Annotated in this window: 54 protein-coding genes and 6 pseudogenes (2 of these 60 only partly in view); 29 read left to right on the top strand and 31 right to left on the bottom strand. The window is 61.4% G+C overall.

Annotated elements, in window-relative coordinates; translation table 11 throughout:
• The 3 genes from RHE_RS13350 to RHE_RS13340 form a co-directional block, all read left to right on the top strand.
• Positions 1–211, top strand: partial view of an ABC transporter permease gene (locus RHE_RS13350; RefSeq protein ID WP_020921635.1) — the end only. Its footprint begins 1,019 nt before the window's first position; the window shows 211 of its 1,230 coding nt (coding positions 1,020–1,230); its start codon lies beyond the left edge, outside the window; the stop codon is at positions 209–211.
• A 382-nt stretch (positions 212–593) separates the two neighbouring features.
• Positions 594–2,081, top strand: coding sequence for a right-handed parallel beta-helix repeat-containing protein (locus RHE_RS13345; RefSeq protein WP_011425856.1), 1,488 nt, complete (start codon positions 594–596; stop codon positions 2,079–2,081).
• A 352-nt stretch (positions 2,082–2,433) separates the two neighbouring features.
• Positions 2,434–3,903 (top strand): right-handed parallel beta-helix repeat-containing protein, encoded by a 1,470-nt coding sequence (locus RHE_RS13340; RefSeq protein WP_042119265.1) that lies wholly within the window; start codon positions 2,434–2,436, stop codon positions 3,901–3,903.
• Positions 3,904–3,954: 51 nt separating this feature from the next.
• Here the strand turns inward: RHE_RS13340 and RHE_RS13335 are convergent.
• The 3 genes and pseudogenes from RHE_RS13335 to RHE_RS13325 form a co-directional block, all read right to left on the bottom strand.
• Positions 3,955–4,204, bottom strand: a pseudogene (locus RHE_RS13335) (nodulation protein).
• A 135-nt stretch (positions 4,205–4,339) separates the two neighbouring features.
• Positions 4,340–5,115 (bottom strand): annotated as a pseudogene (locus RHE_RS13330) (dioxygenase family protein).
• Between the two features lie 122 nt (positions 5,116–5,237).
• A complete protein-coding gene (locus RHE_RS13325) occupies positions 5,238–7,139 on the bottom strand; it encodes a potassium transporter Kup (RefSeq protein ID WP_011425853.1) in 1,902 nt (633 codons plus the stop codon).
• A 213-nt stretch (positions 7,140–7,352) separates the two neighbouring features.
• Between RHE_RS13325 and RHE_RS13320 the strand changes: the two genes are divergently transcribed.
• Together RHE_RS13320 and RHE_RS13315 are read left to right on the top strand one after the other, a co-directional pair.
• Positions 7,353–8,936 (top strand): Na+/H+ antiporter, encoded by a 1,584-nt coding sequence (locus RHE_RS13320; RefSeq protein ID WP_011425852.1) that lies wholly within the window; start codon positions 7,353–7,355, stop codon positions 8,934–8,936.
• A gap of 417 nt (positions 8,937–9,353) precedes the next feature.
• The gene (locus tag RHE_RS13315) at positions 9,354–9,776 is read left to right on the top strand and encodes a TIGR02594 family protein (protein WP_011425851.1); all 423 of its coding nucleotides are present in this window, start codon (positions 9,354–9,356) and stop codon (positions 9,774–9,776) included.
• A 235-nt stretch (positions 9,777–10,011) separates the two neighbouring features.
• Here the strand turns inward: RHE_RS13315 and RHE_RS13310 are convergent, their stop codons facing one another.
• From RHE_RS13310 to RHE_RS13300, 3 genes are all read right to left on the bottom strand, one after another.
• Complete coding sequence (locus RHE_RS13310; protein WP_042118668.1) at positions 10,012–10,500, bottom strand: hypothetical protein; 489 nt, start codon at positions 10,498–10,500, stop codon at positions 10,012–10,014.
• 252 nt (positions 10,501–10,752) lie between these two features.
• The gene (locus tag RHE_RS13305) at positions 10,753–12,168 is read right to left on the bottom strand and encodes a pyridoxal phosphate-dependent decarboxylase family protein (RefSeq protein WP_011425849.1); all 1,416 of its coding nucleotides are present in this window, start codon (positions 12,166–12,168) and stop codon (positions 10,753–10,755) included.
• Between the two features lie 444 nt (positions 12,169–12,612).
• Positions 12,613–13,536: a phytanoyl-CoA dioxygenase family protein gene (locus RHE_RS13300; RefSeq protein ID WP_042119263.1), complete on the bottom strand. Its 924-nt coding sequence runs from the start codon at positions 13,534–13,536 to the stop codon at positions 12,613–12,615.
• A 94-nt stretch (positions 13,537–13,630) separates the two neighbouring features.
• Here RHE_RS13300 and RHE_RS13295 point away from each other — a divergent pair, with 94 nt between their 5' ends.
• The 3 genes and pseudogenes from RHE_RS13295 (at position 13,631) to RHE_RS13280 (ending at position 16,939) form a co-directional block, all read left to right on the top strand.
• The gene (locus RHE_RS13295) at positions 13,631–14,452 is read left to right on the top strand and encodes a helix-turn-helix transcriptional regulator (RefSeq protein ID WP_011425847.1); all 822 of its coding nucleotides are present in this window, start codon (positions 13,631–13,633) and stop codon (positions 14,450–14,452) included.
• Between the two features lie 976 nt (positions 14,453–15,428).
• On the top strand, positions 15,429–15,935 hold the full coding sequence (locus tag RHE_RS13285; protein WP_011425845.1) for a GNAT family N-acetyltransferase: 507 nt from the start codon (positions 15,429–15,431) through the stop codon (positions 15,933–15,935).
• An 84-nt stretch (positions 15,936–16,019) separates the two neighbouring features.
• A pseudogene (locus RHE_RS13280) lies at positions 16,020–16,939 on the top strand (ornithine cyclodeaminase family protein).
• A 33-nt stretch (positions 16,940–16,972) separates the two neighbouring features.
• Here RHE_RS13280 and dapB read toward each other — a convergent pair.
• Entirely contained in the window at positions 16,973–17,764 is a 792-nt protein-coding gene (gene dapB, locus RHE_RS13275) for a 4-hydroxy-tetrahydrodipicolinate reductase (protein WP_042118666.1), read from the bottom strand.
• A 144-nt stretch (positions 17,765–17,908) separates the two neighbouring features.
• Positions 17,909–18,124: a hypothetical protein gene (locus RHE_RS13270; protein ID WP_011425842.1), complete on the bottom strand. Its 216-nt coding sequence runs from the start codon at positions 18,122–18,124 to the stop codon at positions 17,909–17,911.
• Between the two features lie 317 nt (positions 18,125–18,441).
• Here RHE_RS13270 and RHE_RS13265 point away from each other — a divergent pair, with 317 nt between their 5' ends.
• Entirely contained in the window at positions 18,442–18,915 is a 474-nt protein-coding gene (locus RHE_RS13265) for a VOC family protein (protein WP_011425841.1), read from the top strand.
• Positions 18,916–18,953: 38 nt separating this feature from the next.
• Here the strand turns inward: RHE_RS13265 and RHE_RS13260 are convergent, their stop codons facing one another.
• The 4 genes and pseudogenes from RHE_RS13260 to RHE_RS13250 form a co-directional block, all read right to left on the bottom strand.
• Positions 18,954–19,355: a GFA family protein gene (locus tag RHE_RS13260; RefSeq protein ID WP_011425840.1), complete on the bottom strand. Its 402-nt coding sequence runs from the start codon at positions 19,353–19,355 to the stop codon at positions 18,954–18,956.
• Positions 19,356–19,598: 243 nt separating this feature from the next.
• Positions 19,599–20,375, bottom strand: a complete 777-nt coding sequence (locus tag RHE_RS13255) for a phosphodiester glycosidase family protein (RefSeq protein ID WP_042119260.1) — start codon at positions 20,373–20,375, stop codon at positions 19,599–19,601.
• Positions 20,376–20,654: 279 nt separating this feature from the next.
• The gene (locus RHE_RS33615; RefSeq protein WP_166486910.1) at positions 20,655–20,828 is read right to left on the bottom strand and encodes a hypothetical protein; all 174 of its coding nucleotides are present in this window, start codon (positions 20,826–20,828) and stop codon (positions 20,655–20,657) included.
• Positions 20,829–21,120: 292 nt separating this feature from the next.
• Positions 21,121–22,133 (bottom strand): annotated as a pseudogene (locus RHE_RS13250) (argininosuccinate synthase); the annotation flags it as partial.
• Here RHE_RS13250 and RHE_RS13245 point away from each other — a divergent pair.
• On the top strand, positions 22,130–22,576 hold the full coding sequence (locus tag RHE_RS13245; RefSeq protein ID WP_042118664.1) for an Lrp/AsnC family transcriptional regulator: 447 nt from the start codon (positions 22,130–22,132) through the stop codon (positions 22,574–22,576). The pseudogene RHE_RS13250 and the gene RHE_RS13245 overlap by 4 nt on opposite strands.
• A gap of 235 nt (positions 22,577–22,811) precedes the next feature.
• Here the strand turns inward: RHE_RS13245 and RHE_RS13240 are convergent, their stop codons facing one another.
• Entirely contained in the window at positions 22,812–23,651 is an 840-nt protein-coding gene (locus tag RHE_RS13240) for an SDR family oxidoreductase (protein WP_011425838.1), read from the bottom strand.
• Between the two features lie 132 nt (positions 23,652–23,783).
• Here RHE_RS13240 and RHE_RS13235 point away from each other — a divergent pair, with 132 nt between their 5' ends.
• Positions 23,784–24,161 (top strand): winged helix-turn-helix transcriptional regulator, encoded by a 378-nt coding sequence (locus RHE_RS13235; RefSeq protein WP_011425837.1) that lies wholly within the window; start codon positions 23,784–23,786, stop codon positions 24,159–24,161.
• Positions 24,162–24,204: 43 nt separating this feature from the next.
• Here the strand turns inward: RHE_RS13235 and RHE_RS13230 are convergent, their stop codons facing one another.
• The 3 genes from RHE_RS13230 to RHE_RS13220 all read right to left on the bottom strand — a co-directional run bounded on the left by RHE_RS13230 (position 24,205) and on the right by RHE_RS13220 (position 27,111).
• A complete protein-coding gene (locus tag RHE_RS13230; RefSeq protein WP_042119259.1) occupies positions 24,205–25,203 on the bottom strand; it encodes a DUF808 domain-containing protein in 999 nt (332 codons plus the stop codon).
• Between the two features lie 118 nt (positions 25,204–25,321).
• Positions 25,322–26,134 carry a hypothetical protein gene (locus RHE_RS13225; protein WP_011425835.1) on the bottom strand — a complete coding sequence of 271 codons (813 nt, stop codon included), beginning with the start codon at positions 26,132–26,134 and terminating at the stop codon, positions 25,322–25,324.
• A 323-nt stretch (positions 26,135–26,457) separates the two neighbouring features.
• Positions 26,458–27,111 (bottom strand): O-methyltransferase, encoded by a 654-nt coding sequence (locus tag RHE_RS13220; RefSeq protein WP_011425834.1) that lies wholly within the window; start codon positions 27,109–27,111, stop codon positions 26,458–26,460.
• 91 nt (positions 27,112–27,202) lie between these two features.
• On the opposite strand from RHE_RS13220, the gene RHE_RS13215 reads away from it, so the two are divergent.
• Positions 27,203–27,853 (top strand): TetR family transcriptional regulator, encoded by a 651-nt coding sequence (locus tag RHE_RS13215; RefSeq protein ID WP_011425833.1) that lies wholly within the window; start codon positions 27,203–27,205, stop codon positions 27,851–27,853.
• A gap of 107 nt (positions 27,854–27,960) precedes the next feature.
• Here RHE_RS13215 and RHE_RS13210 read toward each other — a convergent pair whose 3' ends face one another.
• On the bottom strand, positions 27,961–28,164 hold the full coding sequence (locus RHE_RS13210; protein ID WP_042118661.1) for a hypothetical protein: 204 nt from the start codon (positions 28,162–28,164) through the stop codon (positions 27,961–27,963).
• Between the two features lie 379 nt (positions 28,165–28,543).
• On the opposite strand from RHE_RS13210, the pseudogene RHE_RS13205 reads away from it, so the two are divergent.
• Both RHE_RS13205 and RHE_RS13200 read left to right on the top strand, forming a co-directional pair.
• Positions 28,544–29,796, top strand: a pseudogene (locus RHE_RS13205) (DUF5939 domain-containing protein).
• Between the two features lie 18 nt (positions 29,797–29,814).
• Positions 29,815–30,168, top strand: a complete 354-nt coding sequence (locus tag RHE_RS13200; protein ID WP_244425740.1) for a hypothetical protein — start codon at positions 29,815–29,817, stop codon at positions 30,166–30,168.
• A 116-nt stretch (positions 30,169–30,284) separates the two neighbouring features.
• Here the strand turns inward: RHE_RS13200 and RHE_RS13195 are convergent, their stop codons facing one another.
• Positions 30,285–30,926: a dihydrofolate reductase family protein gene (locus RHE_RS13195; protein WP_011425831.1), complete on the bottom strand. Its 642-nt coding sequence runs from the start codon at positions 30,924–30,926 to the stop codon at positions 30,285–30,287.
• Between the two features lie 88 nt (positions 30,927–31,014).
• Between RHE_RS13195 and RHE_RS13190 the strand changes: the two genes are divergently transcribed.
• From RHE_RS13190 to RHE_RS13170, 4 genes are all read left to right on the top strand, one after another.
• Entirely contained in the window at positions 31,015–31,536 is a 522-nt protein-coding gene (locus RHE_RS13190; protein WP_011425830.1) for a winged helix-turn-helix transcriptional regulator, read from the top strand.
• Positions 31,537–32,036: 500 nt separating this feature from the next.
• On the top strand, positions 32,037–32,708 hold the full coding sequence (locus tag RHE_RS13180) for a response regulator transcription factor (protein ID WP_011425829.1): 672 nt from the start codon (positions 32,037–32,039) through the stop codon (positions 32,706–32,708).
• Positions 32,708–34,054, top strand: coding sequence for a sensor histidine kinase (locus RHE_RS13175; protein WP_011425828.1), 1,347 nt, complete (start codon positions 32,708–32,710; stop codon positions 34,052–34,054). Before RHE_RS13180 ends, RHE_RS13175 begins: the two co-directional genes overlap by 1 nt.
• A gap of 104 nt (positions 34,055–34,158) precedes the next feature.
• Positions 34,159–35,031, top strand: coding sequence for a DUF3313 domain-containing protein (locus RHE_RS13170; protein ID WP_011425827.1), 873 nt, complete (start codon positions 34,159–34,161; stop codon positions 35,029–35,031).
• A gap of 72 nt (positions 35,032–35,103) precedes the next feature.
• Here RHE_RS13170 and RHE_RS13165 read toward each other — a convergent pair.
• Together RHE_RS13165 and RHE_RS13160 are read right to left on the bottom strand one after the other, a co-directional pair.
• Positions 35,104–35,710 (bottom strand): annotated as a pseudogene (locus RHE_RS13165) (GNAT family N-acetyltransferase).
• A 141-nt stretch (positions 35,711–35,851) separates the two neighbouring features.
• Positions 35,852–36,364 carry a BA14K family protein gene (locus tag RHE_RS13160; RefSeq protein ID WP_011425825.1) on the bottom strand — a complete coding sequence of 171 codons (513 nt, stop codon included), beginning with the start codon at positions 36,362–36,364 and terminating at the stop codon, positions 35,852–35,854.
• Between the two features lie 302 nt (positions 36,365–36,666).
• On the opposite strand from RHE_RS13160, the gene RHE_RS33610 reads away from it, so the two are divergent.
• The gene (locus RHE_RS33610; protein ID WP_011425824.1) at positions 36,667–37,620 is read left to right on the top strand and encodes a hypothetical protein; all 954 of its coding nucleotides are present in this window, start codon (positions 36,667–36,669) and stop codon (positions 37,618–37,620) included.
• 148 nt (positions 37,621–37,768) lie between these two features.
• Here the strand turns inward: RHE_RS33610 and RHE_RS31665 are convergent, their stop codons facing one another.
• From RHE_RS31665 to RHE_RS13150, 3 genes are all read right to left on the bottom strand, one after another.
• Positions 37,769–37,984 carry a hypothetical protein gene (locus RHE_RS31665; RefSeq protein ID WP_020921603.1) on the bottom strand — a complete coding sequence of 72 codons (216 nt, stop codon included), beginning with the start codon at positions 37,982–37,984 and terminating at the stop codon, positions 37,769–37,771.
• Between the two features lie 190 nt (positions 37,985–38,174).
• Positions 38,175–38,405, bottom strand: coding sequence for a hypothetical protein (locus tag RHE_RS31660; protein ID WP_020921602.1), 231 nt, complete (start codon positions 38,403–38,405; stop codon positions 38,175–38,177).
• Positions 38,406–38,455: 50 nt separating this feature from the next.
• Positions 38,456–39,292, bottom strand: a complete 837-nt coding sequence (locus RHE_RS13150; protein ID WP_011425823.1) for an alpha/beta fold hydrolase — start codon at positions 39,290–39,292, stop codon at positions 38,456–38,458.
• A 535-nt stretch (positions 39,293–39,827) separates the two neighbouring features.
• Here RHE_RS13150 and RHE_RS13145 point away from each other — a divergent pair.
• A complete protein-coding gene (locus tag RHE_RS13145) occupies positions 39,828–40,784 on the top strand; it encodes a S1C family serine protease (protein ID WP_011425822.1) in 957 nt (318 codons plus the stop codon).
• A gap of 126 nt (positions 40,785–40,910) precedes the next feature.
• On the opposite strand, the gene dusA is transcribed toward RHE_RS13145, so the two are convergent.
• From dusA to RHE_RS13130, 3 genes are all read right to left on the bottom strand, one after another.
• Entirely contained in the window at positions 40,911–41,912 is a 1,002-nt protein-coding gene (gene dusA, locus RHE_RS13140) for a tRNA dihydrouridine(20/20a) synthase DusA (protein WP_042119258.1), read from the bottom strand.
• 178 nt (positions 41,913–42,090) lie between these two features.
• Positions 42,091–42,303 carry a cold-shock protein gene (locus RHE_RS13135; RefSeq protein ID WP_011425820.1) on the bottom strand — a complete coding sequence of 71 codons (213 nt, stop codon included), beginning with the start codon at positions 42,301–42,303 and terminating at the stop codon, positions 42,091–42,093.
• A gap of 502 nt (positions 42,304–42,805) precedes the next feature.
• On the bottom strand, positions 42,806–43,273 hold the full coding sequence (locus RHE_RS13130) for a DUF3828 domain-containing protein (RefSeq protein ID WP_042118658.1): 468 nt from the start codon (positions 43,271–43,273) through the stop codon (positions 42,806–42,808).
• A gap of 284 nt (positions 43,274–43,557) precedes the next feature.
• Here RHE_RS13130 and RHE_RS13125 point away from each other — a divergent pair, with 284 nt between their 5' ends.
• Positions 43,558–44,280: an SOS response-associated peptidase gene (locus RHE_RS13125; protein WP_011425818.1), complete on the top strand. Its 723-nt coding sequence runs from the start codon at positions 43,558–43,560 to the stop codon at positions 44,278–44,280.
• Positions 44,281–45,105: 825 nt separating this feature from the next.
• On the opposite strand, the gene RHE_RS13115 is transcribed toward RHE_RS13125, so the two are convergent.
• From RHE_RS13115 to uvrB, 3 genes are all read right to left on the bottom strand, one after another.
• Entirely contained in the window at positions 45,106–45,492 is a 387-nt protein-coding gene (locus RHE_RS13115; RefSeq protein ID WP_011425817.1) for a GNAT family N-acetyltransferase, read from the bottom strand.
• Positions 45,493–45,567: 75 nt separating this feature from the next.
• Positions 45,568–45,936: a hypothetical protein gene (locus RHE_RS13110; protein WP_011425816.1), complete on the bottom strand. Its 369-nt coding sequence runs from the start codon at positions 45,934–45,936 to the stop codon at positions 45,568–45,570.
• 241 nt (positions 45,937–46,177) lie between these two features.
• Positions 46,178–49,165: an excinuclease ABC subunit UvrB gene (uvrB, locus tag RHE_RS13105; protein WP_042118655.1), complete on the bottom strand. Its 2,988-nt coding sequence runs from the start codon at positions 49,163–49,165 to the stop codon at positions 46,178–46,180.
• 544 nt (positions 49,166–49,709) lie between these two features.
• Between uvrB and RHE_RS31655 the strand changes: the two genes are divergently transcribed.
• Together RHE_RS31655 and RHE_RS13095 are read left to right on the top strand one after the other, a co-directional pair.
• On the top strand, positions 49,710–49,994 hold the full coding sequence (locus tag RHE_RS31655) for a DUF982 domain-containing protein (RefSeq protein WP_338049856.1): 285 nt from the start codon (positions 49,710–49,712) through the stop codon (positions 49,992–49,994).
• A gap of 150 nt (positions 49,995–50,144) precedes the next feature.
• Positions 50,145–50,765 (top strand): hypothetical protein, encoded by a 621-nt coding sequence (locus RHE_RS13095; RefSeq protein ID WP_244425789.1) that lies wholly within the window; start codon positions 50,145–50,147, stop codon positions 50,763–50,765.
• Between the two features lie 94 nt (positions 50,766–50,859).
• Here RHE_RS13095 and RHE_RS13090 read toward each other — a convergent pair whose 3' ends face one another.
• Positions 50,860–51,630 (bottom strand): adenylate/guanylate cyclase domain-containing protein, encoded by a 771-nt coding sequence (locus tag RHE_RS13090; protein WP_020921593.1) that lies wholly within the window; start codon positions 51,628–51,630, stop codon positions 50,860–50,862.
• Positions 51,631–51,912: 282 nt separating this feature from the next.
• Between RHE_RS13090 and RHE_RS13085 the strand changes: the two genes are divergently transcribed.
• From RHE_RS13085 to RHE_RS13065, 5 genes are all read left to right on the top strand, one after another.
• A complete protein-coding gene (locus RHE_RS13085; RefSeq protein ID WP_011425811.1) occupies positions 51,913–52,701 on the top strand; it encodes a DUF899 domain-containing protein in 789 nt (262 codons plus the stop codon).
• Positions 52,702–52,829: 128 nt separating this feature from the next.
• Positions 52,830–53,189, top strand: coding sequence for a DUF4087 domain-containing protein (locus tag RHE_RS13080; RefSeq protein WP_011425810.1), 360 nt, complete (start codon positions 52,830–52,832; stop codon positions 53,187–53,189).
• A gap of 146 nt (positions 53,190–53,335) precedes the next feature.
• Complete coding sequence (locus tag RHE_RS13075; protein WP_011425809.1) at positions 53,336–53,896, top strand: NuoB/complex I 20 kDa subunit family protein; 561 nt, start codon at positions 53,336–53,338, stop codon at positions 53,894–53,896.
• A 138-nt stretch (positions 53,897–54,034) separates the two neighbouring features.
• Entirely contained in the window at positions 54,035–54,412 is a 378-nt protein-coding gene (locus RHE_RS13070) for a response regulator (RefSeq protein ID WP_011425808.1), read from the top strand.
• 58 nt (positions 54,413–54,470) lie between these two features.
• Positions 54,471–54,725, top strand: coding sequence for a hypothetical protein (locus tag RHE_RS13065; RefSeq protein WP_011425807.1), 255 nt, complete (start codon positions 54,471–54,473; stop codon positions 54,723–54,725).
• Positions 54,726–54,741: 16 nt separating this feature from the next.
• Here the strand turns inward: RHE_RS13065 and RHE_RS13060 are convergent, their stop codons facing one another.
• On the bottom strand, positions 54,742–55,665 hold the full coding sequence (locus RHE_RS13060) for a LysR family transcriptional regulator (RefSeq protein ID WP_011425806.1): 924 nt from the start codon (positions 55,663–55,665) through the stop codon (positions 54,742–54,744).
• A 100-nt stretch (positions 55,666–55,765) separates the two neighbouring features.
• On the opposite strand from RHE_RS13060, the gene RHE_RS13055 reads away from it, so the two are divergent.
• Positions 55,766–56,218: the 5' portion of an NmrA/HSCARG family protein gene (locus RHE_RS13055; RefSeq protein WP_011425805.1), read on the top strand. Its footprint extends 429 nt past the window's final position; the window shows 453 of its 882 coding nt (coding positions 1–453); it begins with the start codon at positions 55,766–55,768; its stop codon lies beyond the right edge, outside the window.

Raw genomic sequence — 56,218 nt, 5'->3', positions numbered from 1 at the left:
GCTCGCTTTCGACGGTTGGCAGGCAAGCACGATGGGCGCCGACAATACCAGGATGGCCTTTCAGCTCGACGTCACCCCCGACGTGGTGTTCACTGCCGGCCTTCTTGGCCTTGCCATCGGCATCCTGGGCGGCGCCCTGCCGGCGATTGCCGCCGCTCGCCTGCCGTTGACTTCGGCGCTGCAGGCGAGGGGAGAAATAGCGCTGAGATGATCACCCGCCCCGTCATTCGAGAGGCCCTCTGGCCCGCTCACGAATGGGGCTGATTGGCATAGCTGGCGCTGTGGCTTCATGCGAATCGCGAGCAGAATCACTGCGGTACAGCCTGGAAGGAAGATATCTCGCTGCCCGACGTTCCTCGATTTATTCGCCTCTGAGTCGCCGTTTTCCCTGTTTTGGTTGCGGCTTTTCAGCGCCTTGCCAGACCGGGCGCCGTTGCCTGTGGAACAAAACCCGTAAACTGGTCGCTGCCGCATTGACAACATCTTCTCGCCTTCTTGCCGTGGACGGTTGCCCCGGCCGCAGGAGCATCGGCCGATCCCGGTCGGTCTCAGTGGCGACATAGCGATCCGACGAACAGGGCAACATTGGTGATATGACAATCTACTATGTGAACTCAGCGACTGGCTCCGACCGCAACGGTGGGACGAACCAGAACTCGGCTTTTGCGACTTTGTCCAAAGTGGAATCCTTGGCACTGAAACCAGGCGACAGCGTGCTGCTCGCCAAGGGGAGCGTGTTCAACGAACAATTCGATATCAAATATTCCGGCAGCGCGAGCGCGCCGATCAAGATCGGCAGTTACGGGACGGGGGCCGCACCCGTCATCCATAGTGGCGGCGACGGCATCCACAGTCTCTATGCCTCCAACATCGTGATCGAGAATCTCAAAATATCGAACACGGGCGGTGCGGGCATTTATGGTGGCAACGTCACGAATTGGACGGTGCGGGACGTCGAGATCGCCAAAACCGGATTATCGGAAAACGCAGGTGCCATCACCTTCCGGAGCAGCAAGAATGTCACGGTCGAAGACAGCAAGATATCGGACGTCAAGGGCGACGGCTTCTGGATCGAGAAAGTCGAAGGCGTCAAACTTCTCAACAACGCCGTCACCAGCGCGAATGGCTCGAAGGCAGATGCCCTGCAGATCAACGACAGCAGCAATATTCTGGTCAAGGGCAATCATCTCGACCAGACTCATGCCATCAGTCCCAAGGGTGTTATCGCGCTGATTCAGGATACGAATGCCGTGGTCGAGGACAATGTGCTCACCGGTGGCGGCTTCGGTATCAGCGCGCAGGCGGGGAAGACCATCGCGATCCGCGACAACGACATATCGGGATATCATGGTTACGACTGGTCCTTCGCCGTCGGCCTCGGCGATCAGGGCAATGCGCGGGACTATGATATTTCAGGCAACCACATCCATGACGGCGCATGGGGCGTTGCCGTCAGCGGCCCGATCGGCGCCAGCTATACCCGCACCAACATCGAGATCCACGACAACACCTTCGACGACCTCTCTGAGGCGGCGCTGAAGGTCGACAGGCCGGCCTCCGGTTCCTTCTACAACAACACCATCGAGAGCGGCACCACTGCCACCAGCATCTCGCCTTCCATTGCGGACGCGCACACCTTTACCGTCAGCGGCAACCATACGGTCGCCAATCTCGGGACAACGCTTGCCGCCGCCGAGACCAAGGCTTCCGCAACGACGGAGGCGGCTGCCGATCCGGCCGTCGTCGCCGTCCATGACAGTCTTAAAATCTTCACCGATAAGGGCGAGGCCCATCGCGGCAATCTTCTCGAAAACGACAGCTCCGACAATGACACCCTGGTGCTGCGCCGCTTCGGCGACGAAAGCGTCGGCAAGCACGGCCTGACGCTGACAGGGGACTATGGTTCCATCCACGTGGACCGGGAAGGCAACTATGCCTACACGCTCGATGAAACGAAGCTCCCCAACCATGATGGCCATGTGAGCGAGTCATTCAGCTACGGCATCAACGACGGAAACTCGCACCATAGCGACGGGGATATACTGACCGTCTACATCCATATGGATGGCTTGATGAGCTGAGGACGCGGGTTCGAGGGGCGGGGCTGATCACCCGCCCTCATCCCTTCAAGGCTCCGGCCTTTGGCCCGCGCACCCGGCCGCTAACCTCGTCCTGACCCTCCGCGGCAGCACGATGCTTACGGTTCATTCACCTTTCAGGCGGTATTTTCTAGATTATCTTCTCGTAAGTTGTATTCTTCAGGATGCAGCCTCCGTTAGGCTTTTGTTGGGAATAAGGCAGGCCGATGGCCTGCCGGCTGTCGTAACAGCAATCGAACGCCATCTTGAGCATGGCCTTCAACTCCCGATCGCATCCGATCCACTCGTCGCAGCCGAGCCAGACGGCGGCGCGACAATGCGAGAACACGGCGATATGACAATCTATTATGTGAATTCAGCGACTGGCTCCAACACCAATGCCGGAACCAGTGCGGACGCGCCCTTCGCGTCGTTCTGGGCGGTAGAAAACCTGAAGCTGCAGCCGGGCGACAGCGTACTGCTCGCGGCCGGCACTGTATACAACGACCAGCTCGACTTGAAATATTCCGGCACAGTCAATGCCCCGATCACCATCGGCAGCTACGGCGTTGGCGACGCGCCGATCATCACTAGCCCCAATGACGGCATTCACAGCCTTTATGCCTCGAACATCGTCATCGAGAATATCAAGATATCAGACACTGGTGGCGCAGCCATCTATGGAGGTTATGTCTCAAACTGGACCATTCGGAATGTCGAGGTCGATCACACCGGATTGTCCAAATCCGGCTCCATCACCTTCCGGACCGGCTCAAACCTTACGATCGAAAACAGCACGATCAACGACGTCAACGGCGACGGCATCTGGGTCGAGAAGTTCAACGGTGTCACGCTCCTTAACAGCACCGTCACCAATGCCCACGGTACCACAGCGGATGCCGTCCAGATCAACGACAGCAGCAACATCGTCATCAGCGGCAATTACCTCGATCAGACGGGTGCCACCACTCCTAAGGGCGTGGTGGCGCTCATCCGGCCTTTGGATGCTGTGGTCGAGGGCAACACGCTCATCGGCGGCGGGTTCGGAATCAGTGCGCAAGCCGGCACAAACATAGCCATCCATGACAACGATATTTCGGGCTATGGCGGCTACAGCTGGTCCTATGCGATCGGCCTCGGCGATCAGGGTGATACGCGGAATTACGATATCGCCGGAAATTACATCCATGACGGCGCCTGGGGCGTGGCTGTCAGCGCCGCGGGCACGACTACTTATGTCCGCGAGGGGATCGAGATCTACGGCAACCTCTTCGATGACCTGACCCAAGCGGCATTGAAGGTCGACCGGCCGGCATCCGGATCCTTCCATGACAATTTCATCGCAAGCGATGTCACGCCATACAGCATCTCCCCCTCGATCATCGCTGCAGGCACCTTTCCCGTCAGCGATAACACGATCTTCGAAGAAGGTCTTACTACGCTTGCAAGCGCCGACAGCTTCGCCGCCGCGGACGCGAGCGTCAGCTTTGTATCGGACACCGGGCTCACATCCCACAACGACCTGAAACTTGCTGCCGACAAGATTGCAGCGGATAAGGTCGGCGCCCATCACGACAATCCCATCTGGGGAAACGGTATATCGGATGAAACCCTGCTGCTTCGTCACTTCGGCAAGGCGGCTGTCGAAAAGCACGGGTCGACACTTGGCAACGGCGATCACGGCGTCACCATCGAAGCCGCCGATCTTGCTGGCCCGGAAAACGGCAGCGAAATTTCACACCATGAGATCGCGCCTCAGCCGTTGCATCATTCAGAAGCGGACCCGCTGACCGTCTCTATCCTTCAACACGGCGTGCTGCACTGAAGATAGCCGGGCGCATCGCCGCTACCGGGGAAGCCGTGGCGGCAGGGGCCATTAGAGATCACCGAGCAGCGTTCGCAAGACGTTGGCTTCTATTTCCGTGCAGATGATCTCGTATTCAGCGACGATCGTAGGATCGGCCGACATATCCCTGCGCATAAGGTCGAGGACGGAGCAGGCCATTGGCGCCGCACAGCTCATAAAGGTGGGATTGGGCCGCTGCGGCGGCTCTGATCGTCGCCCGCGCGGCAGGCAACCTCAGCATCAATCTCGCCAGCCCCTGCTCAGTGGTATGCCTGACTATATGCTGCTTTCTTCTCTGACTATGCCACCATCCCTCGCGGTCTGTGTCCTGCTGTCGAAGGGAAACGCAGAAATGCTGCCTCTGGTTTCATGACGCGTGGGCAAAGGGCTCTGCTGTCGCTCCGCCGCTATCGGCTCAGGAAGAGAGGCCGATCGTAATCGTAGCGGAAAGCACGCCGCCATCAAGCTTCTCAAAATCGAAGATATGATCGGTGGCGTCCTGCGGAATGAGGCCGTCATCGTCGTTACGCGTATCGCGTCGGGGGCGTCCACGATAGTCGGAATGCTCACCATAGACGATGTCGCTCAGGGCATCGTCGAATAGACCTGACTGACGAGAAGCTCCTTGCCGTCTACCAGGATGCGGCAATGAACATGCGGGGTGCGGCCACTATACCATCCCGGATAGGCGGTCAAAAAACTTGCCTGCCCGGCCTTGTCAGTCAGCTGGCGGCCGCGAAATGCGAGCCCGCTTATCGCCTCGGCATCACCAAGCGTACACATCCTCGCAGCCTCTCGGCCGGAGTAGATGCCACGGTGATCGGTATGCCAGATTTCGATATCGGCGTTTTCGACCGGCCGGCAATCGGCTGCATGGACGATACGGAGGGCCAGCCGCAACGGTAGCCCGGCTTCTCCTTCCGAGATATCCTGGCGGGCCGGCACGTCGTTGACATGGCAGGGACCAAGGGTCTGGGCGATGGTCACGACGCAATTCGGGCGAGTGCGGAAGAGCGGCGCGGGCAGCTTTTCCAAGGCGACAGACTTGGTGCCGCCACTCAGAAAATCAGTGCCCTTCCAGTCGAATGTCCTGGCTGCCACCACGACATGTCGCCGCGGCCAGATTGCCGCCGCAACGACCGACGATGCGGCAATCGCGGCGCCGCCAAGTACAAGAGTCCGCCTCTTCATATGTCCTCCTTTGTCTCAAGACCCGGCGTGTAAGGGGGATAGGCCGCGACTTCCAGTTAATTCCCGGCAATGATCGACGGTGACGAGGCTGTCGGCGCGAAGCAGGGCGAGGCCATCAGACTTTAGATGGCAACCTGTTCGCCAAGCTCGACGACGCGGTTTGACGGCAGGTTGAAATAGTCGGAGGGGTCGATGGCAAAGCCTTCCAGCGCCATGAATATGCGTTCCTGCCAGCCGGGCAGGCCGGTGTTCGGCGTCCTGACGAGGTTGCGGCGACCGAGATAGAACGACGTTTTCATGATCTCGAACTTGAAGCCTCCCTCCCGGCAGAGAGCCAGCGCCCTGGTGACGTCGGGATCGTCCATGAAGCCGAAATTGATATCGAGACGCACGAAACGCGGTGAGAGCTGGCTTATCTTGATGCGCCTGTTGTCGGGAACATAGGGTTCGTCCTCGGTCCAGACAGTCAGGATGACGTTCTGTTCGTGGAGCACATGATTGTGCTTCAGATTGTGGAGCAGAACGTTCGGCGTCCGGTCTGGCACGCTGGTTAGAAAAACCGCCGTTCCCGGAACGGTAACCGGTGAATGGTCCGACTTCCGCTCGATCGATCGAATGAAGGAATCAAGCGGAATTTCGTTGTTGGCCCGCAGTTTCTTGAGGTAGGTCTGCCCGCGGGTCCATGTCCACATCAAAGTCATGATCGCCAGCGCCAAGGCGACCGGAACCCAGCCGCCGTCTTGGATTTTCAGCAGGTTGGCTGCGAGGAAGACGACTTCGATGACGAAGAGCGGCAAAAGCGCTGCAGATGCGAGCATGAAGGAGTATCCCCAGACGGCGCGGAGAAACTGGAAGGCCAGCATGGTTGTGATCACCATGGCTCCAGTCACCGAAATGCCGTAGGCCGTCGCCAGCGACTCGGAGTCGCCGAAGGAAAAGATCAGCATGAGCACGCCGGTCAGCAGGAGGAGATTGACACTCGGCACGTAAATCTGGCCGGTATTGGTCTCCGAGGTGAACTTGATCCGTAGCCGTGGCAGGAAGCCGAGGTGAACCGCCTGCCGGGCCAAAGAAAATGCGCCAGTGATCACGGCTTGGCTGGCGATGATAGTCGCGAGCGTCGCCAGAAGAACCACTGGCAGCAAGGCCCAGTCGGGATACATCAGAAAGAACGGATCGGCGCTCGCTGCGGGTTGGCTGAGAACCAGCGCGCCTTGCCCGAGGTAATTCAGCAGCAATGCCGGAAAGACGAGCACGAACCACGCCATCTGGATCGGGCGCCGCCCGAAATGGCCGAGATCGGCATAGAGCGCTTCGGCGCCCGTGACTGTCAGAAATACCGCCCCGAGGACGATGAGCCCAACTGTGCCGGCATGAGCGAGGAACGAGAGCGCGTTGATGGGGTTGATTGCGGCCAGAATCCTCCAATCGTCGCCGATATGGATCACGCCGCCTGCCGCCATGGCAAAGAACCACAAGACCGTTATTGGCCCGAAAAACATCGAAACAGCGGCGGTCCCCCGCGACTGGGCGGCAAATAGAACGATCATGATCGCCGCCGACAGAGGCGGAACGTATTCGGCAAAAGCTGGGGTAATCAGCTTCAAGCCTTCAAGCGCGGACATGACCGACAAGGCAGGCGTGATCATCGCGTCGCCGATGAAAAGTGCCGATCCGATCAGGCCGGCGAAGAACAGCACGGGCACGTTTCGTCCCATCTTTTTCATCAGGAGAGCGAGAAGCGAGAGCGTACCGCCTTCGCCGTCATTGTCCGCCCTGAGAAGAAACAGAACATACTTGAAGGTCACGATGATCGTCAGCGTCCAGATCATCAGCGAAATAAGACCAATTACCTCGAACTCGTGGACGCCATCGGCCGTGAACGGTCTGAGCGCCTCGCGAAAGGCGTAAAGCGGGCTGGTGCCGATATCACCATAGACGACGCCGATGGCGCCGACGACCAATCCGACAAAGCCGGTCCGGCTGGCGACATCACCGGTCTTGTCCGCATGTGTTGAAGTCATGTTTCCCCGCTCATGCCGCTTGCTTACAGACAGAAAGATATGCCGCATTGAAGAAGGGCAAGTAAATTCGTACCGTTGCAAACTTTTCGTGACGAAGCGAGCATGGAGGCTGGCCCGGCACGGCTGCCGAAAGACGTTCAGAATGAATAGATTTCGGTTCTGAAAATTATGTAGTAGCCATCCGAAATCAGTATCAGGCCGGGGCCAAGCGAGATGGAACCCACTCAATTGTTCGAGCTGGTCATTGCGATGTTGCTTGCAATCATCGCGCTGCACTACGCTGCCCACAGGCTGGGATTGCCGCCGTCCGTGGCGCTGCTGGCCGGCGGTGCTCTGCTGGCCTTCGTGCCGGGGCTGCCGGCGATTACCGTCGATCCCGGGCTGGTGCTCGTTATCTTCTTGCCGCCCCTCTTGATGGACGGAGCCTGGTCCATTGCTCTCGTGCGGCTGCGTCGCCATATGATCGGCATCGCTTCGCTCGCCGTCGGAGCGGTATTCTTCACCTGTGCCGTCGTGGCCGTCGTGACCCATCTTCTCTTTCCGTCACTTCCCTGGGCCGCCTGTGCAGCACTTGGCGCGATCGTTGCACCGCCTGATGCGGTGTCGGCCCGTGCCGTGCTGGAGCGCGTAAGGCTGCCGCGGCGGCTGCAGATTCTGCTGGAAGGCGAGAGTTTGCTGAACGATGCGAGCGGTCTGGTTCTCTTCCGCTTTGCCGTCGCCGCCGCCGCAACAGGAAGTTTCAGTGCGGTGGAGGCGGCTGCCAGCTTCCTTGTGCTGGCGCTCGGCGGCGCCATTGTCGGCGTCATCGTGGGAACGGCATGGGTGAAATTCGTCCGGCGCCTGGGCGACGAATATCTGATCATCGCCGCCACTGTGCTGCTCGCCTGGATTTCCTATCTGCTCGGCGAATTGCTGCATGTTTCCGGCGTTATCGCCACCGTTACGACGGGCCTGATCGCTTCCTGGCACCAGCACACGGTATTCTCGGCCGCAATGCGCATGCGAGGCACGTCCTTCTGGACTGTGATGATCTTCCTGATGGAAGCTTCTGTTTTCACATTGATTGGGCTGTCGTTGCGCGATGTCGTCGAGCGCGGCGGCGGTTTCGCCACAGTGATCGCCACCATGGGACTGCCGATGCTGGCGATCCTCGTGATGCTCGTGATCGCCCGCTTTGCGTGGGTCTTCGCCTCAGATCTGGTCATCCGGCTCTGCGCGTCGCTGGGGTTCAAACGCGCCCAGCCGCTGGGCGCCGGTGGCGCCACCGTCCTCAGCTGGACCGGCGTGCGCGGTGTGGTGACGCTCGCCCTGGCGCTCAGCCTGCCAGAAGAATTCCCCGGCCGCGACTTCATCCTCGCAACATCATTTTCCCTCATTCTCGGAACCGTGCTCGTCCAGGGAACAAGTTTGGGGCGGATTATTGCCTGGGCACAGCTGGTGGAGCCGGAGACGGAGAGAGCGCGTCTGACGATGAGTCAGGCCGAAGCCGCCATGGCGCAGGCGCAGCTTGGAACCATTCAAAACCTGGCATATGATCCCGAGGGAAATCTTATCCACCCTCAATTGCTCGAACGGTACCAGCGCCGTGCCACGGCGATCGTCGATTACGCAGCCAGAACGGAACATTATATTCCTGTACTCCATGCTCATTTCGATGTCGTTCTCGAGGCGGTTGCAACAGGACGCCGGGAACTCATTCGTCTCCATCGCGCCGGTGATATCGACGACGAGACGCTGGAGGAGCTGGAACGGGATCTCGATCTGGAGGAGTTGAGCGCGATTTCAGCCAAAGCCTGAATTTGCGATCCGGCCAGGTCGAAGATGGCGGGTAAAAAAAACCCACTACATTTCGAAGTATTCGCTGCGATCCTGGAAATATAAATCCCGTCGTAACTAATGCGCGTTCTTCCGGGTGGTTGCGAGTTGCCGGCGGATTGTTCCGCTTCTGCTCCCATATGGCGTCGGGCTCTCGTCACCCCCGACATCGAATTCTCCATTTTTCGACTTCGACAGCCGAGCGCTTGGAGGTTGCCACATTGTCCGTTTTCGCGGGGTACTGTTGCTGGCGCCTAAGTTTTATTTCTTTAAATCTTGAAAAAATACGCGGTTAAATTGCTTCTAATTGCCGCCATGATTCAAATATACGTTCCGTCCGCGATTTTTTCTTCGCCACATTTCGGATGTTCCAAATTATCCAAACAATGGTGAGAAACAATGAAAATTATTCTCGTCATAGCCCTCACGGTTTTTGCCGTGCCGTGTGAGGCCGACATGCTCGTCACGGCTTCGAAATATAATCGCATGCACGAACGTTCTATTTCCTTTCTCGGCATCAATCCCCGCAGAACGTCGTGGTGCGGAGCCTTCCTCGCCTTCGTCGCCAAACGATCGTCCCGGCAGCCGCCGCCCAATCCCAATATGGCAGTTTCCTGGAAAGGCTTTGGCAAGCCTGTCTTCTTCCGCTCGGCAAGGCGGGGGGACGTCGTTGTCATTCGAAGCGGCAGGCGCTTCCACGTCAGCCTGTTCGACCACTTCGACCAACGACGGCAATATGTTTATCTCTTCGGCGGCAACCAATCCAACCGCGTCCAGCTGTCACGTTACCGCACCAGCTCGGTCGTTGCCGTTCGACGATGAAGCCGGAAATTTCACCTTTCCGCTGGTTCCATTAAATCCAATAGCTCATGGTAGCCGGCCTCGTCCTTCGAGGCCGCTGCGGGGCGCCTCGGGAAGAGGGCGGAGAGAAGGCGGCGCTTGGTTTGTCGTCAGCCTCGGCGGCACTTGGCACAACGGTTAGCCTTCGTACCGAGATGCGGAGGCTGAAGCCTTGAAGGACGGAGGTGGCTTATCATCGGAATCGCCGCACAGACCGTCAATCACCCCCGTCCAACGCGCATATCACGCCGTCGGCGGGAATGGCTGCCAGCCTTTCGCGCTTGATGTCGAACCGCCAGGCTTTGACCACATCCTCGGATCGATAGGAGCCATCCGGTTGCTCCACCATCCTGCCGAGCGCGAAGACGGCGACGTCGGGAAACCGGCTGGATGAGCAATAGGCCGGCTGCAGAAGCTCGTGGCGGGGCGACGGCTTTGAGATCGTCACCTGGTCGACGACGATCCAGACGGGAAGGGCTCCGTTCCTGCCGGTCTGGCGCCGGAGCACCAGCGACAGCTTTGCGCCGCATTTGAGCTCGGCTGCCGCATAGGCCGGGTCTTCGGCTATTGCTGACAGAGCAGTTCCGCTGACCTCCACGCAGTCCTTCTCCAGAGGAGGCGTGGATTTGCCACGTGCCTCGCTGGCATGGGAGGCGGCCGGGATCAGAGCGAGAAGAGCGGCGATCACAGGGAGAGATAGAGACATGGGAAACCGTGGAACGTGAAGCGGGACAAAGGAGAGCGCTGGGCCGAAGCCCTCAACCCAGAGGAGAACGGTAGCTTTGCTCGAAGATGAGTCAATAGCCGATCAGCTATGTGCGAGGAACTGCGGTGGTGCCGGGCTGCGGCCGACCTCGTCCTGAGGCGCGCAGGCCAGAGGCCGGAGCCTTGAGGACGGGGGCGGGTGGCTGGGCACCTGGCAGCATCGCTGTGAATTGGCGGCGCTTCACAAAGCCAATCAGTGCGGGCGAGAGTCGTTGCTGACACTCCGGAAGGCAGCGATGATGCTTTCCGCCGCCCGCCGGGCTTCGTCTGCGGTCGTCTGGAAATTGGTGACGGACAGGCGCAGGACGTCGCGGCCGCGCCATTTGGCGCCGCCGGCGAAGAGGGTGGCGTCGTCGCGGATCTTTGCGATGGTCTCGCGGGTGATCGCGTCGCTTTCATCGTCCGGGCGGTCGGCAGCGAAGCGGAGGATGAGCTGGTTCAGCGTGATCTCGTTCAAGATAGTGATCCCCGGTTCGCGTTGGAGATGCTCGGCCAGCAGGCGAGCCGACGCGCAACATTGGTCGATGAGGGCGGCGATGCCGTCGCGGCCGAGATGTTTCAGCATCGCCCAGGTGGCGAAGCCGCGGGCGCGCCGGGAAAGCTCCGGCACGTAATGGGAGGGATCGCGCTCGCCCGCGGCTGCGAGCGGCAGGTAGCTTGCGGCGATCGTCATAGCGCGGCGATGGGCAAGCTCGTTGCGCACGATTGCATAGCCGCAGTCATAGGGCGTCTGCAGCCATTTATGACCGTCCGTCGCCCAGCTGTCGGCCGCCTCGATACCGCGGCTGAGATGGCTGAATTTTTCCGATGCCTGCGCCCAGAGGCCGAAGGCGCCGTCGACATGCACCCAGGCGCCTTTTTCTCTTAGGCCCGGGATCAAGCGGATGAAATCGTCGAAGCCGCCGGTATTGATCTGCCCGGCCTGGAGGATGGCGATGCAGGGGCCGCTGACCGGGGCAAGCGCGTCGCCGAGTGCGGCCGGATCGATCCGGCCCATTGGATCGGTCGGAAGGCGCAGCACGCGGTCATGACCGAGGCCGAGGAATTGCAGTGCGGAGAAGACCGTCGTGTGGGCGTCGTCGCCGATCAGCACGGTGATCTCGGGCGCGCCGAACAGGCCTTTGGCATCCGCATCCCAGCCTGCCTTGCGCAGCACCTCGCCGCGGGCGGCGGCAAGGCAGGTGAAATTGGCGACTGTGGCTCCCGTGACGAAGCCCACAGAGCTTTCGGCTGGCAGCTGCAGGATGTCAAGAAGCCATCTGGCCGCGATGGTTTCGACGGCAGCCGCGGCCGGGGCGGCGACGTGGTTTCCGGCATTCTGGCCCCAGGCGCTGGTCAGGAAATCGGCCGCGACGCCGACGGGATGAGAGCCGCCGATGACCCAGCCGAAGAAGCGCGGTCCGGTGGTGAAATGCAGGCCGGGCTCGGCGTCCGTGGCGAGCTGCCTGATGACCTCGGCCATATCGGCGCCGGCCGCCGGCAGCGGCTCATCGAAGGCGGCGAGCGAGGCGGCATAGTCGTGCCGGGGCACATGGCGGGCCGGCGCGCGCTCACGAAATCCGGCTGCAAGCCGGGCGGCTTCCTGAAACAAAGATGCGATTGCCGACATGCGGGGTCCCCCCTCAGCCGAGCGCCGCCGGCCCCGGGGACCGCCTCCAAGCAAGCTTCCGGCGCGGGCAGCTTAGAGCCTTTCATCGGAGGATTGAAGGGCTCACATGGTGGCGGTGGATCGGCCGGGCGGCGACATAAGCGGCTGCATCCGTCTCGATTTATCCGGATCATTGGACCGGGAATGCATCAGCGGCCAATGTCTCCACCAGTTCGTCGGTCCTTATCTCGCTGGAAAACATTGCCATCGACTTGCACGACGACGTACTCATCCGCGCCTTCCACGCCTTGGCTTGATATGGTTTCGCGACAGTTGGACGCTTTGAGATTTGAATTCGCCTCCATGAGGAGGCTGCAGCTCGCATCGAGTGGCTGGGCGGCCGGGATTGTGGAACTGCTTGCCCAAGACGTATCAAGGGTCGGGAGCCAGTCTCCGACATCAGCCCTACAGCATATCCCCCAGGCTCCAGTGGTTGCTCCAGCGGGCATCGATTTCGTCGTCGACGTTCTGGTAGCGGATGTCGGTGGAGAGGCGCAGGCGCCCGGCGCGGTCCTCGTTGTTGGTGGCGGCGTGGATCATGTAGGGGGAGTGCAGCACGACGTCGCCGGCCTCGTAATCGGCGGCGAGCCAGCGGGCGTCGAAGCGCTCGGCCATATCGGGCAGGTCTTTGGAGATCCAGCCGCCTTCGGCCATGTGATTGTTATAGGCGCTGATCCGTTCTTCCGGCGAGAGAGTGCCGCTGTTCGCCTGGAATTCCGCCTCCATCCTGCGGCCGAGCGCATGCGAGCTTTCGAGATAGACGACGCCGCCCATTTCGGCCGGGATGTCGCCGATCGGGATCCAGGCGGTGACGAGGCGACTGGTGCCGCCGCGAAGATAGACGAGATCGTAATGGGCGGGTGTGGCCACCGCCGTGCCGGGTTGGACATAACGCATCAGCTTGCGTTTATGGAGATAGGAGATGCCCTGGACAAAGGCGTCCATGAAGCGGACGAGTCGCGGTTGGGCGCAGAAGCCTTCATAGGCGGCGGAGCGGACGATCGACATTAGGCGGCGGTTGGCGAGATTCCAGTCGAAGCCTTCGGCGGCCGCGATGCCGAGTGCGAAATCATGGCCGAGCGCCAGCAGGCCGGTTTCGGCGAGGTGGGTGAAGACCCAACGGCGGAAGTCGATCACTTCGGCGCGCGGCAGGAGGCCACTCAGCCAGACATAACCATCCTCCTCATAGCGGCGGCGGATAGCCTCAATGCCGATACCGGGATCGGTCGGCGCGAGCGGGCCGAGCCTTTCAGCGGGGATTGTTTTGCCATGGGCGGCGAGGGGCGTTTGCGTCACTCCCATCCCGGCGGCATTCACAGCAATTGACATTTCATTCATTCCTGCTTTGACTTTTCCTGCCTCCAGCTTGCTTGTTACGTGAGCCAATCGCCATGGAGGAAAGTTGCAGCTGGATTTTTCGCTCATGAGAGAAGCTGACGCCATCTATCGATCTCCCCTCGCTGCGGCAGGCGGGCTTGCCGTGATCGGCAGCGGCAGGCAGCATGCGCGCCATGCGGTGAAGGACAGGAAGCTGCCGAGTTTTGCGGCCGTGCTGGTGGAGCGCGGGCAGGGCTTTCTCGAAACAACCGTCGGCGGGCGCCAGCGCGTGGAAGGGCCGGCGCTCTTCTGGCTGTTTCCGAACCGTCTCCATTCCTATGGGCCCGACGACGCCGGATGGGACGAGCGCTGGGCGCTGTTCGAAGGCCCGTTCACACGGGATTTCCTGCGGATGCGGCTGATTGGCGAGCGCCATCCACTCGTGAGGTTACGCCAGATCGAGGAGGTGGTGCGGCTCTTCGCGCGGCTGCATGCCGATCTCGTCGACGACAGCCATCTCGGGCAGGCCTCGGCGGCATTGGCGCTCCATGGCATTGTCATCGCCACCGCGCGGCAGGCGAGCGCTGCTGCAGGTCGCGAAGGCGAGGACGCGACCGGCGATCTCGTCGAGTCGCTGCGGGGCAGGGCGCTGCAGCCTCTCGACCTTGCCTCGTTTGCCGCGGAGCACGGCATATCGCCGGCGACGCTGCGGCGGAAATTCATCGCTGAAACGGGCATGGCGCCCAAGGACTTCCAGCTTCGGGCGCGTATAGACCATGCCAAGCAGCTGCTCGCCACGTCAGACGAGAAGATAGAAACCGTCGCAGCCATGGTCGGCATCGAAGACCCGTTCTATTTTTCTCGCGTCTTTCGTGAGCGCGAGGGCTGCAGCCCCCGTGAATTCCGGATGCGATATAAGCGAGGTTGAGCTGTTGGTTTATCGCTCGCCGTCTTTGTCGCGATATTGAATAAATCAAGCACTGCGGGAGGAATTAAGCGATTTTCTCCAGTAGATGTTGATTTTATGCAGCCTGGTCTCGAAATTGTTCAAAGATCGTCTAAAATCTATTGCCTTCTTTTGAAGTATCTATCAATAATGCCGGCAATATCATTCGCGCTGCTATCAAGGCAGCTCTGTCGATCAGCGAGGGATATGCACTGAAATATTTCATTCTCTATGCGCTCGTGTGCTCGGTAGTCGGGATAATTCTTCTCGTCGTCTTCTATCAGATTGCACCGGTTCAGATGGAGAGGCCTGGCGATCAGACGGCCTTCGAACCGGATGATCTGATTGTGCGGTCGACCCGCGAACCGAGGACAGATCAGCCCGCTATGCGTCCTCCCAGCCAATGGGATCTGCGGCTTGGCAATCAGCCGGAGGCGCAGCCCGATCAATCAGGCGTGCGCAAAGGCGGCCGGGTGGGCACGCCGGCGCAGTAAGGTGGAGTTGGCGCTGCCCTTGTGTTCGTTGGTGTAGGGCGCGCCTCTTTCTTTTGACCGTTGCGGGCACTACTTTTCCCCTCTCATCACTTCTCGTGTCCTCAGGAGTGAGGGAGTTTGGAGCAGTGTTCGCGCCCAGGCCTCCCACTTGTCGGGCGCGATATCCTCTAACGCCTGCCACTCCAAGGGAGCGGCATCCTCCAACCTCCCTCATGCTGAGGCGCACAGCACTCGGAGGGCGGAGCCTCGAAGCACGCGGCCCAACGCCGCTTCTTGCATTCATCACCCGCCGACAGACCCGCCTCGTCCTTCGAGGCGATCCTGCGGATCGCACCTCATAATGAGGCGCTCTTGAGTCTTGGCGGGGCCGCGGTAGGGCCAGGCGGCAATCGAACTCGCGCTTCCGGGTTGCATCCACTGCAGCCGGCTGCGATGACATATCTCCGATAGTCCGGGAGGTGGAGATGGATGCAGACGGCGTGACGATCAAGCTCATAGGCGCAGACGAGGTGGAGGCTTTCCGGCATATCCGTCTGGAAGCGCTTCGTGCCGAGCCGTCCTCCTTTGCAAGCCGCTACGAAGACTGGGAAATTCTGTCTCTGCAGGAGTGGCGCGATCGGCTGAACGAGCCGGTTTTCATCGCCTTTCAGAAGGGCGAACCCGTCGGCGTCATGGGCCTGTTTCGGCAGCGATCGAGCAAGATGGCCCACCGGGCCACGGTCGTCATGGTCTATATCAGAGCCAAGCTGCGCGGGACCGGCCTTGCCGTCAAACTGCTGGAGGCGATTTCCGATCACGCGCGCGATATCGGCATCCGTCAACTGGAACTCTTCGTCAGCGCCGAAAATTCGGCGGCGATACGGTTCTACCAGCGGCAAGGTTTTGCCGAGATCGGCCGTATCCCCGGCGGCGTGCTGGAGGATGGCCGGGAGATCGACGATGTCATGATGGCGCGGCGGCTGGTGGGTTAGGCCGTCGCGGCGCGGCGGGCCATCCGGCCTCTTGACCTCAAGCGGGATTGGGGTTGCAGGATGCCGCCTGAATCGGAGGTTGCCGTGATGAAAATCCTGATGGACAAGCATATTGACGATAGCGGGTTGATGGCGGTCGCGATCGATGCGGTGGAGACCGCCTTCCATGCCAGGGCCGCCAACCGGTTGATCTCGCCGTGTCGTTTGCTGACCGAGGCGATCTCGTTTTTACCGTTGGCGGTATCCTGGGCGAGAAACCGTTTGCGGGCTTTCGCGTCTACGACCCATTCGATGGGCCCGAGCATGCGCAGATCGTCGCCGTATGGTCGGCCGACGACGCCAAGCTCAAAGGCATCGTTCTCGGATCGCGCCTCGGGAGCCTCAGGACCGGTGCGATCGGAGGTCTCGCGATCCGGCATCTCGGTGCGCCAGACGCCAAGATCGTCGGCATCGTCGGCAGCGGCGCGCAGGCGCGAACCCAGCTCGCCGCGGCTGCCGCCGTTCGCAACCTCGATCGCGCCCGCGTTTACAGCCGTGACGAGAAAAATCGTGTTGCCTTTGCAAGCGAGATGCAACTCGCACTTGGGCTTGAGGTGGAGCCCGTCGACAGCGTCTCGAAAGCCGTTGAAGACGCCGACATCGTCATCTGCGCAACGACAAGCCAAACGCCCGTCCTCCACGCCGGCGATTTAAAGGCCGGCGCGCAGGTCAACACTGTCGGCCCGAAAACGCTTCACGGGTACGAACTCGGTCTGGATGTCGCCGACGCCGCGGCCGTGATCGCGACGGATTCTCTCGAACAGGCGCGCGCATACCCATCGCCCTTTTTCTTGGCGGGCTCCGGCAGCGACGGCCGTCTGGTTGACCTCGCCGAGATCATTGCCGGGAAAGCGGCGGGGCGAGGATCGCCCGAAGAGATAACACTGTTCTGTTCCGTGGGCCTCGCCGGTACCGAAGTTGCCGTCGCGGCGGCGATCCTTGATAGTCTGGATGCGTCGGTGTAGACCTTGATTCAAGGAGGTGGTTCAAGCCTCCGTTCATTCTCTATTCGCGCTCTCAGCCGTCAGGCCCAGCACATCCCGCATGCTGTATTCGCCGGGTGCGCGCCCTGCGATCCAGCGGGCGGCGGCAAGCGCGCCGCGGGCGAACATGCCGCGATCGAGAGCCGAATGCGACAGCGTCACGACTTCGTCGGCGGCGGCGAACAGGACGCTGTGTTCTCCGACGAGCCCGCCGGCGCGCAGGACGGCGAAGCCGATCTCGCCGGCCGGCCGCTCGCCGGTGACGCCGTCACGCCTGCGCCGCTCGACAGATGCCAGGGAAACGCCGCGCCCCTCGGCGGCCGCTTCGCCGAGCATCAGCGCCGTACCGGACGGGGCATCGATCTTCCTGTTGTGGTGGGCTTCGAGGATTTCGATATCCCAGCCATGCGCGGGAAGAGCGCGCGCCGCCTGGGCGACGAGGCCGACCAGGATGTTGACGCCAATGGAGAAGTTGCCGGAGCGCAGGATCGGAATCGTTCGGGCGGCGGCGGCGATCCTTTGGATCTCTTCCGGCTCGAAACCGGTCGCTCCGATCACCAGGGCCGGCCCGCCTGCAGAGGCGCAGAGGCCGGCGAGTTCGGCAGCGGCATTTCCCGTCGTGAAATCCAGGATCACATCGGCGGCTGCGATTGCGGCTGCACGGTCGATCAGCCCGTCACCGGCGGAGCCGGGACGGCCGATGCCGCCGATGACCGCAAAAGCCGGATCGGCCGCGAGCAGCGGCAGTATGGTGCGACCCATGCGGCCGTTCGCGCCGGCGACGGCTATTTTGACAGGTGAGGTCACGTGTTTTCCTTGGCTGGCATATTTCCGGTAGAGCGGCCGCTTGCATCCGGGGTTCGCGCCGGAACGGCATTCTGCACCTACCGCACTTGCGCTCCCGGCGTAAAGCAGGGGATTTGTTGCGACCGTCCCTGTGAACGCCTGGCCTTACCAGTTGCCGGGATCGGCGGTGTGATCGATGCTGGCGAATTCATCAGCCTTGTTCCGGTCGAGATTTATCTCCGTGGTCACCTTCGTCTCGTCGGTGACCGAGTAGCGGTCAGGGACGGGTCCCTTCGAAAGTTCCTGGTACAGGAGCAAGGCTGCCTCCTCGGCTGTATCGGCCTCGATCTCGCGGGTGAGGGTAACGGTGAACTTGTGCATGGCTTCGGCCCTTTCAATCGGCGCGCAGACGATGCGCAGCTTGCACAGTCTGACACGCTTTGCGGCCGGACACAGCAAGCTGGTTCCAGATCTTTATGGATGTCGTGATGCCGGAGCCGCCGTCAAGCCTGTCGTCGACGCGTATTCACGATCTGCGCGTTTCGCCTGCCCGGGGACCGCACTGACCGCATCGTCGAGCGTCCCTCGCAGGCGCGTGGCAGACCGAACAAGGCGTTCGCCGAAATAACCTACATGGGCTGGAGAAAGGCGATTTCCCTCTTATTTGAGTGGGAATTGCAAACCAAGAGGACCGCGCAATGGCAAAGAACACGATCTGCCTATGGTACAACAAAGACGCTGAGGATGCCGCCCGCTTTTATGCCGCGACCTTTCCCGACAGCGCTGTGGGTGCTGTCACGCGTGCGCCGGGAGATTATCCTGAAGGTAAACAGGGAGACGTTCTGGTTGTTGAATTCACCGTCGCGGGTATCCCTTGCATCGGTCTGAACGGCGGCCCTGCAATCAAACACAGTGAAGCCTTCTCGTTTCAGATCGCCACGGAGGATCAGGAAGAAACCGATCGCTACTGGAACGCCATCGTCGGTAATGGCGGCCAGGAAAGCGAGTGTGGCTGGTGCAAGGACAAATGGGGTTTGTCCTGGCAGATCACTCCGCGCGTCCTCTCAGAAGCACTCTCGGCGGGTGGTGATCAGGCAAAGCGTGCTTTTGACGCGATGATGACGATGAAAAAGATCGATGTCGCGGCGATCGAGGCGGCTCGGCGCGCTTGAGGCGCCATTACCGCCCGAGGCCGACAGGTGCCAGCCTGTCAGAACCAGAGATCGCGTACGCATCGCCCGTCGGAGGGAAGGTCTTTGAATGTGTCCAGCCCGTCGAAGTGATCGATGGGGAGATCGGCGACGAGTTCCGGAGGTGCAAGCCGCATGTTGACCGCCATGCGGCGGCGGCCATCCTTTTGCAGGCGCAGACCGCGCCAGCTCAAGACGCAAGCGCAGGATGGGCAGAACAAAATTTCGAGGGATGACGTCTCCCTGCCGGAGCGGGTGTAGGAGGCGGTCTGGCCGGTGAGCGCAATACGCTCTCCTTCGTAATCATAGGCCCAGAGCGTGCCGTAGCGTCGGCAGAGGGTACAGTTGCACGCGGTGATCGATCCAGGATCGCCTTGGAGCGTCCAGCTCGCGTTGCCGCAATGACATGAGCCTGTCAGCATGAGCGTGAGTTCACTTGCTGCTCTCCTTCAAGCACCGCATCGTGCCTTAATCGCGCGGTGACCGCAATTGCCGCTTGCCTATTGATCCGGTCGGCCCGTGACGATGTCAGGTGCAATCCTTTCGATATCCGGATCATGCTGCCTCCAGGCCGCCGCCGTCCAAGGGGCCCGTGCCATGCTTCTTCATTTCAAAGGCCGTGTGACGGGATCGCGGAGCGCGATGAACGCGGAATGCCTCGTGTCCTATTCCACAAGCCCGAAGATCGGGCCATAGCCGCCGTGCCAGGAGCGGTCGTTGCGGCCCATTGCCGGATAGAAGAGTCCGACACCGCGTCCACCATCGAGAAACAACGCGTCGGGACATTTCAGCTGATCGCGGAAAAGTCGTGCGAAATCGTGGAAATTGACGCTGTCTTCGCTGATCGCGAAGCGAACTGCGCCGCTTGTGCAGATGCCGACACCGCTCCGGCGGGTTCGGTCTGTCGAGCCGAAGATGAAGATCGGGTTCAGCTTTCCAGCGATGACGAGCATCGGGCCGGACTGCGTGGCGAACCGCACCTTAAGAGCGCGCTTCAGAAATTCGTCGGTCGGAAGTATGCCGGCGCCTGCTTCATCAAGAAAGAACACGCCGTTCGGCTTCTTATAAAAATTCGGGACCTGACCGGCAAAGCCTCCGGCCCCTGCCGTATTGAGAGGTTTCAATTCCCCGCCGTTCTCGACATACAGTCCCATCGGCGAAAAGTCGGCCCGGTACATTCCGGCGTTGACGGCAAAGGCCAGCGTTTTCCCCTCGAAGCGAAGGGCTTCGGCGAGGTTTGAAAAAGCGCGGTATGGTTCGCCATCGGCATCTTTCCAGAACAGGCGCAGATCGGCTTTTCCTGCTTCCAGCGTGCAAACGACGTATGTCGCCTGTTCGAAAGTTTCCTGTTCGCATGGCTCTGCATGCGCCTGAGGCAGGAATGTCATCATTGCCGCCAGCATCATGGCCGCAGCGAGCACGCCTTGTTTGAGATAGGTCAGTGGTGTCAGAATAGTCATGACGAGATCTAATTTCCTATCGTGCGGCCGCAGCGCCGGTTTTTCATCGCCATCGGCGGCGCCAAGAATAGGAATTTTTACCGGCACAGCAATGCTGTCAGCCGCGATTGGTATTCCAAGATTTTTCGTGAGACGTCGACGCCTCCGCTTCCTCCGCTGGCAGAAGAGGTGGATCAGGCAGATGAGGGGGAAGGAGCCTCAGCGGCAAACGCCGCCGCCATCAGAACCCAGACACCCTGGCAAAGCTGGGAACATTCAACCCTACCAGGCGGTACGGGCGGTGCCGAGTGCCGTTGTATGAGAGGATGAGACGTGGGCGACATGTGCCTTGAGCGATACGACGCAGTTTCCCGGACAGCTAAGTTTGTGCACCGTCAAGTGCTTCAGCAACGCCTCGGCGTCGCGCTTCTCGGTCAGCGGAAATGTCACAGTCATGCGGGTTCCTCCAACAAACATACTGAGCACCTGCGGAAATTAATGGCTAAATTCTCTCGCGCCGCAACAAGAAAATTTGAATGATAAAATTAAAATCAATTAGCTTTTTCGTAGCTTTTTTAAAATCGTTTGAAATAGCTTCCTCGGTTTCCCGTGGATTGGGCAGTGGTTCGGTCGCGAGCGAGATCCGCATAGTGCGCTCCAACAAGCACTTGAAGCGTTGGGAGCAATGCCCTCGATGAAGGCATTGGCAGATGCTGAGGGATGGCGCTGCTGAGTTAAGATCAGCCGCTCACCGCATATTGCGGACCGCCCAACTTTTGAGCCGCAATCCATTGGGCCTGATGAAGCCTTCGGCATCATGATGATCATAGGCGATGGAGCTTTCCTCGAAGCTGACGAGGTCTGAGGAATAGAGTGAGGAGGGCGACGTGCAAGAGATGACCGAGGCGCTTCCCTTATAGAGCCTCATCGCCACTTCGCCGCTGACGAAGACCTGGCTTTGGTCGATCAGGGCCTGCAGCATCTCCCGCTCGGGGGCGAACCAGAAGCCGTTGTAGATCATCTCGGCGTAGCGTGGCATGATCTCGTCCTCAGGTGCGCGGCGGCGCGATCGAGCGTGATCGATTCAATTCCGCGATGCGCGCAAGCAGGATCGCTCCTCCCGGTGTCTCGTATACGCCCCTCGACTTCATGCCGATAAACCGGTTTTCAACCAGATCGAGCCGCCCGATGCCATGCCGGCCGCCCAATTCATTGAGTTCGGTGAGCAAGGCTGCCGGTGTCATTGCCTTGCCATTGACGGCAACAGGGTCCCCGCTCTCGAAGCCGACGGTGACGATCTCAGGGGCATCGGGAGCGTCGACAGGATCGATCGTGCGCCGATTGATATGATCGGGTGCGACCTCCGCTGGATTTTCAAGAATTTTGCCTTCCGTCGAAGTGTGCAGCAGGTTGGCGTCGATCGAGAACGGCGCCTCGCCACGCTTGTCGCTCGGGACAGGGATCCGATGCTTCTCGGCATATTCCAGCAGCTGCGTGCGGGAGCGAATGTTCCATTGACGCCACGGAGTAATGATCTTGATTGACGGATCAAGCGCATTGACGGCCAGTTCGAAGCGGACTTGGTCATTGCCCTTGCCTGTCGCGCCGTGGGCAACGGCGTCCGCGCCGATCTCCTTGGCTATGGCGACCAGATGCTTGGCAATCAGCGGTCGGGCGACGGAACTGCCGAGGAGATACTGACCCTCGTAGAGTGTGTTAGCCCGCAGCATCGGAGATAAAGTCGCGGACGAAACGCGATCGACCGCCATATTCTCCGTGTCCTTCAGCGCGACGGGCGCATTTCGAATGTCGAGCTGGCACGGGAGGTGGGGCTTTCGCCCTCGCCCTGCCTGCGCCGTGTTCGGTTGCTGGAAGAGGCAGGGATCATCGATCGCTACGTCGCTGTGCTGGATCCGGCAAAGGTCGGGGCGGGGCTGACGGTTTTTGCCCGTGTGTGGTTCAAGACCCAGGATGCCGAGGTCACGCTGCGGTTTGCCGAAGCCGTGAGGCGGTTTCCGGAGGTGATGGAATGCTACCTTACGGCGGGGGAGTGCGATGCCGTGCTTCGGATCGTCACTGCCGATCTGCACAGCTACTGGCGTTTTCAAGCCGACCACCTGACGCGCATTCCGAGCGTCCTCAACGTCAAGACCGATGTGCCGATGGAAACGCTGAAACGGAGCTTCGAGCTGCCGTTGCGATAAGTGTCGCTGTCGCTGGCGGCTGATGTCGAGCACCTGAGTTGCTGAGGTGGTAATGCGCTGGTCCGGCGATGACATGATCGGAGCTGCGTCTGCCGCTTTCCATCCCGATAGAAGAAGGGCCGCAGCCCCACTCTCGATGCTATCCTCGGCCTGCGTGGAGGATCTGCTGCACCGGTTGCAGATGCTCGGCACAAGGCCAGGCACAAGGCCGAGCATGACGACTACAGGGTGGCGATTACGCCTTCAGCGCCGCGGCGTAATCAGCGGCGTAGGTCTTCAGAGAGCGCGGGGCCTTGCCGGTCAGCGTCTCGACGTCGCCGGTCATGACGGCTGTCCAGTTCTGGCGGACGGGATAGAAGATTGAAGCGAGAAAGCTCGCATAGCCGGCCGGCACGCCCGCCCCCGTCAGCATTTCGATGAAGGCCTCGTCGGAGACGGCGTTATAGGTGACGGGCTTGCCGATCGCTTCGGAGAGGATGGCGGCGGCTTCGGCATAGGAGAGCGCTTCCGGGCCGGTCAGGTTGAAGGCCTTGCCGTCGAAAGACGAGGAGGTGAGCACCGCCACGCCGCTTGCCGCGATGTCTCGGGCGTCGATGAAGCTCGACTTGCCTTCGGCGGCGGGAAGCGCAATCTGGCCGTGGTCGATGCCTGGTTTCCAGAAGGTGTGGAAGTTGTCGGAAAACCAGTTCGGGCGAAGGATGACATAGGGAGTGTCGGATTTTTCCAGCGCAATCTCGACCTGGCGATAGGGAATGGAGTCGTCGGCATCGACGCCGATCACACTTTGGAGCACGACCTTCACCTTCCGGGTTGCGGCCGCTTCGATCACCGGCAGCAGCAGGCCCTTGGAGTCGACATAGCCGGAGGCGAGCAACACATAGGCACGGTCGACTCCCTCGAGGGCCGGGCCGAAAGTTTCAGGCCTGGCATAGTCGAAGGCGACGCCCTCGGCGGCGGCTACCGGCTTGCCGGCGCGAGAGGCGGCCTTGACGGCTTCGCCCTTCGCCAAAAGCCCATCGACCACATGTCGGCCGACGGTGCCCGTCGCGCCGAGAACCAGAATTGTGCTGCTCATGTCACTCTCCGTGGTTTCTGTTGGAAACTATCTTTCCATGGGATACATACAGAGAAAACGGGATCGAAAAAAAGAGAGCACTTTTTTCTCACCTGGTTTCCTGCGGGAAACCCGCGGGAAGGGGAGGATGGAATGACGACGACAGAGCAGAGCTACAATGTTTATGAGGATCGCTGCCCGACGCGGCTGGTGCTGGACTGCCTGGCGGACAAATGGGCGCTGCTGATCCTCGACCGGCTGCAAGGCGGGCCGGTGCGTTTCAATCACATCCGGCGCGATATCAAGGGCATATCGCAGAAGGTGCTGTCGCAGACACTGAGAAGGCTCGAGCGCAACGGCCTAATCTCACGCACGATCTTTCCGACCGTGCCGGTAACCGTCGAATATGCGCTGACACCGCTCGGGCGCACGCTGACGGATACGGTTTCGGCACTCACTCATTGGGCAGAGCAGAACATGGACGCAATTTTTGCGGCGCAGCGTGCGTATGATGAAAGGGACGCCGGTTGATGATGCCGGCGCTTCGACGTAAGCAACATCTGCTGTCCCGCGCTTACGCAGTCCTCATCCTGCGCAGGCGTGCTGCGCACCACCGCCATGCGGGCGAAACGGCGTAGCCGACGGCCGGGATGGCCGCAAGCCCGAGGAGGATGCCGACAAGACCTGAGCCGGCAGCTTGGACCAGCCAGGAAACCACGCCGCCGACGGCCGGCATTGCATGCGCGGCGCCTTCTCCGGCATCGTGGAGCAGATGGCTCAGCCAGGCAAAGCCAAAGCTTTCGGCGCCGTGCACAATGATGCCGCCGCCGACCCAGATCATCGCCGCCGTCCCGATCAGACCCAGCACGTGGAGAAGATAGGGCATGCCCTGCACAAGGCCGCGTCCGAGCATGCGCGGGAACGCCCCTGTCCGCGAGCGGGAAGAGCGCTGGGCAAGCCAGAGGCCGAAGTCGTCCGCCTTCACGATCAAGGCGACGACGCCGTAAACGGCGGCGGTGATCATCGTGCCGACCAGGGCGAGAACCAGCGCCTGCACCGCCAGCCCCGACTCGGACAGGGAGCCCAGCGTGATCGCCATGATCTCGGCCGACAGAATGAAGTCGGTCCTGACGGCGCTCGCGACCTTTTCGTCCTCAAAGGTTTTGGGATCGATGCTGATCGTCTCGAGCTCCGCCTCGTGGGCATGGGCGGCATGCGGCACGACCAGCTCGTAGACCTTTTCGGCGCCTTCGTAGCAAAGGTAGAGCCCACCGAGCATCAGCAGCGGCGTCACTGCCTGCGGCAGGAGAAGGCTGAGGGCGAGTGCTGCCGGCAGGAGGAACAGAAGTTTGTTCTTGAGGGAGCCGACGGCGATCTTCCCGATGATCGGCAGTTCGCGCGCCGCCGACAGGCCGGTCACATAACGCGGCGTGACGGCAGCGTCGTCGATCACGACGCCGGCGGCTTTGGCGCCGGCTCTGCCCGCCTGAGCGACGACATCGTCCAGGGAAGCAGCGGCCGCCTTTGCAAGCGCTGCGACATCATCAAGGAGGGCAATCAGGCCGACACTCACAAGCAAACCTCCTCATTCAGGGATATGGACAGCGAAAATAGTCAATCGGCCGGCAGCTGGAAAGGGGCGCTGCCACGGATGGTTGCGGCGCCCGATCCGAGCTGGCGTTCGATTGCGCTCACTCGATCTGGATATGAAGATGGTCGTCGTGGCGGGCGGCCCGACAGCCTTGGAAGCGGACATGGGCGTCGGTGATGCCGAGCGCGTTCTTCAGATGCGGTTCGATGAAGATCTTCTGCAGACCGAAGCGCGCGACCCCTTCCGTCGTCAGCCAGGCGACCGCCGCCGCGGTGCGCTGCTCCTCGATCCGGTAGGCCGGGAACAACGGCTGCAGCGCATCGAAATTCCAGCGGGTGGTGAGCCAGTCGTGGCGACCCGCGCAAGGCAGTTCGTCACCCGGGCCAGGTTCCTCGAAAGCGAAATAACCAATCGGTGAGCGGGTGGCGCCGTTCAGGAAGGCGCCGCCGACATCCTTGTAATAATAAGCGAGATCAAGCTCCTTGCCGTCGGCATGCGAGAGATGCGGCAGCAGCGGGAAACCGTTGACGAAGGAGAAGTTCGCATCCAGCGCGACGGTGACGGTACCGGGGAATTGCGCGTCCATATGGGCGGCGAGCGCCTCTGCGAGATCGCGAAGCTTGGGCGTGACGTAGTTGCGGTTCAGCGCGCAGTAGATCGGCGAGCGGACCACGAGCCTGTCTTCGGCGCTTGTCAGGCAGGAGAGCGGAACGCGGCCGAATGCCGGTGCGGCAAATTGTGTGGCGACGGTCGCGGCGGCGTAGCAGAAAAGGAAGAGCGCGAACTTGGCGGGAAATCGCCTGAGGCCGAAGGCGTGCGCAGCGGCGAGGGCGATGAGATAGACGATGCCACCGATCTGGGTGAGCAGCGTCAGGATGAGAACGGCGAGGGCGTGGAGGATGAAGCGGAGCACCGGGCAGCCTTGCGGAAAGGAGGTTGCATTGCCTTAGGTGAGCGAGTGGGGATGTGCAAGATGGGTTGTGCGTGAGGGCGGTGGGTTGTTCGATATCTGCCCTTCGCTTTGTGTGGCAAGGCCAAGGCAGTGAAGGATGTGCCGTGTGGCCCCCTCATTTGCCTGCCGGCATCTTCTCCCCGCTGGGGAGAAGAGAGGCAAGCCGCACGGCGTCGTTCCCACAGTTGAGGTAGCAATGGGAGGGTGAGCGACGGTAGGATCGAGTGCCTGAGCGCAAGAGAAGTGCAGACTTCGCTGCGGAGCGCCCGCTCAGGCTCCCGATATCAAACCCGCGTCGACAGCTCGATGTCCTCTTCGAACGGGACAGAGAGATAGCCGGCGGCGGGTGTGCGGACGCGGGCGAGATAGTCCGGGCTGACATCGGCATTGTCGGCGACGATGAGGGCGCCCGGTCTCAAGCGGTCTTCCACCAGTTCCAGGATATCGCGATAGAGCGCCTTGGCGCCGTCGAGGAACAGGAGGTCAATCGTATCAGGAAGATCGGTGCCAAGGGTGTGGAGGGCATCTCCCTCACGAATTTCGACAAGGTCGATGAGACCGCCGGCCGTCAAGTTTTCGCGCGCCCGCCTGACTTTCGACGGTTCGAACTCGCTGGTGATCAGCCGGCCGCCGCCATTGTCGCGCAGTGCTGCAGCAAGGTGGAGGGTCGAGATGCCGAAGGATGTGCCGAACTCGATGATCGTTTGAGCACGGCAGCTGCGCGCCAGCATGTAGAGCATCGTGCCGGCCTCGCGCGAGACAGGAAGCCAGAGATCCTTCAGTCGCCCGTAAAGGTCGAGATATTCCGTCTTGCTGCTGATCAGGCGCATTCTCTCGTCGCTGGAAAGCTCGGATATGGCGGGGCTCGTCGCCGCGGCGGCTTCTTCGAACAGGCGGAGGAGGAGAGGCGCGAGCGGCGCGGTGGTCAGTGTCGTCATTGGAGGGCTCCTTGGAATGATGAGGTTCTTGCGCTGCCTCAAAAATACGAATAATCCCTCGCATTTTCTAATCGCATTGCGGAGCACTGCTATGAGCGACCGGCCAAGTACACGGATTTCTTCACGAAAGCAGCCGAAGCAGGCCCGCTCGACGGAGCTCGTGGGGGCGATCCTCGATGCTGCTGCTCAGGTTTTGGCACGGGAGGGAGCCCATCGCTTCACCACGGCGAGGGTAGCGGAGAGGGCGGGCGTCAGTATCGGTTCGCTCTACCAATATTTCCCCAACAAGGCGGCAATCCTCTTCCGGCTGCAGAGCGACGAATGGCGGCAGACGAATGACATGCTCGCCGACATTCTTGCCGATGCACAAAGACCGCCGTTCGAACGGCTGCGCAGCCTTGTTCACGCCTTTCTTCGCTCCGAGTGTGAGGAAGCGGCGATGCGAGTGGCGCTTCACGACGCCGCGCCGTTCTATCGGGATGCGCCGGAGGCGCAGGCGGCGAGGGCGTCGGGAGACCGCATCATCGGGCTGTTCATGCAGGAGGTGCTGCCATCGGTCCCGGAGGCAAGCCGGGCGCTTGCCGGTGACCTGATCGTCACGACGCTCGCCACGGTGGGGAAGCAGTTCTCGGAGGCTCCCCGAAGCTTGGGCGAGATCGAAACCTACGCCGAAGCCATGGCCGAGATGTACGCAGCCTACCTTGAAAAGCTCGAATCCGGCCGGGACACGGTGAATTCCTAACAAAGGACCTCAACACGGCAAATGAGAGGCTTTTTGCGAACCGGCCACGGATTATCGCAACCCTGTGACGGCGCCGGGGGCAGCCCTGATGGACCGATTTCTGTTTCCTACTGGTGGTCCAACTGCTTCGACAATTCGGCAAAAAGCCGGTTCTGGGCGATGTTCAGCTGAACGAGATCGACGGCAACGGTGACGGCGCGGCGTCCTTCGATGCTGTCGATGTCGAGCTTTTTCTCGCAGCACCATTGCCGAACGGCATCGGTGACGATGGTTATCTGGCTGTCGTCGAGTGAAATAAGCGACAAGAGCATCTTCGTACCCTCTATGAAGCGGCAAGAGCACGATGGTCTCTCAAGCGGTCGTGCCGGTATTCTATGGGCCGATGATGCGCACTCTACGCTCATTCTGCAGTAATGCCACAGCTACTTGGACACGCTTAATCGACGACAGGTCGAGAACAAGACTGCTGAGCGTCATGGTCCGCTGACACAGTCCGGATGTCGCAGATAGCGAATGCCGACATAAGCGATGTCGAGCGGGAAAAGCTTCTGAAAACCCCAGCGTCGCCTTTCCGGGCTAATCCGTAAGACTTCTGCTCGGCCAGGCTCCGATTGATCCGCCCGGACGAGCGTCTGCTATAATCGCGGCGATCCCCGGTCGCATGGCCCGCCGAACTTTGTGAGGCGTCAGATGACTGACGTTCAGGAACGGCTCCTTGAGAGCAAGATGACCGAGATCCGGCAGGCCCGGTCCTGGAGCCCGCGGGGCATCGCCAAATTCGAAAACCTGATCCGCAGCGGTGACGATCTGTCCCTCTACCGCATCAACCCGCTGGCTTTCGCGCACGACGGCGCCATTTCGGAGACGGAAAGCATCGATCTCTTTCTCCATGCGACGCGCAGCGGTTTGTTCGAGATGCGCTGGGACGTCATATGTCCCCAATCCGGAATGGTGCTCGACAGTTTCGGCGCCTTGAGGACGCTGAAGACGCACTATGTCTGCGGCCTGTGCGACGTCTCCGGCGAAACCGATCTCGACGATTTCATCGAGGTCACCTTCACAGTGTCGCCGCAGCTGCGCCGGCTGTCTTTTCATGATCCCGGCTCGCTCTCGATCGAGAATTTCCACTGGAAGGCACGGTTTCTCAGCGATGCGCGACTGCCAGGTCAGCAGACGGTCGGCATTTTTGCCCTTCGTCCTCAGCGGTTCGGCCCGGCCCGGTCATCGTCGAAGTCGAGAACTCGGCTGCCGCGCGCGGCTCACTGCTCCTCATCAACTGGCCGCCCGAGATCCTGGCGCAGACCACCAAGCCTGTTCTCGATTTCGATCCTTACATGTCGGGCGGAATGCTGCTTGCGCGCCAGACCTTTCGGCGGCTGTTTCGCTCCGAATGCGTCGATGAAAGGGAGGGCCTCGGCATCCGTCAGGTGACGCTTCTCTTTACTGATCTCAAGGGTTCGACCGCGATGTATGAGCGGCTCGGCGATCTCAACGCCTATGCGCTGGTGCGTGAACATTTCGCGTTGCTCGGCGCCACGGTGCAGGAGCATTCGGGCGCAATCGTCAAGACGATCGGCGACGCGGTGATGGCGGCCTTCTCCCGCCCGAGCGACGCCATCTCGGCTGCTCTGCATATGCTTGAAGAAATCGAGCGCTTCAACGGCAAGCATGGTGATCCCAGCATCATCCTGAAGATCGGCGCCCATTGCGGTCCATCGATCGCCGTAACGTTGAACGACAACCTCGATTATTTCGGGCAGACCGTCAATGTCGCGGCACGGGTGCAATCATTGGCCGAGGCCGGCGAGATCTGTCTATCCGAAGCCCTGTTTTCGGCGCCTGACGTCAGCCGGCTGCTCTCTGGCCACAGGTTGGCCGTCTTCGAGGCTCCGCTTCGAGGCGTCGAGGGGATGGCATGCGTCTACCGGGTGATGGCGGGGTAATCTCAGGTCCTTTTATGCATGTCCCCATCCCGCGCCGCGGCACGTTCTTGGGCACGCATTTCACCATTTGCAATGGGCAATGTTGCCCAAAAGGAGGAGAATACAATGTTGAAACGCGCAGCTGCAGCCATCGTTGTCGCCGCCGCATCCGCACTGCCTGTCCTTGCACAGGATGCGATGATGAAATGCGACGAGGCGTCGATGATGAAAATGCAGTCCGACATGGACGCCATGACCGATCCGACCATGAAGGACAAGAAGGAAATGGCGTCCAAGGAGATGATGATGGCTAAGGATTCCATGACGGCCAACAAGATGGACGACTGCAAGATGCACATAGAAAATGCCATGAAAAGTATCGGAAAAATGTGATGCTGTTGACGCCGGGGGAGACGGCCTTGGACAGTTGCCTCTTCCTGGTGTCGGGATGAATGTGCTTCGGATGCCGCTCACGCGGGAGAGATCGCCGGATTGAACCGGCGGCTCGGTTATTTCGCCAGCACGATGTGCGTGGCTTTTTCGCTGGCGGCATGCTCGGTGACGCGGAAGTCCAGCGCGGGAAGATCGATGCCTGCAAACATCGCTTCGCCCTTGCCGAGCACGACGGGCGAAACGGCGAAATGCAGCTCGTCGATCAGACCCGCCTGCAGATATTGGCGGACGGTCGCCACTCCGCCGCCGATCTTCACATCCTTATCGCCGGCCGCCGCCTTCGCCTGATCGAGCGCCTGATGAATGCCGCCGGTGACGAAGTGGAAGGTGGTGCCGCCCTCCATGACGAGCGGTTCGCGTGGATAATGGGTGAGGACATAGGTCGGCGCGTGGTAAGGCGGGTTCGGACCCCACCAGCCTTTCCAGGCATCGTCGGGCCATTCGCCGCGGATCGGGCCGAACATGTTGCGCCCGAGAATGAAGGCGCCGAAATTGGCCATGGCGCGGGACGCATAATCCTCGTCGATGCCTGTGGAACCGTCGTCCTTACCCATCATCGCGCGGAAGGTGCGCGTGTGGAAGAACCACTGAAACATTTCCGGCCCGCGCTTTCCGAGCGGATCATTCAAGCTTTGCTCCGGCCCGGCGCCGAAACCATCGACGGAAACGGAAAACCCTGCGACGCGCACCTTGGACATGCTTCCTCCATCTGATTGCCAATTGAAACTAGTTGTTATCTCGCACAAGTGATCCTATAATGCAACTGGTTTCTACAGGAGATGCTTCGTGGATATAGAATTGCGGTCCGGCTGTCCGATCAACCTGACGATGGAGGTGCTGGGCGACCGATGGAGTCTGATTATCATCCGCGACATCATGTTCGGCAACCGCCGGCATTTCCGCGATCTGCTCACTCATTCGGAGGAGGGGATCGCCTCCAATATCCTGGCGGCCCGGCTGAAGCGGCTGCTCTCGCTTGGCTTCATCAGCAAGCGTGACGATCCGAGCCATAGCCAGAAAGCAATCTACAGTCTGACGGAACCGGCAATCCAGCTCGTTCCCCTCTTCGCCATGATCGGCGCCTGGGGCAGGCTTCACCTGCCGGTGAGCGAGGATCTCAGCATTCGCGCCGAGTTGCTGGAAGAGGGCGGACAGCCGCTCTGGGACGAATTCATGGAGGATCTCCGGCAGATCCACATCGTCGATCCGATCGGCGGGGCGAACGGGACGGTGACCTCGCCGGTGCTGGCGCGGCTGACGGCGGCGTTTCTGGAGGTGCGGGGAAGAATGGCGGCGGCCGGGGCGTGATGTAAGAAAAGGATAATTGAAAGATCTACCGTGTGGCCCCCCATCCGACCCTCGGGCCGCCTTCTCCCCGCGGGGAGAAGGGGAATCGTGGCAGCGCCTCGCCCCTCCGACATTTCGGTTGAAAGGGGAGTCGTGCGGCTTGGTCCCCTTCTCCCCAGCGGGGAGAAGATGCCGGCAGGCAGATGAGGGGGCCACACGGTGGGACGCTTTTTTCACTTTCTACGAAAAATATCCGGTCGTGCTCATTGGTCACCAGCGGATCTACCTCACGAACAATATAACCAGCGGCCCCGCCAGCAGGCTGGCGAGAATGAAGGCGGAGAGGAAGTAAGCCTCGAGGACACGGAGGATGGATTTGAAGCGGGTCATGCTGACGTCCTGAATTGTGATGCCCGATCCTCGGCGGCAACAATTGCGGCAGCATGACCGGCTGCCTTTCAAGTTCCGCAATGTTGCTGCAACCCTTGCGGCCGAAACCTGGGCGCAAGGAATGGTGGGCGATGCGGATTCTGTTGATCGAGGACGAGAGGGAGCTGGCCGGGGCGCTGTCGGCGGCGCTCGGCAAGCATGGGATCGTGACGGATCACACAATGCATCTCGGCGATGCCGTCGAGCTGACGCGGCAGAACCACTATGATGCGATCCTGCTCGACCGGCGCCTGCCTGATGGCGAGGGGCTGCGGTTCATTCCGGAGCTCAGGCGAACGGGGAGGGATACGCCGATCATCGTGCTGACGGCGCTGAACGAGCCGAAGCAGCGGGTGGAAGGGCTCGATCTCGGTGCCGACGACTATCTCGGAAAGCCGTTTCTGGTCGAAGAGCTGATGGCGCGGCTCAGGGCCGTGCTGCGCCGGCAGCCGAACCTTTCCGAACTCAAGATCACGGCCGGGCGGATGGTGATCGATCCCTTACATCTCAGCGTTACCGTCGGCGATACGCCGCTCGATCTGCCCCGGCGCGAGCTTCTGGTGCTCGCCGCCCTCGCCAAGCGCAAGGAGAAGACCGTGCTGCGCTCGACGCTGGAGGCGGCGGTCTACAATTATGAGGAAAAAATCCAGTCGAATGCGCTCGATGCGCATATATCGCGGCTGCGAAAGCGGCTAACCGATGCCGGGGCCGAGGTTTCGATCCACAATATCCGCGGCGTCGGCTATCTCATGAGGGAAGAGTGATGGGAAGGGGGAGCAAGGCCAACCCTTCGCTCTGGTGGCGGCTCGGCTGGCAGCTCAGCCTCGTCTTCGCGGGCGTGGTGACGGCCGTCACCATCGGGCTCTGCTTCTATGGTGCGACGATCCTCTCGCCGAATGTCGCGCTGGAGGACCATATCACATCAGTGCTGGCGCCGGCCGTTTCACTCGATGCCGAAGGGCGACTCGAAGTCAAAGATACGCCGGAGCTCGACGCGCTGAAACGAGAATATGACGGGCTCTGGTATGTCGCGGCCACGACGAACGGCTCCTTCGTATCCTATGGAACAATTCCCGCAGCCTATAGCGAACTTGCGCGTCTGACCTATCTGTTCGAAGGGGCCGACATCAGAGGGGCGGCCGGCACGGACGAGATCGCCTCGGTCGAGAGCGCGGAGACCCCGGTGGGCGAACTCCGGGTGCTGTTCGGCGGCGTCGCCGACAAAGGCTGGCCGGTTCTTACCCTGATGGGCGCGGTTTATCCGATCTACGTGCCGCTGTTTGCCGTCGCCTTGCCCGCGGTTTTTCTGGCGGTTCCCAGGATCATCAGGCGCGGGCTTGCCAGCGTCAGCGAAGTTGCCCGCAAGGCATCGGAAATCGAACCGCGCCGCTACGATGCGCGCCTGCCGCTGGAAGGCATTCCGAGGGAGGTCGCGCCGCTGGTGATCGCCTTCAACGAGGCGCTCGACCGGTTGGAAAACGAGCACCGCAAGCGGCAGCACTTCCTGATCGATGCGGCGCATGAACTGAGGACGCCGATTGCCATCATGCAGACGCGGATCGATGGAACGGCCGAGGGGCAGGAGCGCCGGCGATTGCTCGACGACGTCGCGCGTCTGGCCGAGACGGCCGAACAGCTGCTCGATTTCGAGCGCAACGACCAGGCGACCGATCTCCATGAGACCGTCGATCTGGTCGAAATCGCCCGGACCGTGGTGGCCGATCTTGCGCCGCTCGCGATCGGCGCCGGTTACCAGATCACGTTTCAGAGCGAGGTCGAAAGCGTGAAACGCAAGGGCAGTCCTTCGGCCCTGCCGCGGGCGGTGAGCAACCTCCTGCGCAACGCCATCGATCATGGCGGCGGCGGCGGCATGATCACTGTCTCTGTGTCGGCAGCCGGCGGCGGGCGGATCAGCGTCGCAGACGAAGGGCCGGGCATTGCGGCCGAGCACCGGGAGCTGGTGTTCGAGCCCTTCTACCGCGTCACCCCGAAAAGTAAGGGGGCAGGGCTCGGCCTCAGCCTCGTTAAGCAGATCGTCCTGAACCACGGCGGCGAGGTCCGCATCGAGCGCAGGGCTGCAGGGGCCGAGGTGGCGATCCAACTGGGATAGGCCGAATTGTTCCGGCAGTCTGCGTTGCCGCGAGTAATGTAATGCTGCGGCAATTCTTCGCCACCACTTTCGCCTGATATCAACGGCGACGGAGGCCAAGCGGAGTGCGCAGCAATCGATTTACTTCATTTCTTTCAAAACGGGTGTCGAGGGCCTTTTCGCTAGTCCTGCCGCTCGCGCTTGCCGTGGCTGCTGCCGGCTGCAGCTCGGTCCCGCTCAAGGAGGGCGGGACGCTGACGTCCTACTCTCATCTCGGGCCGGCCAAGGGCAAACTCTCGAAATCGCGCGTCTATGTCGATGGTCTCAGCCTCGCTCCGATAAAGACGGTCGCGATCGAACCGACGAGCTTCGCCTTCAGCGCCGCGACTCGCATCAAGTCGCCTGAAGACCGGGCGATGGTCTCCAATGCGCTCGACCGGGCACTCTGCATTTCCCTCAGCGACCGGTATCAGATGGTGGAGTCAGGCGAGCCCGCGGATCTGACGATCCGCTCCGTCGTCACCGACATCGTGCCAACCAACAAGACAATGGCAGGTGTTTCCACCGTCGTAACCGTCGGCACCGGCTTGGCGCTGCCGGTCGGCGTGCCGCGCCTGCCGGTCGGGCTCGGCGGGCTGGCTGTGGAGGCCGAGGCGGTCGACAAGTCGGGCGCGCAGCGCGCGGCGATGGTCTGGGCGCGGGGCGCGAATTCGCTTCAGAACAACCCGCGCGTTTCCGAGGTGGGCGATGCCTACGCCCTTGCCGGGAAATTCAGCAGCGAATTTTCCCGTATGCTGATTGCAGGCAGGGAGCCGAAGGGATTGGCCCTCCGGCTTCCCTCCCGCCAGCGGATGAAATCCTGGCTCGGGGGAAAACCGAAATACGTCGCCTGCGACGCCTTCGGCCGCGAACCTGGGCTGGTAGGGATGGTGGCCGCCAAATATGGCGCGCCGCCGCAATGGACCGAGAAGAAGCCGAAGCCGGCGACTGCCTTTTGATCGAGTGCTCAGCCCACCCCGAGCTGGGCCGATCGGACGGACGGAGAGGCGACAGCCTTGCTCCGTCCGTCTTTAGCGCTCGGATGTTTTTTCAGGCGGCGGCCCGGGATGTAGCCAGAAATAGAGTTTCCTCCGCTCCGGCCTGTCGGAGGGGTGCGGACCGCGCATGAAGAATTGCCCGCCGTTGCGCTCGATCACGCGCCTAGAAGCGTCATTGTCCTCGTCGCAGAGAACGACGAGGCGGGTGAGACCCTGCTTTGCCGCCATATCGAGCAGGAGGCCGAGCGCTGCGGTGGCGCGGCCGCTGCGCCTGCTTCCACGGCACGACCGAATATCCGACATGGCCCGAGACTTCGGGCGGCAGCTGCTCTGTGCCCTGAAGAAAGCGGAGGTTGATGCTGCCGCAGAATTCACCATCCCAGATCCAGAAGAGAAGAACCGTCCGCGGCGACGGGGACACGGTGCGCTGGCTGTCGCCCGGACTAAGATCGTCGAGAAATTTCAATTTGTCCTGGCGCAGCCGCTGGAGTTCTCCGCCGATATAGGCCTGGTCGCCGGCACGGCGCGGGTCGGGAGACCAACCGGCCGCAAGCGCTGCTTCGAAGCCCGACAGGTTTTCCAAATCCGGCGCAAGCAGGGCCACGCAGCCGGAGGGCGTTGCGGTGTCTCCTGATGTCATAGGTCCCCTTGCAAATGCAGCCGCTCGGATGGTTCGATCCTCGCTAGACAAGCACGACTGAGAGCCGCTGGGAAGCGCTTACGCGACAGCAAAAAGCCCCGCATCTTCATGCGAGGCTGGCCGTGCGTTCGGCGATTCGGATTACCGGCACTGACGGCGCGGGCCGTAGTTCGGCTGATAGGTATTGTCCCAGGCGCGGTACGACCGATAGCGGGCGTAGCAATACTCGGCGTGCGAGCTGTATCCGCGCGAGCTGTAGGCGGCGCGAGGCTGCGAGGCGATGATGCCGCCGATGATGGCGCCGGCCGCCAAGCCGCCGATAATGGCGCCGGTATTGTCGTGGTGACGCCGCCATCTGCGATCGTAGCGGCGGTCCCAGCCATAGCGGTCGTCCCGATAGTAGTCGCGATCGCGGTAGTAGTGGCGATCGCGGTAGTAGTGGCGCCTCGGGTACCACCTCCGACCATTATCGAACTGGCCGGGGCAGTTCGTGAAGTTGTTGCAGCCGACCGCGATGATCCGAGCATCGCTGCCGTCAGGCGGCGGCTGCACCGCCTGTTGTACCGGACTGGGCACGAAGGCCGGGCCTGCCGTAGCCGGCGCCCCGGAGAATGCCGTCGCCATCGATAGGGCAATGATGGCGAATCTGTTCATGTCACTCACCTTGAGTCACGGAAGTATGGAGGGATAACGCGGACCGAGAAAATAAGTTTCTCTTGCGGTCAGGACCCGACTATGTGCGCATTCGCTAACGCAATGGACTGCGCGGCCGAATCATTGCGATCGGATCGGCGGTTCTCCTGCGCTACACCTCTCTGAAAGCGCGCAAGGGACGCTATCGACGACCGGAATCTGGAGGAAGTTCAAATTGCAAGTAGATCTTAAACTGGTTCTTATGGAGCTGCTGCTTCAATGCCTGACATGTAACGCGTCACCTTAATGTCAGAAAGACGACCATGCAGCTCTCCAGAATCATCGGCCTTCTCTGTCTATCCACCAGTCTTGCGCTTGCGCCCCTCAACATCGTCTTTACCGATACATCGCCCGCCTTCGCAAAAGGTGGTGGCGGTGGCGGCAACGGCGGTGGCGGTGGTGGTCACGGGGGTGGCGGTGGTGATCACGGCGGTGGCGGGGGCGGCAACGGCGGTGGCAGTGGCGGCGGCAACGGCGGCGGCAGCCATAGCAGCGGCGGCGGAAAGGGAAGCTCCAGCTCAGGCGGGAAGACGGAGATCGGCCATGGCTCGAACAAGTCCAGCGGCAAGACAGGCCAGGCGAATACGACCAAGCAGAGCGTGACCACGAAAGGCGGCGCCAAGAAGACGACCTCCGTCAAGGCGCCCGCGGAAAAGTCGGCCAAGAAACCCGCAGCACAGCTTGCCGGTCTCAATTCCTTGAAACGCAATTTCCATGCCCTCATGAACACGGCGGATCCGCGTATGGCTGCAATTGCGGCGTACGCTACCGCTTACGCTCAATATGAGCTGGCCAACGGGGTTGCCCCGCCGGCGGACGATCCTGTTCTCGGCGACGCCGCTCTGACGGCAGCACTGGCTTCGGCGACCAAGAAGGGCACGCTCACCCCCGAAGGTTTGGCCTGGGCCAAGGACACGCTCGGTATCGGCACGGCTGTCGGCACGATCGACCAGATGAGAGACGCGTTGGCGGCTGCGGCGCCGGTCGCGGAAGAACCGGTGGGGGAGACCCCGACGACGGAGACTCCGGCAACCGAGACTCCGGCTGGCGAAACCGCCGAGGGCAGCGAGACGACAGATCCTAGCGCGACCGCGGAAACGCCGGAAGCCGAGACGGGCAGCACGGAAGAAGTATCGGGAACGACCGAGTCGGCGCCGGCTGTCGATTCAACAGAAACCTCGGCCACAGCAACGAGTACCGAGGCGACCGGCCTCTAAATCACCCGAAAATGGCTAGCGTATCGGCTCGAAATCGGAATAGATTTTCGAGCCGATACATAGTTAGATTCAGAGCGTTAGCGCACCCTTTGTGCGTCTGAAACGAGGATCACGGGCAGAGGTGTCGCGGGGAAACTGACACGCGCCGTCAGACCCGCTTCCCGCCGGCAAGCAGTCGAAGCTGGTCTTCATCATGCACACCCTGCCGATAAAGCTCGATGATCAGGGCTCCGAGACGATCGGCTTCCCCGCCTGCTCTATCAATATTAAGCCCGCTACACAGTGCTTCATGTACACGCCTGCAAATATCGAGATCTGCGGAGGCGAGTGGTTCGTCACGCGTGCTGAAAAGCTTGTCTGACATCGCAATCAGCCCTTTTGGGATGCCGTGAATCGCTATTGTGCAAAAAAAGATAATTTCGCAGCCTTTGCTTCGCAAGATGGGCGAACGTCCGAAAGCAGAACAATATGGGAGCCGCGGCAAGACGCGGCGCCGGGGTGGAGCTGAAATCAATCGGCGCCTCGGCCGGACTGAATAGGCGGGCAGAAGATCTCTATTTGGCCGCGGGATCCTTACCGCCCTGCTGCGACAGGCGCAGCTCTTTCAGGCGTTTGGTCTTTTCCCGGCGAGCCCGCTGCTCCGCCTCGATGGTTTCCTTTGCGGCTCGCTCGGTATTTTCGAAACGATCCTGCCGGTAAGCCTTTGATGAGGGTTCACGTTCTCTTGTCATGGCCGCTAAACGCAAATCGACGAAAACGGTTTCATGATAAAACCGTTTTGCCAAAAAGCGGCGTGGCCGCCGGGCGCCTCGTTAGCGCCTGGCGGCACGTCGGATCAGCCTTTGATGAAGGCGAGGATGTCGGGATTTATGATATCGGCATGGGTCGTGCACATGCCGTGCGGGAATTTCTCGTAGACCTTCAGCGTCGCATTCTGCAGAAGCTTCGACGAAAGCAGCGCGGAGTCGGCGATCGGCACGATCTGGTCGTCGTCGCCATGCATGACGAGGGTCGGCACGGTGATGATCTTCAGGTCTTCGGTGAAGTCGGTTTCCGAGAAGGCCTTGATACCGTCGTAATGCGCCTTGGCGCCGCCGATCATGCCCTGGCGCCACCAATTGTTGATGACTGGTTCCGATACTTTCGCACCCGGCCGGTTGAAGCTGTAGAAGGGGCCGGCCGGCAGGTCATGATAGAATTGGGCGCGGTTGGCGGCGAGCTGCCTGCGCAGGTCGTCGAAGACTTCGATCGGCAGGCCGCCAGGATTGGCATCGGTTTTCACCATAATCGGCGGTACGGCGCCTATTATGACGAGCTTGGCGACCCGGCCCTGCGGCTGGCCGTGGCGGGCGACATAATGGGTCGCTTCGCCGCCGCCGGTGGAATGGCCGACATGGACGGTATTCCGGAGATCGAGATGCTCGACGACGGCTGCTGCATCGGCAGCGTAATGATCCATGTCGTGGCCGTCGGCCACCTGGGTGGAGCGGCCGTGGCCACGCCGATCATGGGCGACGACGCGGTAACCCTTGTCGAGGAAGAACAGCATCTGGGCGTCCCAGTCGTCAGAGCACAGCGGCCAGCCGTGATGGAACATGATCGGCTGGGCAGTCTTCGGCCCCCAATCCTTATAGAAAATTTCGACGCCGTCCTTCGTTGTGACTGTGCTCATCTCATGGCTCCTGGTGGGTTGGATCGACTAAACAGGCTGCTGCAGGCGGGATTGGCAGCGCCACGAGCGCCGTGACGCCAATAGGAGAGTCACGCCTGGGGATGGAATCGACAATATGATGTGCTTATTGAATGCATCGTTCTACTCTATTGATATGACAGAAGTTTGCATAGTCAGTTGCCAGGACGCGCAGTGCCCTGTTAACCGGTGACGGCGACGCAATAGGGCGGTCCTTGCCCGACTGCTTCGCGCTGCGACATTCCTTGATCACGGTCGCTCGGCAGCGCCGTGAAGGCGGCCGAGCTAACGGGCAATGTCCACAATGAGCCACTTTATTCCCGTTCGTGCAATCTATACGTTCGGGTAGGTGTATTTTGCCCTCGATTATATTGTTCGGATGCAGCGCGCTGGCGCTCACTTGAACGGGGATCGACGCCCAACCATCTAATTCCTCACAACAACGTCATGGCGACGATCGCATCCGCGATTGCTTTGCCGGCGGCGGGACGGCCGTCTGCCGCCTGAGGATCAGATCATGGGTTACATGGATAAGGATATAGCGCCCCAGAAAGACTGGGCGCTGGTCGATGCCTATTCGCAATCGCTTGCAGCAGCAGTCGACACGGTCGGACCGGCTGTCAGCCGGATCGAGCGGTTTGGAGGCCGGCAGGGGCACGGGTCGGGATTCGCTGTCTCGCCTGACGGCCTGATCATCACCAACAGCCACGTCGTCGACGACGCCAAGGTCGTTCGCATCACCACGCCCGATGGCTTCGTCACCGAAGGTCGGGTGCTCGGCCGGGATATCGATACCGATATCGCTCTTATTCGCGCCAATGCTAGCACCGGCGCCTGGGCGAGGCTCGGGGATTCCCAGCGCCTGCGCAGGGGCCATATCGCCATCGCCATCGGAAATCCGCTCGGCTTCGAATGGACCGTCACCGCCGGTATCGTGTCGGCGCTGGGCCGGTCGATGCGGGCGGCCAGCGGCCGGCTGATGGAGGATGTCATCCAGACCGATGCCGCGCTCAATCCGGGTAATTCCGGCGGGCCGCTGGTGTCTTCCGGCGGCGAGGTTATCGGCGTCAACACCGCCGTCATCCAGGGCGCACAGAGCATCGCCTTTGCCGTTGCATCGAACACCGCCAATTTCGTGGTGTCGGAGATTCTTCGCTATGGTCAGGTCAGGCGCGCCTTCATCGGCATAGCAGGCGACACGATCGTGCTACCGCGACGGGTCGCACTTGCGGCGGGTACGGTTCAAACGACATCCGTTCGCGTCCGCAGGGTCGAACCGGAGGGGCCGGCGGCAAAGGGCGGGCTGCAGGAGGGCGATTACATCCTCGCCATCGACGGCAGCCCGGTCGGCGGCGTCGATGATATCGTCAGACTGATGGATGGCACCCGGATCGGCAGGGAGACGGAGATCCTGGTGTTCTCGGTGGCCGGCCAGATCGAGAAGAAGATATTGCTGCCGATGCCGCGGTCATGATGACTGTTGCCACTGACAGCCGCGACTTACCGAATGAGCGCGCGACCGCGACCGGCTCGTTGAGAAGGCCCGCTCCAGGCGCCGGCCATCCCTTGCCGGTGGAAACACAGACAACGTTCCGTTACGTCAGGCGCTGACCGCCGCCGGCTCCGTCCCGGAGAAATCCACTGCCGCGAAGGCTGCCGCCAGCACCTCCGGTCCGGCACCGTTTTTTACCGCGTCGCTGGAGAGGATTTGACGGTAGCGCCGAGCGCCGGGCAGGCCAGTGAAGAGGCCGACCATGTGGCGGGCCACATGCTGCAGCCGGCCGCCGCCGGCGATGTGGCGTTCGGCATAGACCATCATCCGATCTCGCAGTGCTTCCCAGTCCGGTTCAGCCGCCGGCGCGCCAAAGAAGCGGTGGTCGACATCGGCAAGCACCGCCGCATTCTGGTAGGCTGCCCGGCCGAGCATGACGCCGTCGACATGAGCGAGGTGGCTCGCGGCCTCGTCGAGCGTGCGGATTCCGCCGTTGATGCCGATGAAGACATCGGGCCAGCGCTGTTTCATCCGGTAGACGATCTCGTAGTCGAGCGGCGGGATCTCGCGATTCTCCTTCGGGCTCAAGCCCTTCAGCCAGGCCTTGCGGGCATGGATCCAGATCGCATCGGCGCCGGCATCGAGAACGCGGGTGATGAGTTCCGGCAACGCCTCTTCCGGCTCCTGCTCGTCGACGCCGATCCGGCATTTCACCGTCACGGGCGCGGTCGCGACCGCCTTCATCGCCGCGACGCATTCGGCCACCGTCTCCGGTGTCAGCATCAGGCAGGCGCCGAAGGTGCCCGATTGCACACGGTCGGAGGGGCAGCCGACATTGAGATTGATCTCGTCATAGCGATAGGGTTCGGCGATTTTCACCGCCTCGGCAAGTTTGGCCGGATCCGACCCGCCAAGCTGCAGCGCCAGCGGATGTTCTGTGGCGTCATGGCCGAGCAACCGCTCGCGCGGGCCGTGGATGATCGCGTCGGCCACGACCATCTCGGTATAGAGCAGCGCTTCCCGGCTGATCTGGCGGTGGAAATAGCGGCAATGCCGATCCGTCCAGTCGATCATCGGGGCCACGGCAAAAATCGGCCTCTTCTGCGTCATCGACTCCATTGTTCCTTTCCGATGGCGCTCGAAACAGGCGCCGCACCGCCGCACGGGTCGGGATCATCTATGAAACGCGCATATAGCACTTGCCGCTGCGATCGACAAACTGAGCAGGCGCAAACGAAAACGGCGCCCCTTACGGAGCGCCGTTCCTGCCGCAAAAGCGGAAGTCTAATCAGGCAGCCGAGATGTTGACGGCCTTCGGGCCCTTGCCCATGCGGTCCGGCTCGGTGTCGAAGGTAACCTGCTGGCCTTCGCGCAGCGACTGGATGCCAGAAGCCTGCAGCGCGGAGATATGGACGAAAACGTCCTTTGCGCCGCCGTCCGGCGTGATGAAACCAAAACCCTTGTCCTGGTTGAAGAATTTTACGGTGCCTTTGGTGGCCATTGGGATCGTCCTTTTCCCTTAGTCTGTCTAGTATCCGCGCCCCCGAGAGGAAGCGGACGGCTTTAGCTTTCGCCCCGAATCGATGGGACGAAGGGTCAGTCGGAGAAGTCACGTACGGGGAAAGAACGTCTACGCAGGCGGGTATTCCCGCGCCTCCTTCCGTAACAGAAGGGATTACCACATCAGTCCAGTCACCGGCATGCTAATGCCCGAGTAGGTGGATTGGTGCCATCATTTCGGTCAAAATGCAAGCGACATTATTGTGGCATGGCCGATATCGTGACAGGAAACGACGAAGATTCAAATACTTGATGAAAAATTAGCATAGCCTTGCACGGCTGTTCCATTTCGGGATCGGCGTGCCGAAACGGAACGAGATGGCGCGCAACAACCCAGCATTGCTCTTTGCCCGCGCTTGGTGCATTCGCTCTCCTTTGCTCACGTGCCGGCACGCTCCTGCTGACGAGCAAAAGAGGGGCAGTGCGCCTGGGGCTGCCGCCGGCTACTGCGCATCCCCCAACAGCGTGGTCAGGCTCCAGGGAGAATCGCCTTTCTGATTGGCGATGTCATCGACCTTCCAGCCGCCATGTTCACGCACCAGGGTGTAAAAGAGCGTCACCTCTTTTCCGTTTTCGAACTGCACTTCCACCTCGGCCTTGTCGTCCAGCAGGATCGGCTGGCCGATGCGGACGTTGCTCGCTTCGCCGTCCTGGCCTGCAATAACCGGGTCGAAATCGACCGCGCCGACATCGCCCTCCGGCGTGTTGTCGAGATCGGCCTGGAGAAGCTTGTTCAGATGGTCGGAAAAGAAGGTCGAATAAGGCGAGGGCGCCTCGGCGTCGCTTCTGTCGGTATCGTAGCTGTAAAGCGCCTTGAGCAGCGCTTTTGGCGTCTTGTAGGTCTCCGCCAAGGCGGGCAAGGCCGCAAAGGCCGAGACAGCGAGGGCGAGGATGAATATGGGCAGACGCATGCGGCTCTCCTCGGGTGGGTGGAGAATCATAGCGGAAACGGGCGCCGACGTGGAGCGGCATTTTCGGAGGGTGTCCGCATGGCCCGCCCGTCTTGCCGTTTTCGGGGTGTGAAATTATTCTTCCCGGCGTGCTTCAGCCGTTCAGTAAGACCGGCAATCGGCCTGCCGCCCCGAATACCAAACGGGAGGGGCATGCCGGCAAGCGCACAACTGACGCATTGTTGACCGGACTTCGTTCCGGAACATAATAAGAACATCTGATGTTCTGTCGGCAGCGAGGGCCCATGTGCGGACGTATTTTCGTCAAGACATCGCTTGAAGAACTGATCAGCAATTTTCCCTTTGCCGTGAAGGGCGGAGATATCGATGGGCTTGGAAATCGCTTCCCTCGCTGGAATGGAGCGCCGTCGCAAGATTATCCTGTAATCATCCGGGATATTGTGCGCGAACCGGATACCTCAGGCCCGATGTTCGTGGTGGCGCGATGGGGTCTGATGCCCTCCTGGGTCAAGTCCGGCGGCCGGCCGCCGCCGGTCAACATCCGCTGCGAAGGGATCAGCTCCAACGGTATGTCCCGCGCCGCCTACCGCTCGCGCCGCTGCCTGGTGCCGATCAACGGCTTCTTCGAGTGGAAGGACATTCACGGCACCGGCAAGAACAAGCAGCCCTATGCCATCGCCATGAGGGACGGCTCCGCCTTTGCGCTCGCTGGCATCTGGGAGACCTGGAAGGACGAAAAGGGCGTATCCGTCCGCAACTTCGCCATCGTCACCTGCGCGCCGAACGAGATGATGGCGGCGATTCACGATCGCATGCCTGTGATCCTGCATCGCGAGGATTATGAGCGGTGGCTGTCTCCCGAGCCGGACCCGAACGATCTGATGAAACCTTTCCCGGCGGAACTGATGGTGATGTGGAAAATCGGCCGGGATGTCGGCTCGCCGAAGAACGACAGGCCCGAGATCATCGAAGAGGTCGAGGACGATCCCGAGCCGACGCTGATCTAGCGCAGTTCCGGCAAAAGCCGTGGCGGCCTTGCCCCAGAATTGCGCTGATGTCACCGGCTCGGGCGGGAGCCATTTGCGAAACCATGCGGCAAACACATCCTCACGAGGAGAGGACCGCGCATGCAAGACGATATCGGAACGCTTCTGCGGTCGTTCCTCAACAATGCCCTTCGCAAACAGTCTCAGCGCCGCATTCGGGATTTCGGCGGCTATCAAATCGGCAAGCGCCGCAACCTGCATGTTATCGAACCGATCGCGCGGGATACGGCGGAATTTCTCTGCGCCTATCTCTGCATCAGCCTGCGCGGCGAACCGGCGAGCAAAGAAGGCGTCGCCTCCGCCATCGCCGCGGCGTTGAAGAATGTCTCCGACGAGCTTGCCTTCAAGCTGACCCGGCATAGTGACGAGGCGTGGACGACCCTCTGTCATTCTATTGCGGAGTTTCTGGAAGGCTGCCTGCAGATCGACCATAGGCCCAATGACGGCTCCCTGACCGCGCAATCGGACTATAATGGCTGGAAGAGCTGGGAGTTGATCAGCAGCGGCGAGAAGCCGAAGGGCAAATGGCGCCACGCCTGGAAGGAAAAGCCCGGCGACGATTTCATCGGCTTTTATGGCGATGCCTGCATGGGACGGATCTTCAAGATCGACCTGATGGATTCACGTGAGCGCTGGTATTGGCTGTCGCGGCCGATGGAAGCCCCCGGCGCGGCTGGCCGGCGGCGGGGTATGAAGCGAGCGCGAGGAGTGCGGCCTGTCGGGTGGAGCGGATTTATTTTGCGCTGGCGAAGGGCGAGGCGAGCATGGGGTTTGGGTGAGAGGAGGCTAGGCCAGCTTGATGAGGCCGGCTTCGGTCGGGCGGAAGCCGCAGGTACGATAGAAGGAGGTCAGGTGCGGCTCGAAGTCGACATGCAGCCATTCGGCGCCGCGCTCGCGGGCAATCCGCGTGGCCTCCCTGACCAGCCGCGTGGCGATGCCCCGCCGGCGCATGTCGGGGTGAACGCAGGTGTCGAGAAGGAAGGCATGAATGCCGCCGTCCCAGGCGACGTTGACGAAGCCGACGAGCCTGTTGTCCTGGTAGGCGCCGATATGGGCGAGGCTGCGGGGCAGGATGGGGGAGAAGTCAGGCGCAGTAGGGGTGTTCCAGGCGGCGGACCAGAGGGTGTTGAGTTCGGTGGGTGAGGGGAAGGGGTCGATGCGGAGTTCGGGCATGGGTTGCGGCTCCTTCCTTCATGCTCGCGGTGTGTTGGCTGGCACGATAGGTCTTAGCGAGCGTGCTGACATAGCCTAAACCTGCCCCCATATTTTCCGCAGCGGCGTTCCAAGGCATTCAGCCATCTTCCGATCCTGCTCCTCGGTGGTATCGCCGATGCCTGGATTGTGGGCATCGAGAGAAAAGCGGCCGAACGCGGCGGGCCAGATATACCGCAAGTCGTTCAACGATACGGTGGCGCCGCAGCAAGGGGCCACTGTGTTTAGGTCTTTAAACCCATTTGCGGACGCCGCCTCCATCGCCTCTCCCCACCATTCCTCGGCATCCGCGCCACAGACACTGCACTCCACTCCAGACCAGTTTTCGCCGGGATCGTAGAACCTGATCTCATCCTCGAAGCTGAATTGTACCTCGTCCGCCCCGGGGACGAGTGTTTCCAGCAAGGAGAGCCCCTTGTGGCTGGGACGTAGCGTAGGATGGTGTCGGACATCGATGGTGTCTTTGTGAATCGCCTAAGGTGTTGAGGATGAAGGCATGAATGCCGATGCGAAGTCGATGAGCTCATTGTCGTGGTACGCGCCGATGTGGGCGAGGCTGTAGGATAGGATGGGGTGAAGTCGCGGCCGCAGGCTACCCACAGGTGGTAGGGGCGTCCGCGCCGCATCGTTTACGGACGCTCAGCCGTCACCGCCCCGGCCTCCCAGTCTTTCCCTTCGTCCGCCCCTTGCGCTTCTGCTCGCCCGGCTCCTCATAGCTCCCGGGGCCGACGCGCCCTCGCACGACCGGCCGCACGTCATCGCGTTCCGGCTGGCCTTCGAGCAGCGGTGAAAACCGTTTCGAGCCCTTCGCGGCGTCCGGCTTCTCCGGCACGCGGCCGATCACCGGTTTTTCGGTGCGACCGACCGTCATCTCGTCGAGGTCGTTCTTCCGGAAGAGGCTCTTGCCGGCGGGGGTGGTGGGGTCGCGGCCCATTTCGTCGAGGTGGGGTTTGCGGAAGAGGGGCGTGGTCGTGTCGGTGCCCGGGCCCATGTCGTCGAGCGAGGGTTTGGAGAAGTAGGAGGGTGTGGCCCCCTCATCCGCCCTACGGGCACCTTCTCCCCGCTGGGGAGAAGGGGAGGAGCCGCGCCCTTTTGCTTCCATGGACTTGGCTTCCTCTCTTGCCATCGGATCGTCCATCGCCGCAAGTTCCACCGCCTTAAGGCGTTTGATTTCGTCGCGCAGGCGGGCGGCTTTTTCGAAGTCGAGGTCGGCGGCGGCGTCGCGCATGCTTTTTTCGAGCGCGTTGAGATGGGCCTGCAGGTTGTTGCCGACGAGGTTGCCGCCGTCGGCGAAGCCTTTGCCGGAGACGCCCGAGATGTCGGCGCGGACGTGGTCGCGCTCGTAGACGGAGTCGAGGATGTCGGAGATCTTGGCCTTGACGGATTCCGGCGTGATGCCGTTTTCGAGGTTATAGGCCATCTGCTTTTCGCGGCGGCGCGCGGTCTCGTCCATGGCGCGCTGCATGGAGCCGGTCACCTGGTCGGCATAGAGGATGACCTTGCCGTCGACGTTGCGGGCGGCGCGGCCGATCGTCTGAATCAGCGAGGTTTCGGAACGCAGGAAGCCTTCCTTGTCGGCGTCGAGAATGGCGACGAAGCCGCATTCGGGGATGTCGAGGCCCTCGCGCAGCAGGTTGATGCCGACGAGTACGTCGAAGGCGCCGAGGCGCAGGTCGCGGATGATCTCGATGCGCTCCAGCGTGTCGATGTCGGAGTGCATGTAGCGCACCCGCACGCCCTGCTCATGCAGATATTCCGTCAGGTCCTCGGCCATGCGCTTGGTCAGCACGGTGCACAGCGTGCGGTAGCCCTTGGCGGCGGTCTCGCGGATTTCGCCGAGCACGTCGTCGACCTGGGTGCGGGCCGAGCGCACCTCGACCGGCGGGTCGATCAGGCCGGTCGGGCGGATCACCTGTTCGGCGAAGACGCCGCCCGACTGTTCCATTTCCCAGGCGCCTGGTGTGGCCGAGACGGCGATCGTGTCGGGGCGCATCGCGTCCCATTCCTCGAAACGCAGCGGCCGGTTGTCCATGCAGGAGGGCAGGCGGAAGCCATATTCGGCCAGCGTCGCCTTGCGGCGGAAGTCGCCGCGATACATGCCGCCGATCTGCGGCACGGTGACATGGCTTTCGTCGATGAAGACGATGGCGTTGTCGGGGATGTATTCGAAGAGCGTTGGCGGCGGGTCGCCGGGGTCGCGGCCGGTCAGATAGCGCGAATAGTTCTCGATGCCCTGGCAGGAGCCGGTCGCTTCCAGCATCTCGATATCGTAGCGGGTGCGCTGCTCCAGGCGCTGGGCCTCGAGCAGGCGGCCGGCCTTCTCCAGTTCGGCGAGGCGCAGCCGCAGCTCCTCCTTGATCGCCTTGATGGCGCCGTTCAGCGTCGGGCGCGGCGTGACATAGTGCGAATTGGCGTAGATCTTCACCGATTTCAGATCGCCGGTCTTCTGGCCGGTCAGTGGGTCGAACTCGGTGATGGCGTCGATCTCGTCGCCGAACATGCTTATGCGCCAGGCCGCGTCTTCCAAGTGGGCGGGGAAGATCTCAATCGTGTCACCGCGCACGCGAAAACTGCCGCGGGTGAAATCGATGTCGCGGCGCTTGTATTGCTGGGCAACGAGGTCGGCCAGCAGCTGGCGCTGGTCCAGACGGTCGCCGACATTCATCTGGAAGGTCATGGCCGTATAGGTCTCGACCGAGCCAATACCATAGATACAGGAGACTGAGGCGACGATGATGCAGTCGTCGCGTTCGAGCAGCGAGCGCGTCGCCGAGTGGCGCATGCGGTCGATCTGCTCGTTGATCGAGCTTTCCTTCTCGATATAGGTATCGGAGCGCGGCACATAGGCTTCCGGCTGGTAATAATCGTAGTAGGAAACGAAATATTCCACCGCATTGTCGGGGAAGAAGTTCTTGAACTCGGAATAGAGCTGGGCGGCCAGGGTCTTGTTCGGCGCCAGGATGACGGCCGGGCGCTGTGTTTCCTCGATCACCTTGGCCATGGTGAAGGTCTTGCCGGAGCCGGTGACGCCGAGCAGCACCTGGCTGCGCTCGCCGCTCTGCAGACCTTCGACGAGATCGCGGATCGCCGTCGGCTGGTCGCCGGCCGGCTTGTACTCCGAGTCCATGCGGATGGTGATGCCGCCTTCGGATTTGTCCGGGCGGGCAGGGCGATGCGGCGTCCAGATCTTGCCGTTCTTGTGCAGCGGATTGCCGCTTTCGATCAGCTTCGACAGCGCCTCTACCGTGGCCGTGACGCCGCCGGGCGAGATGCTGCCGGCATCCTCGAGCGAAATGTCGAGACCGGCGACGGGATTGAGGCCAGCGGCAGCGCGCGTCTTCGGATCGGAGGAACCGCCGATCGAGACGCCGCGCGCGGTCTTGCTCACCGTCGCCTTCTTGTTGACGCTGACGGCTTCCGAATGCTTGCGTGCTTCGTTCTCCACCCTCTTGCGGTGCTTGCCCGCTTTCGAGGCAATCTCGCGCTGGCTTTCGACGCCTGATGCTTCTGCTTCGGCCTCCAGCTGCTTCACCCAATCGGCGACGGAGCCGGAGAGGGGGGCTCCCTCGAAGGACGATTGCGGGGCTTCCTCGAAGCCATTCGAGGTCGGAGATTTTTTCGGAGATCTGGCCATGGCGCGAATATGGAGAGAGTCAGCGGGAAAGGGAAGAGGGAGAGAGTACAAAAGGGAAACGAATGAATCTTTCGGATTGGCTCAACAATTGCCCGGCTTGTGGCTGACGGTCGGGGCATCGCCTCGCCCTTCGAGGCTCCTGCCGGGCAACCACGTCCATTCCTCATTCCTGTGGCTGTCACAGGAATCCAGCCACGGCGCGTCTGCGCCGTGATTACTCTTATGGTGCAGCGAAGTCGTCCGCGCCGATGGACTTGGGCGCGCTAGATTTCTGTGACGAGCCAGGGATGAGGGAGTTTGGAGAAACGTCCTCGCCTATGTTCCCTGCCTCTCGTTAGCCGCGGCATCCTGCAACCTCCCCCATCCTGAGGCACGGAGCCCCCATGGCGGAGCCTCGAAGGATAGGCTCCAGACTGCTCCTTGCCAACTTCGAGGCCCCTGGCGGGGCGCCTCAGTGTGAGGCTCTCTTGGGCGGGGCACCACCGTCGCCATCCTCTCGCCTGCACTGGAACCGGGATCCGCCTTCGGCAGTTAGTCTCATGTCATTTCAGCTTCAGGTGCGACTGCCATTAGCGACCATTCCGCCTTCTGGAAAAAACCGATCTCGATCGATCTTGATACCGGCGAACGGCTGGTTCTCCGCTCACCGCAGGATGCGCTTTACGCACTCGTCTCCGACTGGCCCGTCAATGGCGGCGTCCATCAGCAGAGGGCGATCGATTTCTGCCGCGCCTGGCTTGCCGGCCGCATGCCGGCGGAAACGGTGCGGCAGGCTTTTATTCTTGCGGCGTTGGAGGCTGGCGTGGCGATCAATGATGATGGGGATTGAGGCTGCTGCGCCCACGTTAAATTTCCGAAGTAGGAAGATTTCTTCAAGGGGCAATTTCACGCAAAACGTGATAAACAGCAGCGCCTGTTTCTAAACTTTTGCGTGAACGTATTTAACGCTCTTACTTTTCCGAGGCACTATTTGAGCGATATGTTGATTGATCTTTCCCTGCCTTGGGCCCTGGGGCCGATGCCTTTGGCTGCAACCGCGGCTGCTACTTACGGTATCTTTCGATACTCGTTCCGGCGCGATGGATTGAAAGCTGAAGCACTTGTTTCCGCGTTAGGTCTGCTTGCGTTTATCGCTGCCTTCACCGTCCATCTCTGGCGGCCAGCAGTAGACCACGTTAAAGTGTTGTTGGTGGCTCAGATCGTTTGTGCGGGGGCACTGATTTTCTTCGGCTGGCTGTCGTGGTCCGTTCAGAAGCAAGTTCGAAAAACCGCTGCGGTAACAGCAGGCAAGCGAGAAATTATCAGGGGGGTATTAGCAGGTCTAGCATTCCCTGTTATTCTAGATGTGCTGTTCTACCTTTGGCCTGTCACATCGGGCTATTGTGGTGAACTTTACGGGGCATACAGCAGGGCAAAGTGCCTGGGCCAGGAGGACCTCTTCGGGCTTCATGATCTTCCCATAGAGATTTATTTCGGTGTTCTTTTGGGGGCATTCGGGCTGAGTGCCAGCATTTGCGGCGTATTTGTGCTCTGCAGGACTATCTTCGAAACAAGGCCCGATCCGGTAACGCCGACGGCAGAGGATCGCGCAGGTGATTGAAAGCGAATGGGCGCCGCCTTTCACGTCAGCGGGTGAGTCGGTTCGCCTAGCCACTGATCAGTTTTCGAATTGAGAAGACGGCAATCGCCGTCGCTTAGCGCTTGACCAGAACGCGCGCCTGCACCGGCTGCTCGATGCCCTTCAGAGCCAGCATCCGCGCTTCTGCGCCCGCCACGAGGTCGGTAGCCTTCGCGGCCGTTTCCGCCGAGATCAGGATCTCGCCGGCTGCGGCCTGGGATTCGAGCCTTGCGGCCTGGTTAACGACGCCGCCGATGGCGGTGAAATCGCTGCGGAAGCTCGAGAATTCGCCGATCTGGACCTCGCCGGAATGGATGCCGACTCCGACGCCCAAGGTGCGGCCGGACAGGGCGTCGAGCGCCAGCCCGCTCAGCGCCGCAGCGCAGTTGCCCTGGATCTCCTGGGCGGCCCTGATCGCCGCGCCGGCGTGATCCTTGCGGATGATCGGGAAATTGAAGATCGCCATCAGGCCGTCCCCCATCTGCTTGTTGACGATGCCGTCGTGCGCCCAGATCGCCTGGGCGCAGCGATCCTGGAACAGGCTGACGATTTCGCTCAAGCGCACCGCCTCGATACGCTCGGAAAGATCGGTAAAGCCCCTGATATCGGCGAACAGGATGGTGGCATCGACGGTGATCTGGCGCTGCTTCTTCACATATTGGAACGAGCGTTCGCAGATCGTGCAGATATCCGGATTCATCTTGCTGCGGGTGATGCCGAAGGCGCGGAAGGGAAGCGCGAGCGGGCCGCCGATCGGGATCGGCATATGCATTTGATCCCAGCAGCCGCGGCAGATCCTGGCGCTGCCGTGCCTTGTCTGCTCCGTGAAGGTGGATTCTGTCGTCATGTCACGCGATCCAATGGCCGTGGTGAAGCTTCCGTCAACATGTGGCTTTTGGCAACTGTTGTCTTGGTTGAGGAGGTTTCGTCGGCCGCGGGCGGAGCCGGTGCGTTGGTCTACGGACCAACTGCGTTGGCCTGCGGACCAACTGCGTTGGCCGCGGGATGACAGACACACTTGTTACTCCCACTGTTCGATGCCCGATGCGAAACTATCTCCGACCAATCGCGATGCACCGGCTTTCGGACAGGAGGCGCGGGAACTCGCCCCAAAGAGGAGATTGAAGCGATGACTGCAACAGCCGGGAATGGAAAGGGCGGACAGACCATGCAGAGGCCGCCCGTGGTGCCGCAGGAGGCCTGGGAGGCGGCTCACAGGCAGCTTCTCGTGAAGGAAAAGGCGCATACCCGTGCCCGCGACGCGCTTGCCGCCGAGCGGCGGCGCATGCCGTGGATGGCCGTCGAAAAGCAATATGCTTTCGAAGCGCCGCAGGGCAGGATGAGCCTGCTCGACCTGTTCGAAGGCCGGCACCAGCTCATCGTCTACCGCGCCTTTTACGAGCCCGGCGTCTTTGGCTGGCCCGAGCATGCCTGCCGCGGCTGCTCGATGGTCGCCGATCAGGTCGCCCATGTCGCCCATCTCAACGCCCGCGACACGACGCTGGTCTTCGCCTCGCGCGCGCCGCAAGCCAACATAGCACGGCTGAAGGAACGGATGGGCTGGACGATGCCGTGGGTGACGATTACCGACGACTTCGACAAGGATTTCGGCGTCGATGAGTGGCACGGCACCAACGTCTTCTACCGCGACGGTGAGCGCATCTTCCGCACCTATTTCGTCAACAACCGTGGTGACGAGCAAATGGGCGGCACCTGGAATTATCTCGACATCACGCCGCTCGGACGCCAGGAAGTCTGGGAGGATTCGCCTGCGGGTTATCCGCAGACCCCGACCTACAAATGGTGGAACTGGCACGACAGTTACGCTGCCGACGCCGAGCCCGACAAGAAATGGGTCGAGGTCTCCGACGCCGGCGAGGCGGCGTTCCGGGAGGAAAGCGCCAAGGGGAAATCCTGAGCCCCGCCGAGTGGGCAGGGCTGGAGAGTTGGCGCGATGATGGAGAGAGGTCGCGCGGTCTGAATTACCCCAGTTGCCTTGCCGGCCACTGACCAAGCATAGTGGCCGGCAAGGCGGAGGGGTCGAAGATGAGATTGCATGCGCTTGTTTTGATGATGCTTCTCGCGCCTGCGGCGGCGCATGCCGAACGGCGCTGCGGCTGGCTGGACAATCCCTCAACGGCGAATTGGACGCTCAACGATGCCGGCGGCGGCTGGATCATCATGGAGAATGGCAGCGGCTACAAGGCCGAAGGAATGGACAAGATCCCCGACCTTACGACCGGCGAATATGTCTACACCAATGCCACGCACGGCTATGCCTGCGCCTGCATGGACGTCGAGATGGACGGCGAGGAAGGGATCAGCCGCATTCATTCCGTGCGGCAATTGCCGCTTTCCCGATGCCGGAATGATGCCGCCATCCGCTGGTTCCTCGATAAGGACTAATGATGGGGTGGGGCGATCCCTTTGGCGTTGAGCGCCGCATCTGAGAACAGAAATCAAAAAACGCGTGTCCGCTATCGTGCCGGGACGGGTACGGGTGGAACTTTGTCGTGCGCGCTGTGTTTGAGGTCGGCTCACAGGAGAAGACGATGCCGTCCTTCACGCAACCGCACTCGGCCCCGCGCAATTTCCAGTTCCCTGGTCAACAGCGGCAGGGCGACCCGACAATGGGAACGATCAATGCCGAGCTTGCCGACAAAGGCTTTCTCGTTACCAGCACCGACGAACTCATCACCTGGGCGCGCACCGGCTCGCTGATGTGGATGACGTTCGGTCTTGCCTGCTGCGCCATCGAGATGATGCAGATGTCCATGCCGCGCTACGATATCGAGCGCTTCGGCGTCGCCCCGCGCGCAAGCCCAAGGCAGTCGGACCTAATGATCGTGGCGGGTACGCTGTGCAACAAGATGGCGCCTGCGCTGCGCAAGGTTTATGACCAGATGCCGGAACCGCGCTACGTCATCTCCATGGGCTCCTGCGCCAATGGCGGAGGCTATTACCATTATTCCTATTCCGTCGTGCGCGGCTGCGACCGGGTGGTGCCGGTCGACATCTATGTTCCCGGCTGCCCGCCGACGGCCGAAGCGTTGCTCTACGGCATCCTGCTCCTGCAGCGGAAGATTCGGCGCAATGGCAGCATCGAGCGCTAGCTCGCGATGGCCTTACGGAATTGCTTACCATTTTCCGCACGCCCATCCTTTGCTGCGGAAACTTTGGAGCGGGAGTTGCGTTAGGACGGTGACCGGGGATGTGTCCACCGGCGAGCCTGCCATGGAGGAGGATGATCCATGAAAGTCATGATCGTTGAAGACGAGGGTTTAATCGCCCTGGAACTCGAACGCATCGCGCAGGATGCCGGACACCAGACCCTCGGACCGGTTTCGACCATTGAGCAGGCTCTCGCCTATGCTCAAAAAAGCGATGTCGCACTCGTCGATCTTAGCCTCTCCGACGGCTTCAGCGGCGCTCAACTCGCCCGCCGGCTGATCGACCGCTACGGCGTCGACGTCATCTTCGTCACCGGCAGTCCGGAGAATGTCGGAAATGGCATCGAAGGTGCACTCGACATCATCCCCAAACCTTTCACCGACGATCGGATCGCCGGCGCGCTGTCGCGGGCACAGGCTTTGCGCAGGGATTTCGATGGCAGCAATGCCGTCCTCTGACCGCCCGAGTGTCGAAGAGATCGAGGCGTCTGGCCGACAATGCCAACCTCGAGGTCTGATGAAGCACGCACTCATTGCCGTTCTATCGGCGCTGACAGCCTGTGCCGGTGTGGCCGGCGAACCGCAGGCGCTTCCCGGTAGTCTCACCTATGGCGGAAGGGTCATCCATTCGCCCTATCGCGCGGGAACGGTTGTCAAGAACACCTTTCTCGGCAAGTTCGGCTACCGCGTCTTCGAGACCTATGTCGTTCAGCCGGACGGCACGCTCAAGCTGACGGCGCAGAGCACCGGACCGGATTTTCTCTGGCAATGACGGGAGGCATACGGACCTATCGCAATATGACCGCGAGGTTATCGTTCGCGCCATCCCGCGCGTTCAGCCGCGTGGCGGCCAGGTCGATGAAGGCCTTGACCAGAGGCGACAGGTGCTGACTGCTGGGGTAGACGACATGCAGGCCGCCGGCCGGCGTCGTGTAACCATCAAGGACGCGACGCAGTCGGCCGTCCGCGATGCAGGCCTCGGCAACGCCGTGCGGCAGTTGCGCGATGCCGTAGCCGGCAATTGCAGCGGCCATGACCGCCTGCATCTCGTTGGCGGCGAACCGTCCCGATACGGTGACTGTTTCCCTGATGTCCGCGCCCTCCAGCACCCAGGGCGCATTGGCTGCCGACGGACCGGCGATGACGCAGTCGTGGGCGGTGAGGTCCGCCGGCCGACCGGGCGTGCCGCAGCGGGCGAGATAGCCCGGGCTGGCGCAGAGAATCCTGTAGGTCGAGCCGAGCTTGCGGGCGATCAGCGTCGAATCCTCCAGGATGCCAGTGCGGAAGGCGAGGTCTATGCCGTTCTCGATAAGATTGAGCCTGTCGTCGGTCAGGCGCAGTTCGACCTTGGTCTTCGGGTAGGCCGCGAGGAAGTCGAAGATCGCAGCGGCGAGGAAATGGCCGCCGAAGCCGACGGGTGCGGAGATGCGGATCGTGCCGGCGGGCTCGGCCCGCGCCTCGGCCAGCCGAAGGTTCGCCTGCTCGAGGGTGCGAAGCGCCTCACTGCTCTCCTCGTAATAGAGGCGTCCCGCATCCGTCAGCCTGAGGCTGCGGGTGGTCCGCTGCAGGAGCCGCACGCCGAACTCGCGCTCGAGCGCGGCGATACGGCGGCTGACCGTCGTCTTTGGCATGGCAAGCAGGCGGGCGGCGACGGTGAAGCTGCCGGCCTCGACGACGCGGGCGAAGATGACGATGTCGTTGAGATCGAGCATTGTATTCACCAGTCGCACGATGTTTCTCAATCTTAGGCTATTATGGTTCAACGCGGCAAGCCTTACCTCTGGGTCATCGCCAACCACAAGGAGCAGAGATATGAGCAAGGAAAGACGCGTGCTGGTAACGGGCGCGACCGGACAGCAGGGGGGCGCGGTCGCACGCGCATTGGTGGCGCGGGGCCACCGCGTCAGGGCGATCTGCCGCAGACCGGAGAGCGACAGTGCCAGGCGCCTGGCCGCGGCGGGAGTCGAAGTCGTCGCCGGTGATCTCGACGATGCCGCGTCGGTGACGCAGGCTGCGAGCGGCGTCGATACGATGTTCCTGATGGGCAACAGCTACGAGGCTGGGACGGATGCGGAAACCCGCCAGGGCATCACTGCCGCAAATGCAGCGAAGGCTGCCGGTATCGGACACCTGATTTATTCCTCCGTCGCCGACGCCGATAGAAAGACTGGCATTCCGCATTTCGACAGCAAGTTTCGGGTCGAGCAGCATATTGCCGGGCTCGGCGTTCCCTACACGATCAGCGCGCCCGTCGCCTTCATGGAA

Origin of the sequence: Rhizobium etli CFN 42, from assembly GCF_000092045.1 — a bacterium.
GTDB lineage: Bacteria > Pseudomonadota > Alphaproteobacteria > Rhizobiales > Rhizobiaceae > Rhizobium > Rhizobium etli.
Note: the sequence above shows the minus strand (reverse complement) of the source record. Positions and strands in the feature narration are given on the sequence as shown.

Bases quoted from the DNA above. Each gene is read 5' to 3' on its own strand.
- RHE_RS13150 (WP_011425823.1), bottom strand. From the start codon at position 39,292: ATGAGCACAGTCACAACGAAGGACGGCGTCGAAATTTTCTATAAGGAT.
- RHE_RS13145 (WP_011425822.1), top strand. From the start codon at position 39,828: ATGGGTTACATGGATAAGGATATAGCGCCCCAGAAAGACTGGGCGCTG.
- RHE_RS13135 (WP_011425820.1), bottom strand. From the start codon at position 42,303: ATGGCCACCAAAGGCACCGTAAAATTCTTCAACCAGGACAAGGGTTTT.
- RHE_RS13090 (WP_020921593.1), bottom strand. From the start codon at position 51,630: ATGACGACAGAATCCACCTTCACGGAGCAGACAAGGCACGGCAGCGCC.
- RHE_RS13235 (WP_011425837.1), top strand. From the start codon at position 23,784: ATGACGACGACAGAGCAGAGCTACAATGTTTATGAGGATCGCTGCCCG.
- RHE_RS13085 (WP_011425811.1), top strand. From the start codon at position 51,913: ATGACTGCAACAGCCGGGAATGGAAAGGGCGGACAGACCATGCAGAGG.
- RHE_RS13115 (WP_011425817.1), bottom strand. From the start codon at position 45,492: ATGCCCGAACTCCGCATCGACCCCTTCCCCTCACCCACCGAACTCAAC.
- RHE_RS13175 (WP_011425828.1), top strand. From the start codon at position 32,708: ATGGGAAGGGGGAGCAAGGCCAACCCTTCGCTCTGGTGGCGGCTCGGC.
- RHE_RS13130 (WP_042118658.1), bottom strand. From the start codon at position 43,273: ATGCGTCTGCCCATATTCATCCTCGCCCTCGCTGTCTCGGCCTTTGCG.
- RHE_RS13295 (WP_011425847.1), top strand. From the start codon at position 13,631: ATGAGAGAAGCTGACGCCATCTATCGATCTCCCCTCGCTGCGGCAGGC.
- RHE_RS13200 (WP_244425740.1), top strand. From the start codon at position 29,815: ATGTCCCCATCCCGCGCCGCGGCACGTTCTTGGGCACGCATTTCACCA.
- RHE_RS13345 (WP_011425856.1), top strand. From the start codon at position 594: ATGACAATCTACTATGTGAACTCAGCGACTGGCTCCGACCGCAACGGT.
- RHE_RS13305 (WP_011425849.1), bottom strand. From the start codon at position 12,168: ATGTCGGCAATCGCATCTTTGTTTCAGGAAGCCGCCCGGCTTGCAGCC.
- RHE_RS13070 (WP_011425808.1), top strand. From the start codon at position 54,035: ATGAAAGTCATGATCGTTGAAGACGAGGGTTTAATCGCCCTGGAACTC.
- RHE_RS13195 (WP_011425831.1), bottom strand. From the start codon at position 30,926: ATGTCCAAGGTGCGCGTCGCAGGGTTTTCCGTTTCCGTCGATGGTTTC.
- dusA (WP_042119258.1), bottom strand. From the start codon at position 41,912: ATGACGCAGAAGAGGCCGATTTTTGCCGTGGCCCCGATGATCGACTGG.
- RHE_RS13210 (WP_042118661.1), bottom strand. From the start codon at position 28,164: ATGCTCTTGTCGCTTATTTCACTCGACGACAGCCAGATAACCATCGTC.
- RHE_RS13240 (WP_011425838.1), bottom strand. From the start codon at position 23,651: ATGAGCAGCACAATTCTGGTTCTCGGCGCGACGGGCACCGTCGGCCGA.
- RHE_RS13340 (WP_042119265.1), top strand. From the start codon at position 2,434: ATGACAATCTATTATGTGAATTCAGCGACTGGCTCCAACACCAATGCC.
- RHE_RS33615 (WP_166486910.1), bottom strand. From the start codon at position 20,828: ATGACTGTGACATTTCCGCTGACCGAGAAGCGCGACGCCGAGGCGTTG.
- RHE_RS13310 (WP_042118668.1), bottom strand. From the start codon at position 10,500: ATGTCTCTATCTCTCCCTGTGATCGCCGCTCTTCTCGCTCTGATCCCG.
- RHE_RS13325 (WP_011425853.1), bottom strand. From the start codon at position 7,139: ATGACTTCAACACATGCGGACAAGACCGGTGATGTCGCCAGCCGGACC.
- RHE_RS31665 (WP_020921603.1), bottom strand. From the start codon at position 37,984: ATGTCAGACAAGCTTTTCAGCACGCGTGACGAACCACTCGCCTCCGCA.
- RHE_RS13060 (WP_011425806.1), bottom strand. From the start codon at position 55,665: ATGCTCGATCTCAACGACATCGTCATCTTCGCCCGCGTCGTCGAGGCC.
- RHE_RS13285 (WP_011425845.1), top strand. From the start codon at position 15,429: ATGGATGCAGACGGCGTGACGATCAAGCTCATAGGCGCAGACGAGGTG.
- RHE_RS13320 (WP_011425852.1), top strand. From the start codon at position 7,353: ATGGAACCCACTCAATTGTTCGAGCTGGTCATTGCGATGTTGCTTGCA.
- RHE_RS13260 (WP_011425840.1), bottom strand. From the start codon at position 19,355: ATGCTGACAGGCTCATGTCATTGCGGCAACGCGAGCTGGACGCTCCAA.
- RHE_RS13075 (WP_011425809.1), top strand. From the start codon at position 53,336: ATGCCGTCCTTCACGCAACCGCACTCGGCCCCGCGCAATTTCCAGTTC.
- RHE_RS13315 (WP_011425851.1), top strand. From the start codon at position 9,354: ATGAAAATTATTCTCGTCATAGCCCTCACGGTTTTTGCCGTGCCGTGT.
- RHE_RS13300 (WP_042119263.1), bottom strand. From the start codon at position 13,536: ATGTCAATTGCTGTGAATGCCGCCGGGATGGGAGTGACGCAAACGCCC.
- RHE_RS13160 (WP_011425825.1), bottom strand. From the start codon at position 36,364: ATGAACAGATTCGCCATCATTGCCCTATCGATGGCGACGGCATTCTCC.
- RHE_RS13215 (WP_011425833.1), top strand. From the start codon at position 27,203: ATGAGCGACCGGCCAAGTACACGGATTTCTTCACGAAAGCAGCCGAAG.
- RHE_RS13080 (WP_011425810.1), top strand. From the start codon at position 52,830: ATGAGATTGCATGCGCTTGTTTTGATGATGCTTCTCGCGCCTGCGGCG.
- RHE_RS13095 (WP_244425789.1), top strand. From the start codon at position 50,145: ATGTTGATTGATCTTTCCCTGCCTTGGGCCCTGGGGCCGATGCCTTTG.
- RHE_RS13265 (WP_011425841.1), top strand. From the start codon at position 18,442: ATGGCAAAGAACACGATCTGCCTATGGTACAACAAAGACGCTGAGGAT.
- uvrB (WP_042118655.1), bottom strand. From the start codon at position 49,165: ATGGCCAGATCTCCGAAAAAATCTCCGACCTCGAATGGCTTCGAGGAA.
- RHE_RS13220 (WP_011425834.1), bottom strand. From the start codon at position 27,111: ATGACGACACTGACCACCGCGCCGCTCGCGCCTCTCCTCCTCCGCCTG.
- RHE_RS13270 (WP_011425842.1), bottom strand. From the start codon at position 18,124: ATGCACAAGTTCACCGTTACCCTCACCCGCGAGATCGAGGCCGATACA.
- RHE_RS33610 (WP_011425824.1), top strand. From the start codon at position 36,667: ATGCAGCTCTCCAGAATCATCGGCCTTCTCTGTCTATCCACCAGTCTT.
- RHE_RS13180 (WP_011425829.1), top strand. From the start codon at position 32,037: ATGCGGATTCTGTTGATCGAGGACGAGAGGGAGCTGGCCGGGGCGCTG.
- RHE_RS13125 (WP_011425818.1), top strand. From the start codon at position 43,558: ATGTGCGGACGTATTTTCGTCAAGACATCGCTTGAAGAACTGATCAGC.
- RHE_RS13065 (WP_011425807.1), top strand. From the start codon at position 54,471: ATGAAGCACGCACTCATTGCCGTTCTATCGGCGCTGACAGCCTGTGCC.